Source organism: Actinomadura sp. WAC 06369, assembly GCF_003947565.1.
Lineage (GTDB): Bacteria > Actinomycetota > Actinomycetes > Streptosporangiales > Streptosporangiaceae > Spirillospora > Spirillospora rifamycini.
Window position 1 is genome coordinate 1 of record NZ_QHJN01000038.1, and the last position, 53,777, is coordinate 53,777.

A 53,777-nucleotide genomic window follows, 5' to 3' on the forward strand; every position below is an offset into this window, starting at 1 on the left:
GCGGGGGACGGAGAGGGAGGGTCAGCTCCGGTCGAGCGCGGGACGCTTGGGGTCGAACGTCCAGCCGGGCACGAGGTACCGCATCGCGGCGGCGTCGTCGCGGGCGCCGAGGCCCTCCCGCAGGTACAGCTCGTGCGCGGCCGCGACGCGCTCCTCGTCGAGCTCGACGCCGAGCCCCGGACCGGACGGCACCGGCAGCAGCCCGTCGGCGATGCGCAGCGGCTCGCGGGTGAGGCGCTGCCCGTCCTGCCAGATCCAGTGCGTGTCGATCGCGGTGATCTCGCCGGGTGCGGCGGCCGCGACGTGCGTGAACATCGCCAGCGAGACGTCGAAGTGGTTGTTGGAGTGCGACCCCCACGTCAGGCCCCAGTCGGCGCAGAACTGCGCGACGCGCACCGACCCGGCCATCGTCCAGAAGTGCGGGTCGGCCAGCGGGATGTCGACCGCGCCCGACCGCACCGCGTGGCCGAGCTGCCGCCAGTCGCAGGCGATCATGTTCGTGGCGGTGGGCAGCCCGGTCGCGCGGCGGAACTCCGCCATCGTCTCGCGGCCCGAGTACCCGGCCTCGGCGCCGCACGGGTCCTCGGCGTAGGCGAGGACGTCGCGCAGGCCGCGGCCGACGTCGACCGCCTCGGCCAGCCGCCACGCGCCGTTCGGGTCGAGGGTGATCCGGGCGCCGGGGAACCGCTCCGCCAGCGCCGTCACCGCCGCGGCCTCCTCCCGGGCGGGCAGGACGCCGCCCTTGAGCTTGAAGTCGCGGAACCCGTAGCGCGCGTGCGCCGCCTCCGCGAGCCGCACCACCGCCTCCGGGGTCAGCGCCTCCTCGTGCCGGACGCGCGTCCAGGCGTCGGCGTCGCCGCCGGTCTCGTCGTCCGGGGAGCGGTAGGGGAGGTCGGTTCTCCTCCGGTCGCCGACGTAGAAGAGGTAGCCGAGCACCGGCACCCGGTCGCGCTGGACGCCGTCGCCGAGCAGTTCGGCGACCGGGACGCCGAGGTGCTGGCCGAGCAGGTCGAGCATCGCCGCCTCGACGGCCGTCGCCGCGTGCACGGTGACGCGCTGGTCGAACGTCTGGACGCCGCGCCCGCCCGCGTCCCGGCTCGCGAACCGCGACCGGATCTCCCGCAGCACGGACCGGACGCGGGCGACGGGCCGCCCGACGACGAGGTCCGCCGCGTCCTCCAGGGTGGCGCGGATCGGTTCGCCGCCGGGCACCTCGCCGACGCCGGTGCGTCCCTCGGAGTCGGTGAGGACCACCAGGTTGCGGGTGAAGAACGGTGCGTGGGCGCCGCTGAGGTTGAGCAGCATGGCGTCGTGCCCGGCCACCGGGACCACGCGCATGCCCGCCACCGCGGGCCGCTGTCCGGATGTCATGCCTGTCCTCCGATCGCGTGGTCGTCAGTGCCGGCCGGGACGGCCGTCGACGCGGCGCAGCAGCCCGTCCGGGTTGCCGTCCGCGACCGGGCCCGGCAGCAGGCCGGCGGGCACGTCCTGGTAGGCCACCGGGCGCAGGAAGCGCTCGACGGCGAGGGTGCCGACGGACGTCGTGCGCGCGTCCGACGTGGCCGGGTACGGCCCGCCGTGGACCATCGCGTGCCCGACCTCGACGCCGGTGGGCCAGCCGTTGAACAGCACCCGTCCCGCCGTCAGCTCCAGGACGTCCAGCAGGGCCGCGGCCTCGGCGCGGTCGCCGTCGGCCGCGTGGACGGTCGCGGTGAGCTGCCCCTCCATGGCCGCGGCGACCTCCCGCACCTGCGCCGCGTCCCGGCAGCGCACCACGACGGAGCAGGCGCCGAACACCTCCCCCCGCAGCGCGGGGTCGCCGAGGAACGCGTCCGCACCGGTGGCGGCGAGCGCGGGACGGCACGCCGCCGGGCGGTCGTGCTCGGCGCCCTGCGCGAGGATCTCGACGGCCGGGTGCGCGGCGAACGCGGCGACGCCGTCGCGGTAGGCGTCGGCGATGGCGGGGGTGAGCATCGTGGCGGGTTCGGCGCCGGCCACCGCGGCCGCCGCGGCGTCCGCGAACGCCCGCAGCCCCGGGCCGTCCACGGCGACGACGACGCCCGGGTTGGTGCAGAACTGCCCGGCGCCCAGCGTCAGCGACCCGACGAACCCGGCCGCGATGCCGGCGGCCCGCTCGGCGAGCGCCCCGGGCAGCGGGAACACCGGGTTCGTGCTGCTCATCTCCGCGTACACCGGGATGGGGCGGGGCCGCGCCTGCGCCGCCGCGACCAGCGCCAGCCCGCCGGACCGCGACCCGGTGAACCCGACGGCCCGGATCCGCGGGTCGGTCACCAGCGCCGTCCCGAGGTCGGGCCCGTACCCGAACAGCAGCGAGAACGTGCCCGCGGGCAGGCCGCACGCGGCGACCGCGTCCGCGATCGCGCGCCCCACCAGCTCGGACGTCCCGGGGTGGGCGTCGTGCCCCTTCACCACGACGGGGCAGCCCGCCGCCAGCGCCGACGCCGTGTCGCCGCCCGCGACGGAGAACGCCAGCGGGAAGTTGCTCGCGCCGAACACCGCCACCGGGCCCAGCGGGACCCACCGCTGCCGGATGTCGGGGCGCGGCGGCGTCCGGTCCGGCAGCGCCGGGTCGATCCGCGGGACCTCCAGGCCGCCGTCGCGCAGCAGCGCCGCGAACATCCGCAGCTGCCCGGTCGTCCGGCCGCGCTCGCCGGCCAGCCGCGCGACCGGCAGCCCCGACTCGGCGTGCGCCCGCTCGACCAGCGCGTCCCCGAGCGCGTCGATGCCGTCGGCGATCCGCTCCAGGAACTCGGCGCGCCGGGCGAGCGGCGTCCGCCGGTACGCGCCGAACGCCGCGGCGGCCGCCGCGCAGGCGCGCTCGACGTCGCCCGCGTCCCCGTAGCCGTACGCGGGTTCCAGCGCGGCGCCGGTGGCCGGGTCGACGGCGCGGATCCGCCGCCCGGAGCCGGCGACCGGCTCCCCGGCGATGATCATGCGTCCGGTGGGCTCTTTCATACCGCGGCCTCCTCCGGGATCCGTGCGATCAGCGCGTCCAGCTCCGCCAGCTCGGTGCCGTCCAGGTCGGTCAGCGGCGCGCGGACGGGCCCGGCCGGGTGCCCCACCGCCCGCATGCCCGCCTTGACGATGCTCACCGCGTACCCGGCGCGGCGGTTGCGCAGGTCGCAGTACGGCAGGACGAACGCGTCCAGGTAGCGCCGGACGGCGGCGTGGTCGCGGGCGCGGACGGCGCGGTAGAACCGCAGCGCGAACTCGGGCACGAAGTTGTACATCGCCGACGAGTAGGTGGTCACGCCCATCTCGAGGTACGGCAGCGCGAACATCTCCGCGGTCGGCAGCCCGCCGATGTAGGTGAGCCGGTCGCCGAGGCGGGTGTGGATGCGCGTCATCATCTCGATGTCGCCGACGCCGTCCTTGAACCCGACCAGGTTCGGGCACGCGTCGGCGAGCCGCGCGACCGTGGTGTCGGAGTACACCGCGTTGGCCCGGCTGTAGACGACCACGCCCAGCCGGGTCGCGTCGCACACCGCGCGGACGTGCGCGAACAGGCCGTCCTGCGACGCCTCGGTCAGGTACGGCGGCAGCAGCAGGAGCCCGGCGGCGCCCGCGCGTTCGGCGGCGCGCGCCAGCTCGATCGCTGCGGCGGTGCCGTAGCCCGCGGGGGCGATCACCGGGACGCCGTCCGGGGCCTCCTCGACGGCGGCGGTCACGACCGCCTCGACCTCCGCCGGGGTCAGCGAGAAGAACTCCCCGGTGCCGCCCGCCGCGAACAGGCCGGCCGCGTCGTACCGCCCGAGCCGGCCGATGTTCGCGCGGTACGCCGGCTCGTCGAAGCTCAGGTCGTCGCGGAAATGGGTGACCGGGAACGACAGCAGCCCGCCGGCCAGCCGTTCGGCGACCTCGGCGGGCGTGAACTGGGACATTGAACTCTTTCCTTCGGGTCGGTGAACGCTTGCGGTGACGTTAGGCTCGGACATCGATGCAAGTCCAACTCCGAATTAGCATTCACTGATACTCAAAAGGCATCGATGTTCACCATCAATCAGCTCGCCGGCTTCGTCGCCGTCGCCGAGGAGGGGCACTTCGGGCGCGCGGCGCGGCGGCTCAACATGACGCAGCCGCCGCTGAGCCGGCAGATCCAGCAGCTCGAGAAGGAACTGCGGGTCCGGCTGATCGACCGCAGCAGCCGCACCGTGCGCCTCACCCCCGCCGGGCGCGCCTTCCTGCACGACGCGCGCCGCCTGCTGCACGACGCCGAGGACGCCGCCCAGTCCGTCCGCCGCGTGACCGAGGGGCGGTCGGGCGTGCTGCGGCTCGGCTTCACCGCGACGTCGGCGTACGGCGTGCTGGGCAACCTGCTCCGCGCGGCGGGCGAGCACCTCCCGCACATCGAGATCGTGCTGCGCGAGGCCGTCACCCGCGACCAGCTCGAACGCCTCGCCGGCGGCGACCTCGACGTCGGTCTCGTCCGTCCGCCCGTGCCGCCCGGCCTGGAGGCGCGCCCGCTCGGCGCCGAGCCCCTGCTCGCCGCGCTGCCCGCCGACCACCCGCTGTGCGCCGAGGACGAGCTCGGCCTCGCCGACTTCCACGGCGAACGCGTGATCGGCTACGCGCCGTTCGAGGCGCGGTACTTCCACGACCTCGTCGTCAGCGTCTTCCGCGAGTCGGGCGTGCACCCCGCGTACGTCCAGCACGCCCACCAGGTCCACACGGTGCTCGCCCTCGTCGAGGTGGGCCTCGGCATCGCGCTCGTCCCCGCCACCGCGTCCCGCCTGCGCCTCCAGGGCGTCACGCTGCGCCCAGTGCGGCTGCCGAACCCCGAACCCGTGGAGCTGCACCTCACCTGGCGGGCCGCGAACGACAACCCGGTCCTGCGCGCCTTCCTCGACCTGCTCCCCTGACCCGCACCGTGCGGTGGGTCACACCGGCGTGGACGGTGTCACGGCCGGGGCGACGCGCGTGCTCTCAGGTGCATGAGCGAAGCCATGCAGCAAAGGAAGCGGGGGCGGCGCCCACGGGCGGCCCTGGCGGTGGCCGCCCTGGGAGCGACGGCGAGCTGGGGTGCTCCGGCCGTCCCGGCCGCCGCCGCGCCGCCGGACACGGGCGCGTACCTGGGGGTGTGGAACTACGACCAGCCGGACCGCCGCACCATGCGGAACATCGCGGAGATCTCCTGCCTCCCCGCGGAACCCGACTGCGACAGTTTCATCCCGGGCGTTCCCGCGGGCGAGCCCGTCCAGATCCCGCAGATCGGCCGGGTCGTCTTCCGGAAGGGCGCCGGGCCAGGGGAGGTCGTGGGCCGCACCGACCGGGGCTGCACCTGGTCGTTCGAGGTCCGGGGCCGCGCACTGGAGCTCGCCCCGCCGGGCCAGCGCTGCACCAACAAGGTGATCGACTCCGACTACACCCTGCTGAGCTGGTCGGTGCGGGTGTCCGGACGGCACGAGCGGGAGACGATCAAGGGGATCAGCCACCACGAGGAGGACTACGCCTTCACGCTGGCGAACGGGTCCCGCACCCGGGACGGGGCGGAGCCGTGGCCGAGGGCCGCGCGGCGCTTCGGCGGCCGGTGGACCTACGACCCGGCGGACCCGTCCCGCATGATCAACATGGTCGTCCACCGCGGGCCGGACGGTCCCCGCCGGTCGGAGCGGCAAGGCCGCGTCGACATGGTGGTGCTGCCCGACCGGACGATCGCCGCCCGGACCCCCGACGGATGCCGGTGGACGCTCGCGGCGAGCGGCAACACCGCCGAGCTCGCGCCGCCGGGGCAGACCTGCACGCGCGCCGGGGAGAGCGTCACCCTCGACTTCTGGCAGGTGGCGAGCGACGGGCGGCGGCAGGCGTCGATCATGAAGGGGTCCGTGCGGCGGGACGGCCGCACGTCCGCGTTCCTGCTCAACGTGGGGGCGCTGACCCGCCTCGCGGCGCGGTCGCGTGCGGGTGCTGATCCGGACGGGGAGAATGTTCCGGCCGAGACGGGGCATAAGGAGGGCCTCCGGCGGCGTTAGACTGACCGAATCACTCTTCATCACTTTTTCGGCGCCCCAGCGCCAGGCTCGTCCTTGCAGCCCACGAAATCCACTGCGTGGTGCCTCCCGAGACGTGCCCCCCTCTCGGAAGGTATTGCGTGACCACAGCCACTGCTGCTCAGAACCCGACCGCCGACGCCGCCACCGCGGCCGAGGAGCGGGTTCCCACCTTCGCCGAGCTCGGCCTCCCGGCCGAGCTGGTGAACGCCCTGGCCCGCCAGGGCATCGACGCCCCGTTCCCGATCCAGGCCGCCGCGATCCCCGACGTCATGGCGGGACGGGACGTCCTCGGCCGCGGCAAGACGGGGTCCGGCAAGACCCTCGCGTTCGGCCTGCCGCTGCTCGCCCGCCTGTCCGGCCGCCGCGCTGCCCCGAAGCGCCCGCTCGCGCTGATCCTCGTCCCGACGCGCGAACTCGCCCAGCAGGTCCAGCAGAACCTGGAGCCGCTCGGCCGGTCGCTCGGCCTGAAGTTCAAGACCGTCATCGGCCAGACCTCGATGTTCAAGCAGATCGACGCGCTGCGCCGCGGCGTCGAGGTGCTGGTCGCCACGCCCGGCCGCCTCAAGGACCTCATGCAGCAGGGCGCCTGCGACCTGTCCGACGTCGAGATCGCGGTGCTCGACGAGGCCGACCACATGGCCGACATGGGCTTCCTGCCCGACGTCACCGACATCCTCGACCAGGCCCGCCCCGGCGGGCAGCGGCTGCTGTTCTCCGCGACCCTCGACAAGGACGTCGACGTCCTAGTCCGGCGCTACCTGCAGGACCCGGTCACCCACGCCATCGGCCCCGTCGACGAGCCCGTCGACACGATGGACCACCACCTGCTGCTCGTCGCGCCGAAGGACAAGGGCCTGATCACCGCGGAGATCGCCAACCGCGAGGGCCGGACGATCCTGTTCGCCCGCACCAAGCACGGCGTCGACCGGCTCGCCAAGCAGCTCACCCAGGTGGGCGTCCGCGCGGCGGGCCTGCACGGCGGCAAGAGCCAGGGCCTGCGCACCCGCACGCTCGCCGAGTTCCGCGAGGGCAACATCAGCGTCCTCGTCGCGACCGACGTCGCCGCGCGCGGCATCCACGTCGACGACGTGAGCCTCGTCATGCACGTCGACCCGCCGGCCGACCACAAGGACTACATGCACCGCGCCGGACGGACGGCCCGCGCCGGCGAGCGCGGCACCGTTGTCACGCTCGTCCTGCCGCACCAGGTGCGCTCGACGTCCGCGATGACCCGCCGCGCCGGGATCAACGCGCCGCGCGTCCGGGTCGCCAGCGGCGACGCCGAACTGGTCAAGCTGACCGGGGCGCGCGTTCCGTCCGGCATCCCGATCGAGGAGCCGCTGATCCCGGAGCGGCCGCGCCGCGAGAACGGCGGCGGGCGCGGCCGGCCGGGCGGGCGCCGCGGCTACGGCGGCCGCGGCGCGCGGTCGTCCGGCGGCGAGCGCCGGGGCGGCGGCCCGCGCAGCGGCGGCTCCCCGCACGGCGGTTCCTCGCACGGCGGCGGCCGGCGCGGCGGCTCCTACGGGGGCAAGCGCGGCGGCGGCGGCGACCGGAGCGCGGCCCGCTACAACTGAGCCCGTCCCCAGCATGTGAGACGACCCCGTCCCGGGAAACCGGGGCGGGGTCGTTTCACGTGAAACGCCTCCGTACCGCGAGCGGAACGCCCTGTTCGCGCGGGACGTCGGAATTGGAGCATCCGCAGCGATCTTGGAGGGTTCATGGCGTTCCCGCACCCCGGACCGCACGCGCCGGGCACCGTGGTGATCCGGTTGCGTCCGTTCACCATGCTCGGCCGCGGGCTCCGGCCGCCCGTGCTGGTGGACGCGGGGAACTGGCGGGGGCAGATCGAACCGGGGGACACCCCGCTGCCGCTGCCGCCGGGGGTGTGGCCGGTGCACGTCTGGTGCTCGTACTACGGCATCAAGGTGGGGAAGGCCGAGCTGACCGTCGACACGCGCGCGGGCCACCCCGTCCTGCTGCACTACGCGCCCCCGCACACGATCTACACAAGGGGCGCGCTCGCCTTCGAGCCGGTGGACCGGCCGGGGAAGGGCGCACTGGTGGCGATCTTCGGGCTGTCGTTCGGCGTGGTCGCGCTGCTGGTCCTGCTGGCGGCGCTGCTCGGCTGACCGCCGGCCGGTCCCGTCAGCCGGTCTCCTCGCGGGCGTCCGCGGGACGGACGTCTCCGGCTCCGGCGCCGCCCGGACCGCCCGAGCCGTTCGTCCCGTGCGCCGCGTTCTCGGCGCGGAGGCGGTCCTGGAGCAGCTGGAGGCCCTGGAGGCCGTCGACGGAGAGGGCGGCGAGTTCGTCCAGCGACATCAGCGGGCCCGTGCGCAGCGGCGGCTGCCAGCCCTGCTCGGGGTCGTGGCTGCGCAGCACCTTCGCGGGGACCCCGCCGATGACCGAGTGGTCGGGGAACTCGCCGCGGACGACCGCGCCGCCGGCGACGGCGACGTTCCGGCCGAGCCGGGTGCCGGGCAGGATGATCGCGCCGGTGCCGATCCAGCAGCCGTCGCCGATCACCACCGGGTTGTTCTCGGGCCACTGCCGCCCGATCGGCACGTCGAGGTCGCCGTAGGTGTGGTTCTGGTCGGTGATGTACACGTTCGGGCCGGTGAACACGTCGTTGCCGATCTCGATCGACTGGTGCCCGACGATGTGCGTGCCGCGGCCGAGCGAGCAGCTCGACCCGATGGTCACGACGACGTCCGGGCCGAGGTCGAGGCCCGGGACGAACCCGGCGGAGATCGTGACGTGCGTCCCGACGAGGGTGTGGTCGCCGATCGAGATCCACGGTTCGCCGTAGATCGCGCCGACGGGGAAGCCGATGCAGGCGCCCTCGCCGAGGTAGGCGAACCGGCGGGCGCCGTGGGTGTGCGGGGTGATCTCGCCGTGCCGCTGGATCCACTCCCAGGTCCGGTGCACGGCGGTGTGCAGGCCCCGGCGGGCGCGGTCCTTGGCGAGGACGCCCAGGCGCCGCGGCACCGAGCGCGATTCTGCCGACATGCGGTTCACCGTACCGGTTGGTAGCGGCGGACGGGACGCGCGGGACGCGGCGGCGGGGACCGGACGCGGAAGGGCCCGGTCCGTCCGGACCGGGCCCTCTTCCACTGAGCCTTACGCATGCGCACGACCGTCACGGCGGCGGCCGGACGGCGCCTAGTGCGGTGAGTGCACCTGGCCGTCCACGTCGGCGCCGCTGACCGTCATCGAGTCGGCGGAGGTGGCCTCCCCCTCCTCCGAACGGTCCGCCATGTCCTGGCCGGCGCTGCGCCGGGTCATCACCACGCCCGCGGCGCCGGCCGCGAGGGCCGTGCCGGCCATGGCCATCACCATGACGGTGGACGGCCGGGTGCGCCGCGGCGGTTCCACCCGGTGGGCCATGTCGTTCATGAACGTGCTCACCCGCGGGGCGAGGCCCGTCTCCACGTAACGGGCGGCCCGCCGCAGCCGGGGCGCGCTCCAGCCGCGCGCGAGCATGACGCGCTCGTTCGCGGCCGGCATGAACCGGTCGGCCGCCATGGTGGCCTGCCGCCGGCACATCGCCGTACCCTGCATGGCCGCCTGCCGGGCACGCTCGTACCCCGTGTACACGCCATCCTGCGGCCTGCGACGGATACTGATCTTTAGGGACACGCTAACCTCCCTGTTTGCGAGGTCCTGTCTGCAGCCTTCCCGTGCATCGGAGGGTAAACACCGTGCGAGTGACCGTCCGACCGCGTAGGGTGACGGTTTCCGGTATGTCGGAGACCGCACGGTTTTGCGGCAGGAACCGGCCGAACTGCACGAACGAGATCCGGACCCGACCGTCCGGACGACCATGAGGAGGCCCGCGTGGCCAACGAGATCTTCGCGACCCTCGACACGACGCTCGGCAAGATCGTCATCCAGCTGTACCCGGACAAGGCGCCCGAGACGGTCGGCAACTTCGTCGACCTCGCCGAGGGCAACAAGGTCTGGACCGACCCGAACACCCGGCAGAAGACCGAGAAGCCCCTCTACAACGGGACGATCTTCCACCGCGTCATCGACGGGTTCATGATCCAGGGCGGCGACCCGCTCGGCAACGGTACCGGCGGCCCCGGCTACGAGTTCGGCGACGAGTTCCACCCGGACCTGAAGTTCGACCGGCCGTACCTGCTGGCCATGGCGAACGCCGGGCCCGGCACGAACGGGTCGCAGTTCTTCATCACCACCAACGTCCAGAACACCCGCCACCTCACCGGCCGGCACACGATCTTCGGCAAGGTCATCGAGGGCACGGACGTCGTCGACGCGATCGTCCAGTCGCCGACCGGCGCGATGGACCGCCCGAAGACCGATGTCGTGATCCGCACGGTGACGATCGAGCGCCGTTAATCGTTGAGACGGTGAGAGCCCGCACCGCGACGCCGGAGTACGGATGAGCACAGAACCCAGTCCCGCGCCCGACACCTCGGTGCCGACCTGCTACCGGCACCCGGGGCGGGAGACGTACGTGCGCTGCACCCGGTGCGACCGCTACATCTGCCCGGACTGCATGCGCGAGGCCGACGTCGGCCACCAGTGCGTGGAGTGCGTCGCCGAGGGCAACCGGGACGCGCACCGGACGGCGCCCCGCACCGCGCTGGGCGCCCGTGTCGCCGCGTCGTCCACCCCGGTGGTGACGTACGCGCTGATCGGCGCCTGCGTCCTGGTGTACCTGTTCGAGCGCGCGTCCCGCGAGGTCGTCTTCGACTACATGATGGTCGGCCTCGGACTGCTGGACGGGCGGCTCGTCGGCGTCGCCGAGGGCGAGTGGTACCGGCTCTTCACCTCGATGTTCCTGCACCAGACCGAGGGATCGTTCGGCATCACCCACATCCTGTTCAACATGTGGGCGCTGTGGGCGATCGGCCCCGCGCTGGAGCAGGTGCTCGGACGGTGGCGCTACCTCGCCCTCTACGTGCTGTCGGGGCTCGGCGGCTCGGTGCTGCTGTACCTGGTGTCGCCCGGCGAGGCGGCGGTGGGCGCGTCCGGCGCCATCTTCGGCCTGTTCGGGGCCTTCTTCGTGATCGGCCGCCGGATGCGCGCCCCCACCGGGCCCATCGTGTTCCTGCTGGTGATCAACCTGATCATCACGTTCTCGGTGCCCGGGATCTCCTGGCAGGGCCACGTCGGCGGGCTGGTCGTGGGCGCCGCGCTCGCGGCCGCGTACGCCTACGCGCCGAAGGCGCGCCGGCTCGCCGTCCACGTCGCGACGCCCGTCCTCACGCTGGTGCTGCTGGGCGTGCTGGTGGCGGTCAAGACGGCGGACCTGTCCGCGCAGTACGGGCTGTAGGAGCCGTGGGGCGGCCCAGGGGAGCGATCCCCTGGGCTACCTCCACTTCGTGGACAGGATGACGCCGAGGATGATGGCGGTGAATCCGATGCCGAGGTTCCAGTTGTGCAGATCGGTCATGAACGGCACCTCGGTGCCGGTGCTCGCCGTGACGTAGAAGACCGCGATCCAGATCAGGCCCACCAGCCACAGCGTGACCATCGTGGGCACCAGCCAGCGCGGGCTGACCTCGGGCGCCTTGGACTTCTGCGGCGGGGTGTAGACCGCCTTCTTGCGCACTTTCGACTTGGCCACGGTGGTCGATCTCCTCGGGCGTCCGGCGGCCGGGGCGCCGGACCGCACTTGGGTGTTTTGTCGGTTAGCGTATCCGCTGGGGCGCGGCGTACCGGCCCCCGCATGAGGCATCATCCCAGTTTTCACGCTACCGGCGGGAGACCCGGCGTCGAGCCGTTCGAGAAGGGGGACGCGCGGTGCGGACGCTGATCCGTGGACTGGGCGAACTGTGCATCACCGCCGGACTGATCCTGATGCTGTTCGTGACGTACGAACTGTGGGGAACCGGCCAGTACACGCGGGACCAGCAGAACCGCCTCACCGACCAGCTCCTCGAACGGTGGAAGGCCCCCGACGTCACCACCGAGCAGGTCGAGCTCGGGTCCGGCATCGCGATGCTGCGCGTCCCCGAGTTCGGGGACGACTACGGCTTCGTCGTCGTCGAGGGCGTCGAGCGCGACGACCTGCGCAAGGGCCCCGGCCACTACCCGGGCAGCGCCATGCCCGGCGAGGTCGGCAACTTCGTCGTGTCCGGCCACCGCACGACGTACTCCGCGCCGTTCAACGACCTCGGCGAACTCGAGCGCGGCGACGAGATCCTCGTCGACACGCGCGAGAAGCAGTACGTCTACAAGGTCACCGGGCGCGACATCGTCGAACCGACGGCCGTCGAGGTCACCGCGCCGGTCCCGTACCATCCGGGCGAGAAGCCCGGCGAGCGGCTCATCACCCTCACCACCTGCCACCCGAAGTACTCCGACGCCGAACGCATGATCGTCTTCGGCGAGCTGACCGCCGCGAAGCCGCGCGTCCCGTCCGCCGCGGCCGCCGAGTAGGAGGGGTTCCCGTGTACGCGTGGATCTGGCGCCGGCTGCCCGGCGCGTGGCGCACCAAGCTCGCGGTCGCGGCCGCCGCCGTCCTCGCGCTCGTCCTGGTGCTGTGGTACGTCGTGTTCCCGTGGGTGGAGCCGAAGGTCCAGTTCGACCACGGCGTCGTCACCGGGACGCCGTCGCCCTCGTCCTCCGGGGAGCCGGGGCTGCCGTGAGCCCGCGGGTCCTCGTCGTGGACAACCACGACAGCTTCGTCTACAACATCGTCCAGTACCTGCGGGAACTGGGCGCCGACTGCCGCGTCGCGTCCCGCGCGGACGTCGCCGTCGGCGACGCCGCCGGCGCGGACGGCGTCTTGTTGAGCCCCGGTCCCGGGCGCCCCGCGGACGCGGGCGTCTGCGCCGCGCTCGTCCGGTCGGGGGCGCCCGTGCTCGGCGTATGCCTCGGCCACCAGGTCATCGCGCACGCGTACGGCGCCGCGGTGTCCCGGGCGCCCGAGGTCGTCCACGGGTACACGAGCCTGATCCGGCACGACGGCCGCGGCGTCTTCGCGGGCCTGCCGAACCCGTTCCCCGCGACCCGGTACCACTCGCTCGCCGTCGAGGCCGCGACCGTCCCGGACGTCCTGGAGATCACCGCGCGCACCCCGGACGGCGTCGTCATGGGCCTCCGGCACCGCGCGGCGCCCGTCGAGGGCGTCCAGTTCCACCCGGAGTCGGTGCTGTCGGTCGGCGGGCGGACGCTGCTGCGGAACTGGCTGGACACCCTCCGACCAGGGCATTCCCGACTCGCAGAAAATTCTGGTTGAAATCCGTAACGTTCGGACGTCCAGGGGCGAAGACCATATCGAGGGCTTCCGCCATTGCCCCCGAGTGGCGGAAGCCCTCTTCGCGTGTCACCGCCCCCGCGCCAGGACGGCCACCGCCTCGGCCACCCGCTCGGCGGACGGCATCGACTCCGGCGCCAGCAGCGCCTGCTGCGCGAACCCGACGACCATCGCGTGCACGAGCGACCCGAGCGCCACCGCCGTGGCGTCGTCCACCTCGCCGCTCTCCACCCCGAGCACCATCGCCGCCAGTTCCCGGCGGCCCCGCTCCACGGCCTCCAGCAGCGGCGCCCGCACCTCCTCGCTGAACTGGGCCTCGGTGTACGCCTGCGTGCTCGCGACCAGCAGGTCCCGCTGCCGGGGGATCGCCGCGAACAGCTCGTCCAGGAACGTCCGCAGCCGCTCCGCCGGGCTCGCCTCGCCCGCCGCCCGCACCGCCGCCTCGATCGTGTCGCCCCACGCGTCGCTGGCCTGGAGCACCGCCACGGCCATCAGCCGGTCCTTCGAGCCGAAGTGGTACCCGATCGACGCCAGGTGCGCGCCCGACGCGCTCGCGATGTCCCGCGCGGTCGTCCGGCTGTAGCCCTTCTCGGCGAGGCAGATCCGCGCGCCCGCCAGCAAGTCCTCACGCTGTCCCATGCCGAACATTGTACGTACGTACGTTTTGACACCGTGATTTGTACGTACGTACGATCACGCCATGCGCGTCGCCGTCCTCCTGCTGCCCGCACTGCTCGTCTCGATGGACCTGTCGATCCTGTTCGTCGCCGCCCCGGCCATCTCCGCCGCGCTCACCCCGACCGGCACCGAATGGCTGTGGATGATGGACGTCTACGGCTTCGTCATGGCCGGACTGCTGATCACCATGGGCTCCCTCGGCGACCGCATCGGCCGCCGCCGGCTCCTCCTCGCCGGCTCCGCCCTCTTCGGCGCCGCGTCCGCGCTCCTCGCCCTCGCCACCGAACCCTGGACGTTCGTCCTGGCCCGGGCCCTCCTCGGCATCGGCGGCGCCACCCTCGCCCCCTCCACCCTCTCCCTCCTCCGCGCCCTGTACCCCGACGAGCGCCGCCGCCGCGCGGCCGTCGGCGCCTGGACCGTCGCGTTCACCGGCGGCTCCGTCGCGGGCCCCATCGTCGGCGGGCTGCTGCTCGAGCACTTCTGGTGGGGCTCGATCTTCCTCGTCAACGTCCCCGTGATGCTGCTCCTCCTGGCCGCCGCCCCGCTCCTCCTGGAGGAGTCCCGCGACCCCGACGGCGCCGGGTTCGACCTGCCCGGCGCCGTCCTCGCGCTCACCGCCGTCCTCGGCCTCGTCGTCGCGCTCAAGCGCGCCACCGGCCACGGCCCCGACGCCGCCGCCGGCGCGGCGGCGCTGGCCGGCCTCGCCCTCGGGGCCGCGTTCGTCCTGCGCCAGCGCCGCGCCGCGCACCCGCTCCTCGACCTCGGCCTGTTCCGGGCGCCCGCCTTCGGCGCCGCCGTCACCGCGAACACCGCGGTGTCCTGGGCCGCCGCGGGCATGGGCGCCCTGGCGTTCACGTTCATGCAGACCGTCCACGGGCTCACCGCCCTCGAAGCCGCGCTGCACGCCCTCCCGACCCTCGCCGGGACGGCCGCCGGCGCGGCCCTCGCGAGCACGATCGCCGACCGCGCCCGTCCCGCCCCGCTCGTCACCGCCGGGATGCTCCTCGCCGCACTCGGATTCGGGAGCATCGCGCTCCTCGACCCGGGCACCCCCGTGTGGGCGTTCGTCGGCGGCTACACCGTCCTGGCCTTCGGCGTCGGCGTCTGCGGCACCATCGCGAACACGCTGATCCTCTCCACCGCCCCGCCCGAACGCGCCGGAGCCGCCGCCGGCGTCTCCGAGACCGGCACCGAACTCGGCGCCGCGCTCGGCATCGCCGTCCTCGGCGCCGCCACGGCCACCGTGTACACGGCCCGGATGGAGGAGCACGCGCCCCCCGGCACGCCCGGCGCCGCCACCGAGACGATCGCCGGCGCCTTCGCCGTCCTCGACGACGCCGCACTCCTGGACACGGCCGCCGCGGCCTACACCGACGGCGTCACCGCGGCCGCCGCGGTCAGCGCCGCCGCCCTCCTCCTGACCGCCGCCCTCGCCGCCCGCGCCCTCCGCCACGAGCCCCGCTGACCCCACGAACACCCGCGATCGGGCGCGCGGACGGGCCTTCGCGCCCGCTCGTCCCTTCCACCGGGGGTTGAGGGTCGGTGGGGTATTCGGGCCGGTCGGTGGTGCCTTCGAGCCATGGAAGTTTCCGGGGTCGCTTCAACGTGACGATGGAATCCATGGATGTCGAAGAGAGGGAACGCGCGGTGCCCGCGCGGCGGTGGTGGACGCTCGGGGTGGTGAGCGCCGCGCAGTTGCTGGTGGTCCTGGACGGGACGATCGTGAACATCGCGCTCCCGTCGGCGCAGGCGGCGCTCGGGATGTCGGACGGGAACCGGCAGTGGGCGGTCACCGCGTACGCGCTGGCGTTCGGGGGGCTGCTGCTGATCGGCGGACGGATCAGCGGGGTGCTCGGGCACCGGCGGGCGTTCGTGATCGGGCTCGCCGGGTTCGCGGCGGCGTCGGCGGTGGGCGGCGCGGCCACGGGCCCGGCGATGCTGTTCGGGGCGCGGGCGGCGCAGGGGGCGTGCGCCGCGCTGCTGGCGCCGGCGGCGACGGAGGACGCCCGCCGGGTCGGCGCGGTCAACGTCGCGCTGATGGCCGGGATCGCCGCGGTCGTCGCGCTCGTCGTGAGCGCCGTCGTGCTCCTCGGGATCTCGGTGCCGCTCGGGCTGCTGGTGCTGCTCGGGGCGCCGCCGCTGCTGTGGGCGGGGCATCTGCTCAGCAAGCCGCTGGAGCGGCGCAGCCGCGCGGAGCAGGAACGGGGCGCGCACGCGTCGGCGGTCGCGGCCGACCTGGTCGGCGGGCTGCGGGTGCTGAAGGGCATCGGCGCGGAGCGCGCGGCCGTGGAACGGTACCGGGCCACGAGCGCCCGGTCGCTGGAGGCGACGCTGCGGGCGGCGCGGGCCGAGGCGTGGCAGAACGGGACGGTTCTGGCGCTCACGGGGATCTTCATCGCGATCGTCGCGCTGGTCGGCGGCCGGCTGGCCGCCGCCGGGGACATCGGGCTCGGGGAGCTGGTGAGCGCCGTGGGGCTCGCGCTGCTGCTGCTGGGGCCGCTGTCGACGCTGTCGTGGGTCAACACGGAGCTGGCGCAGGGACGGGCGTCGGCGGCGCGGATCGCGGAGGTGCTCGCGGCGCCCGAGGCGGTGCCGCCGGGGACCGCGGAGCCCCCGGGCGCGGTGGACGGACGGGTGCGGCTGCGGGACGTCGCGTGCGGATCGCTGGCCGGGGTGAGCTTCGAGGCCGAGCCCGGCGAGCTCTTGGGCGTCGTGGCCGACGCGGCCGACGCGGGGAACCTGCTGCGCTGCCTCGGCCGGGAGGCCGACCCGGACGCGGGCGCCGTCGAGCTGGACGGGGTGCCGCTCGCGACGCTGGCGCCGGGCGCGGTGCGCGAGTCGATCCTGGTGGCGCCGCACGACGCCGACCTGTTCGCGGGCGGACTGGAGGACAACGTGGCGGCGGTCGCGCGGATCGACGTGGGCAAGGCGATGGCGGCCGCGGGCGCCGACGAGATCCTGCGGGGCACCGTCCTCGGGGAGCGGGGCCGGACGCTGTCGGGCGGGCAGCGGCAGCGGGTGGCGCTGGCGCGCGCCCTCGCGGCGGACGCGGACGTCCTGGTGCTGCACGACCCGACGACGGCGGTGGACACGGTCACCGAGGCGCGCATCGCCGACGGGCTGCGGGCGATCCGTACCGGGCGGACGACGATCGTGGTGACGGCGAGCCCGGCGCTGCTGGCCGTCGCCGACCGGGTGGTGCTGCTGGCGGACGGGCGGGTGGCGGCCACCGGCACCCACGCCGAACTGGCGGGGCGCGCGGACTACCGGACGGCGGTGCTGTCGTGACGCTGCTTCCCACCGCGAGCGGCGCCCGGACGCGGGCGGTGCTGGGCGAGCTGGTCCGGCCGCACCGGGGCCTGGCGGCCGCCGGGTTCGGGGTGCTGACCGCGGCGACGGCGACCGGGCTGCTGACCGCGCCGCTCGTCGGGCGGATCGTCGACGCCGTCGCGCAGCGGCGGGACCCGGACGTCATCACGTGGATCGTCGCCGGGCTGATCGCCGTGGCGGTCGTCCAGGGCGTCACGACGGCGGCGGGGCTGTCGCTGGTCTCGCGCCTCGGCGAGACGGTGCTGGCGAGGCTGCGGGAACGGTTCGTCGAGCGGGCGCTGCACCTTCCGCTGGACGAACTGGAGCGCGCGGGCTCGGGCGACCTCGTCGCGCGGGTCACCGGGGACGTGTCGCTGGTCGCCGAGGCGGTGCGGCGGGCGCTGCCCGAGCTGGTGCGGTCGTCGCTGGCGATCGTCCTGACGCTGGGGGCGCTCGCCCTGCTGGACTGGCGGTTCCTGCTCGCGGCGCTGTGCGCGGCGCCGGTGCAGGCGTACACGGCGCGCTGGTACGTGCGACGCGCGGTGCCGCTGTACGCGGAGCAGCGGGTCGCGAACGGGGCGCAGCAGCAGCAGTTGCTGGACGGCATCGGCGGCGCGGCGACCGTGCGGGCGTTCCGGCTGGAGGAGGAGCACACGGGCCTCGTCGCGCGGAAGTCGCGGGCGCTGGTCGAGCTGACGATGCGCACGATCCACCTGGTGCTGCGGTTCTACTGCCGGCTGCACGTGGCGGAGTACACCGGCCTCGCGGCGGTGCTCGTCGCCGGGTTCGTGCTGGTCGGCGGCGGTCACGCGTCGATCGGGACGGCGACGGCGGCGGCGCTGTACTTCCACAACCTGTTCGCGCCGATGAACACGGTGCTCGTCCTGATCGACGACGCGCAGGCGGCCGGGGCGGGGCTCGCGCGGCTCGTCGGGGTCGCCGACCGGCCCGCGCCGGGCGCCCCGGCGGAGACCGCGCCGGGCGACGGCTCGGTGACGGCCGCGGCGGTCGAGCACGCGTACGTGCCCGGGCGTCCGGTGCTGCACGGGATCGACCTGCGGGTGCGGCCCGGGGAGCGGGTCGCGCTGGTGGGCGCGAGCGGCGCCGGGAAGACGACGCTGGCGAAGCTGGTGGCGGGCGTGCACGCGCCGACGGGCGGCACGGTCCGGGCGGACGGCGTCGCGCTGGTGACGCAGGAGGTGCACGTGTTCGCCGGGACGCTCGCCGAGGACCTGCGGCTCGCGGACCCGGACGCGCCGGACGAGCGGCTGCGGGACGCGCTCGCGCGGGTCGGCGCCCTGGAGTGGGCGGACGCCCTGCCGGACGGGCTCGGCACCGTCGTCGGGGAGGGCGGGCACCGGCTGACGAGCGCGCGGTCGCAGCAGCTCGCGCTGGCCCGGCTGGTCCTCGCGGACCCCCGCGTGGCCGTCCTGGACGAGGCGACGGCGGAGGCGGGCAGCGCGGGCGCGAAGGTCCTGGAGCGGGCGGCGGAGCGGGCCGTGGAGGGACGCACGGCGCTCGTGGTCGCGCACCGGCTGACGCAGGCCGCGTCCGCCGACCGGGTGGTGGTGATGGACGGCGGCCGCGTCGTGGAGAGCGGCACGCACGACGAGCTCCGCGCGGCGGGCGGCGCCTACGCCGCGCTCTGGGCGGCGTGGTCGGGGTCGCGCGGCGCCTAGCCGGACGACTTGAGGGCGAGCGTTGCGAGGCGGTGCGCCGGGAGTTCCAGGGCGGTCACGTCGTGCGCCCAGGCGGGGACCTCGGCGCGCGCCTCGCGCTTGGTGAGGCCATGGGTGCGCATGAGCGCGTCGCGCCAGGCGTTGGCGACCTTCCCGTGCGCGCGGTCCATGAGCGTGCGGGCCGGCGTGCCGGACGGCGGGCGCCGGACGGCGTCCACGTGCGTCCCGCGGGCGGTCAGCTCGTACACGGGCGCGAGGATCTCGGCGGCTTCGGCGGGGTCGGCGGCGGTGAACACGCGGACGCGTTCGGCGCGGGTGGCGAGCAGGACCCGGACGAGCGCGGGTTCGAGGCCGGGCGGCAGCGCGATCGCGGCGCGGCGGACGGTCGCGGCGTACGGCTTGGCGAGCCACGTCGCCAGCCGGACGCGCGGGACGTTCGGCAGCACGTCCTTCGGCCACGCGCCGACGAGGACGTCGGGGCCGAGGTCGGCGACCGACCCGGCCGTGAGGTCCCGCGCGGCCGCCGACTCCACGGACTGCGGGCCGTGCGTGTAGATGGCGGCGGCGAACCGGTCGGCGCGGGCGACGGCGGCGGGCAGGGTCTTCGCGGTGGGGCGCAGGACGTACAGGTCGGCGGCCGACCCGATCGCCTCGGCGCCGAAGTAGCGGTTGAAGTCGGGGTAGATCGCCTCGGAGAGGAGGTTGAGGTCGCCGAGGGCGTGCTGCACCTTGAGGGCGAGCGCGGGGGTGAGGTCGCCGGCGCCGTAGGCGAGCAGGACCCGGCCCCGCGCGAGGTCGCCGAGGCCCTCGACGGCGCGGGCGACGAACAGGCCGACGCCGTCCGGGGTGTAGGGCGGGTCGGTGATCGCGAGGTCGTGGTCGCGGGCCGACGGGGGCAGGCCGAGCCGCAGGTCGGCCCAGCGGGTGCGGACGTCGAGGCCGAGCCGCTCCGCCTCGGCGTCGATGTGGGCGAGGACGCGGTCGTCGATGTCGACGACGGTCGTCCGGACGCCGGGGTGGACGAGGCCGACGGCGAGCGAGGTCAGGTCGTGGTCGCCGACGCACAGCAGGCGGGGGGCGGGCGCGCCCGGCGGGCGGAAGCGGGCGCCGAGGAACAGCGCCCGGCGGACGACGGTCTCCGGGGTGGCGGACACGTGGTCGAGGGCGCGCCGCGCGCGGGGCGCGCGGGCGATGGCGTCGGCGAGGCGCTCGACGACCGGCGCGTGCGCGGGCAGCAGGTGCCCGACGGGGTCGGCCGGGGCGGCGTGCGCCGGGACGGGCGCGGGCGGCGTGCGCCGGTAGCGGTCGCCGGACCGCTCGACCGGGACGGTGCGCAGCAGCGCCTCGATCGAGCGGCGCGGCGCGCCCGTCGCGCGGACGAGTTCGGCGCGGGTGCGCCAGCCCTCGGCGAGGAGGGCGAGCGCGGCGTGGACCCGCACCGGTTCCATGCCGTCCACGACCGGCAGCGCCGCGCCGCCCCCGCCCTCGCCGACCTCATGGGCCCCGGGTTCGTCCATCCGGGCAGTTTATTGCCCGCCCGTCAGTAGCCGGGTCCGCCGAGCAGGCCGCCGTCGGCGAGGGTCTCCGTGCCGGTGCCCGGACGCCTTCGTCGGCTCGACGGCGGCCTTCCCGGCCGCGCGCTCACGTGCGCCGCGACGCCGGGATCATCGAGAACGAGACGCCGTTGGCGACGTTCTCGTCGACCTCGCGCCGCCACGTCTCGACGGCGCGGGACGTGTCGATCTCGAACTCGAACCGGTTCGTCATCTCGGGGGTGACGTCCTCGACGTCCACGTAGAACTGCTCGTACCAGCGGCGGAGCTGGTAGACGGGCCCGTCCTGCTCGCACAGCAGCGGGTTGTCGACGGGGGCCTTGTTCTTCCAGATCTCGACGTCCTGGAGGAAGCCGAGGCCGACGCCCTCGGCGACCTGCGCGGCCATCGCGTCGGCCTCCTCGTCGGACATGCCGGGGAACTTCTTGACGATCGCGCCCCACTGGAGCATGAAGCTGTTGGACGTGATCGGGTAGTGGCAGTTGATCAGGACGGTCTCGACCGTGACGCCCTCGGCCTCGTTCCACAGGTAGTCGATCATGTAGGACGGCCCGTAGTACGCCGCCTCCGACCGCTGGTCGATCTTCTGGTCGGCGGGGCCGGGGACGATCCCCAGGTGCGCGTCGTCGCGGGACGTCCCGTCGAAGTACTGGGTCGCGACGTGCCCCTCGAAGACGTTCTTGAAGTACGTCGGCAGCGCGTAGTGGACGTAGAAGAAGTGCGCCATGTCGACGACGTTGTCGACGATCTCGCGGCAGTGGGAGTTCTCGACGCGGAGCGTGTTCCACGTCCAGTCGCTCCACTCGTCGCTGAACGCGCCCTCGATGCGCGGGATCGTCACCTCTGGCGGCGGCGAGCCGCCCTGCGGGTCGTTCCAGACGAACAGCTGCCCGTTCTCCTCCAGCGTCGGCCAGGAAACGGTGCGGGCGGCGCGGGGGACGCGCTTGGCGTACGGGATGCCGGCGCAGCGGCCGTCCCCGCCCCAGCGCCAGTCGTGGAACGGGCACGCGATCGCGTCGCCCTTGACGGTGCCCTGGGTGAGGTTCCCGCCCATGTGGGGGCAGAAGCCGTTGAGGACGTGCAGCCCGCCGCTCTCGCCCCGGAAGACGACGAGCGTGGTGCCGAACGCCTCGACGGCGTGCGGCTTCCCGTCCTTGAACGAGTCGGCCAGGCCCAGGCAGTGCCAGCCCCGGGCGAACCGCTCGGGCGGCGGCGCGGCCTCGATGACGCGGTGGTTCATGCCTTTCCTCCCTGTGTGACGGGGTTCTGTGCTGCGGCGATGCAGGCGGCGACGTAGCCGAACGTCATCGCGGGGCCGATCGTGGCGCCCGGCCCGGGTAGGTCTCGCCGGTCACGGCGGCCGAGCAGTTCCCGGTGGCGTACAGGCCCGCGCTGGGCGGGCCGTCCGGCGTCGGGACCGACGGCGCGCCCCGCACCTTGTCCATCAGGCCGTAGGTGGGGCGCCCGGCGCGGCGCATCCGCGCGAACTCGGGGCCGAGCTTGGCGTCCTTGCGCGCGGCGGGCACCCGCTCCCCCACCGCCGCGTCCATGTACGCGCGGGCGTTCTCGGGGGTGTCGCGCTGCCCCGTCTGCTCCAGGTACAGGGTGCGGTGTGTCCGTGTCCACTGTGTCCATGTGCTTCCTCGGCTAGGCGTCGGCCGCGACGTGGTCGCTGGTGTGGAAGTCGCCGCGGTAGTGGAGCAGCGGGCCGCCGCCGTCGCGTGCGTCCAGTTCCCGGACGGAGCCGACCACGATCAGATGGTCGCCCGCCTCGTGGACGTCGGCAACGGTGCAGTCGACGGTGGCGAGGGCCCCGTCCAGGTGCGCGGTGCCGTGCGGCGAGCGGGTCCAGGCGAGGCCCGCGAACGCGTCCCCGCCGCTCACGGCGAAGGCCCGGCACACGTCCCGCTGGTCGGCGGCGAGGACGTTCACCGCGAACCGTCCGGTCGCGGCCGTCTTCGGCCAGCCGGTGGACGTCCGCGCGACGCAGAACAGGACGAGCGGCGGGTCCAGCGACAGCGACGCGAACGACCGGCACGCGAAACCCGCCGGGCGTCCCGCGGCGTCGATCGAGGTGACGACGGTGATCCCGGACGCGAACCGCTCCAGCGCGTCCCGGAACGCGGCCTCGTCGGGGGCCCGGGCGGACGCCGTCACAGCATCACGGGCTGCAGCAGCCGGACGAACCCGGCGTCCGCCGGTTCCTTGACGGTCGCCTCGGGGACGCGCCGCGCCGCCTCGGCCTCCGCCGCCCGCTCGGCGATGCCGGGCACGAGGCCCCGGACGGCCTCGAGAACCTGTTCGCTCATACTCGCTCCTCGCTCCCGCGCCGGGTGATGCGGATCACTCGGCGGCTTGCGAGCACGCTAGGCGAGGTGTTCCAATTAGAAATACGGCCTTCCCGGTCACCGGGAAGGCCGCTCGGGACGGGGAGAAAGGAACGACCCCATGCCGGCACCCGCAGCGGCGACCGCGCCGCCCCTGGAGTCCTCGATGCTGGCCCGGGCGGCCCGCATCCTGTACGCCTTCACCGCGACCACGCCGGAGCTGTCGATGAGCGACGTCGTCCGGCGCACCGGGCTGCCCCGCTCCTCGGTGCACCGGATCATGGACCAGCTCGTCCAACTCCGGGCGCTGGAGCGGACCGGCTCCCGGTACCGGCTCGGCCTCGGCCTGCTCGAGCTGGGCGCGCTCGCGGTGCACCAGAACCGGCTGCGCGAGACGGCGCTGCCGCACCTGCGCGCCCTGCACGCGGCGACCGGCGTCCTGGTGCACCTGGCCGTGCTGGACGGCCACGAGATCGTCTACCTGGAGAAGATCGGCGGCTCGGCGGGCGGGCGCGCCCCGTCCCGGCTGGGCGGCCGCCAGCCGGCGTACTGCACCGGCGCGGGCAAGGCGATCCTGGCGTTCGCGGACGCGGACCGGCTCGCCGGGGCGCTCGCGGCCGGGCTCCCCGCCCGCACCCCGTACACGATCACCGACGAGCGGGTGCTGCGCCGGGAGCTGGCGCGGATCCGCGAGCACGGCGTCGCGTTCGACCGGGAGGAGGGCTACCGGGGCATCGCGTGCATCGCCGCGCCGCTGCGGGACGCCGGCGGCGCCCCGGTCGCGGCGATCTCGATCTCCGGGCCGCCCGCGAAGATGGACCCGCAGCGGCTCGTCCCGCCGCTGCTGACGACGTCGCGGGCGGTGTGGCGGGCGCTGTTCGCGCCCGGGCGGCGCCGGGCGGACGCGCCCCCGGCGGCCGATTCCGGTTTCCCGGTCATCGGGAAGGGGTGACGCCGGGCGCGTGTGACGCTCCTTACGTTGAGGCCGTTTTCCCCGGTCACGACCTTCGGGAGCCCCCATGCGCAGAACCCCCGTCCTCGCCGCCGCGGTGCTCGCCGCGCCGCTGTTCACCGTCCCGAGCGCGCTCGCCGCGCCGGCCGCACCGCCCGGGGTCGTCCAGCGGCACGGCGGCCACGGGCACGGGTCCCGCCTCGTCGGCGTCGAGGGCACGATCAACCTCCGCGACCTCGGCGGGTACGAGACGTACTTCCACGCCCGCGTCCGGTCCGGCGTGATCTACCGGGCGGACGCGCTCGACCACGTCACGGACGCGGGCCTGGCGAAGCTCCGGGGCCTCGGCGTCGAGCGCGTCGTCGACTTCCGCACGCCCCTCGAGGTCTCGACGGACGGGCCCGACCGGCTGCCGGACGGCCTGCGCGCCACCGCCCGCCCGATCGGCGACACCGGCATGTTCGCCGCCGTGAACGCGGCGATCGGGTCGAAGGACCCGGCGCGGCAGGAGGCCGTGCTCGGCGACGGCCGGGGCGCCGCGATCATGCGGACCCTGTACCGGAGCTTCGTCACCGATCCCGAGTCGGCGGCGGCGTTCGGCCGCACCCTGCGCGAAACGGCCGACCGCGCGAACACGCCGCTGGTCTTCCACTGCACCAGCGGCAAGGACCGTACGGGCTGGATGAGCTACCTGCTGCTGCGGGCCGTCGGCGTCCCGCACCGGACGGCGATGCACGACTACCTGCTGTCCAACCAGTACCGGGCCGAGGCGGACGCGGCCGTGCGCGCGCGCCTGAAGGCCGCCGGGTACATGCAGAACGCCGAACTGCTGAAGCCGATCCAGGACGTGCGTCCCGAGTACCTGGAAGCGGCACTGGACGAGGTCCGGCGCGAGTACGGCTCCGTGGAGCGCTACCTGCGCAAGGGCCTCGGCATCGACGGCCGCACCCGCGCGAAGCTCCGCCACCACCTCCTGACCCGCCACTGACCCGCCCCGAGCGAACAGGCCGCCGGACTCCGCACCCCCCGGCGGCCTTTCGCACGCCCGCCCGCGAACCGCCGCGCGGCACGCGGACGGGCCGCCGGTTCGGGAGCCCGGCGGCCTTTCGCGCGCGGGGTCAGTTCGTCGTCAGGCCGCCGTCGACCGCCAGCTCGGTGCCGGTGATGTAGGACGACGCGTCGGAGGCCAGGAAGAGGACGAGGCCCGCGACGTCCTCGGGGACGCCCGCGCGGCCCAGCGGGACGCGCGGGGCCTTCCCGGCGCCGCGCTCGACGCCGAGCTCCGCGATCATCGGGGTGTCGACCACGCCGGGGTGGACCGAGTTGACGCGGATGCCGTCGGCGGCCAGGTCGAGCGCCGCCGAGCGGGTGAGGCCGCGCAGGCCGAACTTGCTCGCCCCGTAGGCCGCGTGGCCGCGGATGCCGCGCAGCCCGGCGGTGGACGACACGTTCACGATCGACCCGCCGCCGGCCGCGCGCATCGCGGGCGCGACGGCCTGCACGCCGAGGAACGGGCCGACGAGGTTGACCTGGAGCATCAGCTCGAACCGCGCGCGGGTCTCCTCCTCGACGGGCGCGGTCCGCCACAGGCCCGCGTTGTTGACGAGGACGTCCACGCGCCCGAACCGCTCCCGGGCCGTGCCGACGGCGCGCGCCCAGTCGCCGGCCGAGGTCACGTCGTGCCGGACGAACGCCGCCGCGGCGCCGATGGACGCGGCGACGTCCGTCCCGTCGAGGACGTCGGTGAGGACGACCCGCGCGCCGGCCGCGGCGAGCAGCCGGGCCTCGGCGGCGCCCTGCCCGCGGGCCGCGCCGGTGATGATCGCGACCTTGCCGTCCAGGGTGCTCATGCCCTGGTCCGGAAGTGCGGGATGACGGTCTCGCCCCACTGCCGGATGGTCTCCATGGCCACGTCCTGGGGGACGGTGCCCATCTGGACGAGGCACATGATCTCGTCGACGCCGATCGCGGCGAGCCGCTCCACGTACTCGATGGCGTCGCCGGCGGTGCCGTAGGCGTGCTCGGCGTTGAACGCGCCGGTGTCCTGCGGGCGGGCCGGGATGTTCGCCTCGTTGAGCTTGGCGACGAGCGCCTCCTTGTCGCGGGCGAGGGCGGCGATGTTGTCGTCGTCCTCGGTGTCCTCGGCGGGGGCGGGGCCGTTGCCGTACCAGTGCGCGATGGCCTCGGCGAAGAACCGCTGCCCGCGGGCGCCGATGCGCAGGGCGCGCTCGGGGTCGTCCAGGACGATCGTGGGGCAGAGGGCGACGAACTTGTCGTTGGTGTCGGGGCCGACGAGCCGGTCGGCGCTTCGGGTGCGGATCGTGGCGTGGTAGAGGTCGTACATCTCCTTGACCTCCTCGGGCCCGGCGAAGCCCATGACGAGCGCGCCGACGCCGAGTTCGGCGGCGAGCCCGACGGTGTCGCGCTTGCTGCACGCCATGTAGAGCGGCGGGTGCGGCGTCTGGACGGGGCGCGGCATGATCTTGGCGGGGCCGACGTCGAGCAGGTCGGTGTGCCAGTCGACCTCGTCCTTGCGCCACGCGTTCGCGAGGAACCGCAGCGACTCCTCCATCTGCGGGTAGGTGTCGGACGGGTCGACCCCGTACATGCCCATCTCCATGCGGGTGGAGCCGCGGCCGCCGCCGACGTCGAGGCGCCCGCCCGACAGGGCGTCCAGCATGCCGACCCGTTCGGCGACCCGCACCGGGTGGTTGTACCGGAACGGCATGCAGACGACGCCGTGCCCGATGCGGATGCGGGACGTCTTCGCCGCGACCCACGACAGGAAGATCTCGGACGCCGTCATGTGCGCGTACCGCTCCAGCCCGTGGTGCTCGACGGCCCAGACGCGGTCGAAGCCCATCTCCTCGCCGTAGACGGCCTGCTCGACGCAGTCGAGCAGCACGCGGCGCTCGCGTTCGGGGGTGGGCTTCGCGAGCTGGGCCTCGAAGATCATCGAGAACTCCATGGGGGTACCTCCAGTATTTCGAATAGGAATACTTCTTACAGATATATCGGGGCGGTGCTACACCACGGTCCGGTAGGCGGGGAGCGCTACGCTGGCCGGGTGACCGACCACCCGCACCTGCCGCCGACCAGCTGGGCCGTCCTCGGGCTGCTCTCGTTCGGGGAGGAGCTGTCGGGCTACGACCTGAAGAAGTGGGCCGACTGGAGCCTGAAGTTCTTCTACTGGAGCCCGTCGTTCAGCCAGATCTACGGCGAGCTCAAGCGGCTGGAGAAGGTCGGCTACGCGACGTCCCGGGTCGAGCTGACCGAGAGCACCCGCGGCAAGCGCGTCTACGCGATCACGCCGGACGGGCTGGACGCCGTCACCCGCTGGGCCCGCGAGGCGCCCGTCGAACCGCCCGTCCTCAAGCACGGCGTGATGCTGCGCGCCTGGCTCGGCCACCTCATGACGCCCGAGCGGCTCCGCGAGGTGCTGGAGGAGCACGGCGCCTACGCCGCCACGATGCGCCGGCGGGCGGAGGCCGACGCCGAGGGCGCCGCCGAGGTCGCCGAGTGGGCCTACCCCGAGCTGGTGCTGCGCTGGTCGGCCCGTCACTACGAGGCCGAGCAGGAGCTGACCCGGCAGATGCTCGCCGACCTCGACGAGCTGGCCGCCCGCGAGGACTGACGCCCCCGGTCACGCCGCCAGGGCGCCGAACCCGCCCCGGAAGAACAGCAGCGGCCCGGCCTCCCGGACGGACGCGAGGTGCCGCACCCGCCCGACGACGATCGTGTGGTCGCCGCCGGGCAGCTCGCGCTCGACGTCGGCCTCGATCCAGGCGAGGGCGCCGTCCAGCAGGGGCGAGCCGCCCGGGCCGGGCGTCCAGGGCACCCCGGCGAACTTGTCGCGGCCGGCCATCGCCCGGCACAGGTCGCCCTGGTCGGCGGCCAGCACGTTCACCGCGAACCGCCCGGCGGCGCGGATCCGGGGCCACGTCGTCGACGCGCCGGACGGGCAGAAGCACACGAGCGGCGGGTCCAGCGACAGCGACGCGAACGACTGGCACGCCATCCCGACCGGCTCGCCGCCCTCCACGGCCGTGACCGCGACGACGCCGGTGCAGAACGCGCCGAGCACCCGCCGCATCCGCTCCCCGTCGATCTCCCCCGCCGTTGCGGTGCGCACCGTCATGACGCCTCCAGGTCTCGAACCGACATATTTCTATTAGGAACATTCCGATTAGAAGCATTGGTGTGGTTCCATGTCAAGGCGACCCGGCCCGAAGGAGTGCACCCATGACCGCAGAGACGATCCCCGCGCTGGTCGAGCACGCGGCGCGCGTCCACGGCCGGCGCGAGGCCGTCGCCGCCGGCGAGGTGCGCTGGACCTTCGCCCGGCTGCGGGACGAGGTCGAGACCGCGGCGCGCGCGGCGATCGCGGCCGGCGTGCGGCCCGGCGACCGGGCGGCGATCTGGGCGCCCAACGGCGCCGGCTGGATCGTCGCGGCGCTGGGGCTGGTGAGCGCGGGCGCCGTCCTCGTGCCGCTGAACACGCGGTACCGGGGCGCCGAGGCCGCCGACGTCCTGCGGCGGAGCCGGGCGAGCGCGCTGTTCACCGTCCGGGGGTTCCTGGGCAACGACTACCCGGCGATGCTGGCGGGCGAGGACCTGCCCGAGCTGCGGCGGACCGTCCTGCTGGAGGGAGAGCCCGCGGGCGGCGAACTCGGCTGGGCGGGCTTCCTCGCCGGCGCCGCGGCGGTCGGCGCGGACGCGGCCCGCGACCGGGCGGCGGGCGTCCGGCCGGACGACATCGCCGACATCGTCTTCACCTCCGGCACCACCGGACGCCCCAAGGGCGCGATGTCGACGCACGACGCGACGCTCTGGGCGTTCCGGGCGTGGAGCGAGGTCTCCACGCTCCGCGCGGGCGACCGGTACCTGCTGATCAACCCGTTCTTCCACACGTTCGGCTACAAGGCGGGCATCCTGGCGTGCCTGCTGAACGGCGCGACGATGCTGCCCGAGGCGGTGTTCGACGCCGCGGCCGTGGCGGAGCGGCTGGCCGCCGACCGGGTCAGCGTGCTCCTCGGACCGCCGACGATCTTCACCTCGCTGCTGGAGCTGCCCGACCGTCCCGCCCACCGGGTGCGGCTGGCGGGCACCGGCGCCGCCGACATCCCCGTCGACCTGATCCGCCGCATCCGCGGCGAGCTGGGCGTCCCGCACGTCTTCACCGCGTACGGGCTGAGCGAGGCCGCCGGGGTGGTGTCGGTGTGCCCGGTGGACGCCGACGCCGAGACGGTCGCGCGCACCAGCGGGCCCGCGCTGCCCGGCACCGAGATCCGGATCGCCGCCCCGGACGGCCGGGCCCTGCCGCCCGGCGAGCAGGGCGAGATCCGGGTGCGCGGGCGGCACGTCATGCGCGGCTACCTGGACGACCCGGAGGCCACGGCGCGGGCCATCGACGCGGACGGCCGGCTGCGCACCGGCGACCTCGGACGGCTGGACGCCCGCGGCTACCTCACCGTCACCGGGCGGCTCAAGGACATGTTCGTCGTCGGCGGGTTCAACGCCTACCCGGCCGAGATCGAGAGCGTGCTCGTGACGCACCCGGCGGTCGTCGAGGCCGCGGTGCTGGGCGTCCCGGACGCGCGGCTCGGCGAGGTCGGCGCGGCGTGGCTCGTCACCCGCGCGGAGGTCGGGCCGGAGGAGCTCACGGCGTGGCTGCGGGAGCGGCTGGCGAACTTCAAGGTCCCCCGGCACTTCCACGTCGTGGACGCGCTGCCCCGCAACGCGGGCGGGAAGGTCGTCAAGGACGCGCTGCGGAGGCGCGCGTGATCATCCGGGCGCGCGGCGCGCGGCGAGTTCGTCCAGGTCGGCCAGCATCCGCTCGGCCAGGTCCCGTTCGGCCTCGTGGTAGCGGACGGCCCAGCGCGCCACCAGCTCGGCGTGCGTCCAGCCCGTGCCGGTCGCGGCGACCCGGCGGGAGTACTCCGCCTCCTCGACCAGCCGCTGCGCCCGGTCCCGCTGCTCGGTCACGACCTGCCGCAGCCGCTCGGGCCCGGCGAGGTGGCCGAGCCACACGCGCAGGGCGGGGCCGTGCTTGAGCACGGGCGGGCCGACGGGCGCGTCGGACGCCCACCCGGCGAGCGCGTCCCGCCCCTCCGGGGTGATCGCGTACACGCGGCGGGGGCGGCCGTCGTCGGCGACGTCCGTCCGGGACGTCGCGTACCCGGCCTTCTCCAGGCGTTTGAGCTCGGCGTAGATCTGGCTCATCGCGGGAGACCAGTAGAAGAACCGCAGGATGTGCTCGGCCCACTTGCGGATCTCGTACCCGGTCAGCTCCTCGCCGAAGGACAGCATGCCGAGGACGGCCCACGCGGTGGCGGGGAGCGTCGCGGGCTCGGCGCGCGACCGGGGCGGGGGGTTCACCATGCGCCTCAGCGTAGTCCCGACCGAACATGATCAAGGAGACGGCGATGTCGGCAGAACCGCAGGACAAGGTGGTCATCGTGACGGGCGGCGCCCGCGGCCTCGGCGCCGCGGCGGCGCGGCGGATGGCCCGGGACGGCGCGAAGATCGTCGTCACGGACCTGCTCGAGGAACCGGGCGCCGAGACCGCGTCCGAGGTCGGCGGCCTGTTCGTCCGGCACGACGTGGCCGACCGGGACGGCTGGGCGGCCGTCACCGCGGCGGCGCTGGAGGAGTACGGGCGCATCGACGGGCTCGTCAACAACGCGGGCGTCTCGTCCAACGCGCTGCTGGAGAACGAGACGCTCGAATACTTCGAGAAGGTCCTGCGGATCAACCTGACCGGGGTGTTCCTCGGCATGAAGGCCGTGCTGGAGCCGATGAAGGCGGTCGGCGGCGGGTCCATCGTGAACATCTCGTCCGCCGCGGGGCTCACCGCGCTGCCGCTGACCAGCGCGTACGGGGCGGCCAAGTGGGGCGTGCGCGGCCTCACCAAGATCGCCGCGACGGAGCTGGGGATGCACCGGATCCGGGTCAACTCGGTGCACCCCGGCATGACGTACACGCCGATGACCTCCGAGCACGCCACCGAGGGCGAGGGCGGCTTCCCGCTGGCCGCGCTCGGCCGGGTCGGGCTTCCGGAGGAGATCGGCGAGGCGGTATCGTTCCTGATCTCCGATGCGGCCCGCTACGTGACCGGCGCCGAGCTGGCCGTGGACGGCGGCTGGACCGCGGGCGAGGTCGTCATGATGGCGCAGGCGGCGGCCGGCTGAGGAGGACCCCCGGCATGCCTCTCGACCCCCTGGCGGCGAAGATCGCCGACGCGATGACCGCGACCTTCCCCCGCATCGGGACCGAGGTGTCGGACGCGGCGGAGGCGCGGCGGATCCTGGCCGCCGCGCCCCGGCCCGACCTCGACCCGATCCCGGCCGCCGCCGTCGAGGACCGCGTCATCGACGCGCCCCTCCCCGTCCCGGTGCGGATCTACCGGCCGGACTCCCCCGCGCCCGTCCCGGTCGTCGTGTTCTTCCACGGCGGCGGGTTCGTCCTGTGCGGTCTGGACTCCCACGACCGGACGTGCCGGGCGCTCGCCGCCGACACCGGGATGATCGTCGTGTCGGTGGACTACCGGCTGGCGCCCGAGCACCCGTTCCCGGCGGCGGTCGAGGACGCCGGCGCGGCCGTCGCGTGGGCGCACGCGAACGCCGCCGCGCTCGGCGGCGACCCCGGCCGGCTCGCGGTCGCCGGGGACAGCGCGGGCGGCAACCTCGCCGCGGTGGCGTGCCTGGACGCCCGCGACTCCGGCGGCCCGCCGATCCGGTTCCAGCTGCTCGTCTACCCGGTCACCGACGCCGCGCGGGACAGCCCGTCCTACCGCGAGTTCGCCGCCGGGCCGTTCCTCACCGCCGACCACATGCGCTGGTACTGGGAGCGGTACCTGCCGGACCCGGCGCGCGGCGCGGACCCGCGCGCGTCGCCGCTGCGCGCGCCCGACCTGGCGGGGCTGCCCCCGGCCTGCGTCATCACGGGCGAGTGCGACCCGCTGCGCGACGAGGGCGAGGCGTATGCCGCGCGCCTGGTGGACGCGGGCGTCGCCGTGCGCGCGCGCCGGTTCGACGGCGCGTTCCACGGGTTCTACGGGCTCGACCACGTCCTCCCGGCGGCCCGGGAGGCCCGCAGGCTGTCGGCCGAGGCGCTGCTGGACGCCCTCACCTGAGACGGGCCCCGTGCACACGGTTCCGATCGGCACGCTTCCGGCCGGTACGGCGTCCTCCCCCGGGGCATCGGCGGCGCCTCCCGTCGGCGACGCGCCCTGCGTGCCTCCGGTGGACGCCGCGAAACGACCGTCGCGGGGGTTCGGCCGCGTTGTTTGGGTGCGGGCTCCCCGGGGACTCGGGAGGTGGAGACGGGTGCCGAGCCACCGACGACGATCGGGAGAGTACGAGACATGGCCCAGCAGGTAGCCGACTATGTCCTCCAGCGCCTGACCGAGTGGGGCGTCGAGCGGGTCTACGGATATCCGGGGGACGGCATCAACGGCATGCTGGGCGCGTTCGACCGCGCCGAGGGCAGGCCGGAGTTCGTCCAGACGCGCCACGAGGAGATGGCGGCGTTCATGGCGTGCGGCCACGCGAAGTTCACCGGCGAGGTGGGCTGCTGCGTCGCGACGTCCGGTCCGGGGGCGATCCACCTGCTGAACGGTTTGTACGACGCGAAGCTGGACCACCAGCCGGTCGTCGCGATCGTCGGGCAGCAGAAGCGGCTCGCGCAGGGCACCCACTACCAGCAGGAAGTCAACCTGGAGGACCTGTTCTCCGACGTCTCGGAGTACTGCCAGGTGGTCATGCACCCGGGGCAGATGCGGCACGTGATCGACCGGGCGTTCAAGACGGCGCTGACCGCCCGGGGCGTCGCGACGATCATCGTTCCGGAGGACGTCCAGGAGGCGGACGCGATGCCGTCGCCGCCGAAGGAGCACGGCGCGGTGTTCTCCAGCGTGGGGTGGAGCCGCCCGCGCGTGCTGCCGAACCCCGAAGAGCTGCGCAAGGCCGCCGACGTCCTCAACGAGGGCGAGAAGGTCGCGATCCTCATCGGGCAGGGCGCGGCCGGCGCCCGCGAGGAGGTCGTCGAGGTCGCCGAACTGCTCGGCGCCGGGGTCGCCAAGGCGCTGCTCGGCCGCGAGGTCCTGCCGGACGACCTGCCGTTCGTCACCGGCCCGATCGGGCTGCTCGGCTCGAAGGCCAGCGACGAGATGATGGCGGGCTGCGACACCCTCTTCATGATCGGCAGCAGCTTCCCGTACGCGGAGTGGCTGCCGGACGAGGGCAGCTGCCGCGGCGTCGAGATCGACATCGACGGACGCATGATCGGCATCCGGTACCCGATGGACGCGCACGTCGTCGGCGACGCCAAGGAGACCCTCCGCGAGCTGATCCCGCTGCTGCGGCGCAAGAAGGACCGCTCCTGGCGCAAGGAGATCGAGAAGAACGTCCGCGCCTGGGACGCCGTGCTGGACAAGCGGGCCCGGCAGAGCTTCGACGGCAAGATCAACCCGCAGGCGGTCGCGCACGAGCTGTCGCCGCTGCTGCCGGACGGCTCCGTCCTCACCGCCGACTCCGGTTCGGGCACGAACTGGTGGGCGCGGCACCTCAGGATTCGCGAGGGCATGAAGGCGTCGCTGTCGGGGACGCTCGCGACGATGGGGCCGGGCGTCCCGTACGCGATCGCCGCGCGGTTCGCCTTCCCCGACCGCCCGGTCATCGCGTTCGTGGGGGACGGCGCGTTCCAGATGAACGGCATGAACGAGATGCTCACGGTGAAGCGGTACGCCGACCGGATGGGCGGCTCGCCGCTGGTCTTCTGCGTCTTCAACAACCGCGACCTCAACCAGGTCACCTGGGAGCAGCGGGCCATGGGCGGCGACCCGAAGTACGAGGGCTCGCAGTCCATCCCGGACTTCCCGTACGCGAAGTACGCGGAACTGTGCGGCCTGAAGGGCATCTACTGCGATTCGCCGAAGAAGGTGAAGAGCGCGTGGCAGGAGGCGCTGTCCAGTGACCGGCCGGTCGTCCTGGAGTTCGTCGTGGACGACCAGATCGCGCCGATCCCGCCGCACGTCCCGAAGGAGCAGGCCAAGAAGACCGTCAAGGCCGGCGCCAGGGACCCGCAGAAGGCCGGCATCGCCGCCCGCGGACTCCGGCAGAAGCTCACCGGCATGTACGAGAACCTGCCCGGACGCAGGCACGACTGAGGACACCGCGCCCGGTCCGCGCGGCGGGCCGGGCGCCATCGGGGGGAGGCGGCCATGCGCGTTGCCGCGGTGCGGACCGTGCTGCCGGAGCACCGGTACGCGCAGCAGGAGATCACCGAAGCCGTCGCGGCCCGGACCGACGCCGACCCCCGGCTGCTCGCCCGGTTCCACACCAACACGCAGGTCGGCGGCCGCAACCTGGCGCTGCCGATCGAGGAGTACGACCGGCTCGCCGACTTCACCGCCGCGAACGACGCCTACATCGACCGGGCGGCCGACCTCGGCGAGCGCGCGGCCCGCGCCGCGCTCGACGCCGCCGGGCTCGCCCCGTCCGACATCGACCACCTGCTGTTCTGCTCGTCCACCGGGCTGGCCACCCCCTCGCTGGACGCGACGATCGCGCAGCGCGTCGGGCTGCGCGAGGACGTCGTGCGCGTCCCGGTGTTCGGGCTCGGCTGCGCCGCCGGGGCCGCGGGCCTCGCCCGCGTGAACGACCACCTGCGGGGCCGCCCGGACGGCGCGGCGCTGCTGGTGTGCGTGGAGCTGTGCTCGCTGACCGTCCAGCGCGGCGACGTGTCCGCGCCCAACCTCGTCGGCAGCGGCCTGTTCGGGGACGGCGCCGCGGCGGCCGTCGCGCTCGGCGACGACCGGACGGCCGGGCGGCCGCCCGACGGCGCCGCGGGCCCGCGGGTCGTGGCGTCCCGGAGCCGCCTGTACCCCGGCACCCGGCGGCTGATGGGCTGGGAGGTCGGCGCGCACGGGTTCCGGATCGTGCTCGCCGCCGACCTCGTCGACCTCGTCGAGAAGGAGCTCGCCGGGGACGTGGACGCCTTCCTGCGCGACCACGGGCTGTCCCGGGACGCGGTGCCGTCCTGGGTGTGCCATCCCGGCGGCCCCAAGGTGATCGAGAAGATCGGCGAGGTCCTCGGGCTGGACGGCGGCGAGCTGGACGTCACGTGGGCGTCGCTGCGGCACGCGGGGAACCTGTCGTCGGTGTCGGTGCTGAACGTGCTCGAGCGGACGATCGCCGAGCGCCGTCCGGCCGCGGGCGTCCCGGGCGTCCTGATGGCGCTCGGCCCCGGGTTCTCCGCCGAGCTCGTCCTGCTGCGCTGGTGACCCGGTGACCTGGTTCGCGCTGCTCATCGGGCTCGTCGCGCTGGAGCGCCTCGCCGAGCTGGTCGTCGCGCGGCGCAACCTGGCGTGGGCGCGGAGCCTCGGCGGGGTCGAGCACGGGCGCGGCCACTTCCCGGGGATCGTCGCGGTGCACGCCGGGCTGCTGGCCGGGGCGCCGCTCGAGGCGTGGCTGCTCGGCCGCCCGTTCCTGCCCGCCCTGGGCTGGCCGATGCTGGCGGTCGCCGTCCTCGCGCAGGGCCTGCGCTGGTGGTGCATCGCGACGCTGGGCCGGCGCTGGAACACCCGGGTGGTGATCGTGCCGGGGCTGCCGCCGGTCGCCCGCGGCCCCTACCGGCTGATGCCGCACCCCAACTACGCCGCCGTGGTCGCCGAGGGCGTCGCACTGCCGCTCGTCCACACCGCCTGGCTGACGGCGGCGCTGTTCACCGTCGTGAACCTGGGGCTGCTGCGGACGCGGATCCGCGTGGAGAACGCCGCCCTCCGCACCGCACCGCGCGCCTAGACCGCCGCTCCCGCCATCGGTCAGGCGTCGAAGTCGGTGGTGCGGCGGACCTTGTCGAGCGCGGTGAGGATCGCGTCGAGGCGCTCGTCCGCCGGGTCGGCGGCGTACTCGAGGACGGCGTGGTTGAACGCGGCGGCCATGACGCTCGGCATGGAGTCGGACGCGTCGAACCGCACGGTCTCCGCGCCCGCGAGCAGCCCGGCGATGCGCCGCGGGACGTCGCCCGGATAGTCGTCCGGCGGGATGTCCCGGTTGAGCGAGTACGCGCCGGACCCGGCCCGCTCCACCCAGGTGCGCTGCGCCTCCTCCGACGTCAGGTACGCGACGAGGCGGCGGGCGGCGGGCGTGTCGCGGAACATGCCGAGCAGGTCGCCGCCGATCTCGACGGTGCCCCGGCCGGGGAACGGCACGAAGTCGAAGTCGCGGCCGGGCTCGGGGCTCCCCTCGGCCTGCGCGTAGAAGGCGGGGATGAACGACCCCGCGTGGTCGAAGCGGCAGCCGGGCGGGTCGGCGAACATCCCGTGCCCGGCCTCGCCGTAGCCGGTGAGCAGGATGCCGCCGTTCCCGCCGTGCGCGTCCCGCACGACCGCCCCGAACTCCCGCCACGCGCGGCGCACCTCCGGCGACGTCCAGGCGAGCCGCCCGGACACCCACGCGTCGTAGACCTCCGGGCCGGACAGGTGGAGCAGGAGGTCCTCGATCCAGTCGGTGCCGGGCCAGCCCGACTGCGAGGTGTCCTCGAGGCCGAGGCACCAGGGGGCGTCGGCTGTCCCCGGCACGGCGGCGGCGAGGTCGTCCCAGGTGAGGGACGGGTCGCGGAGGCGCTCGGCGAGCCCGCCGGGCAGCGTGTCCGGGGCGTACCAGAGGAGGCTCTTCACCGACGCCTTCAGGACGATCCCGTACGGGCGGCGGCCGCCGTCCGGGCCGGCGGCGGTGGTCAGCGCGGCGGCGATGCCCCGCGACGCGGAGCCGACGGGGTGCAGGTGGCCGTCGGCGGCGTAGGCGCGCAGGTCGCCGAGGTTGGCGAGCACGGCGGTGTCGGGCGGGTGCCCGTCGTGCAGTTCGCTGGCCAGCACGGCGCGCGCGTCGCGGGTGCCGGTGTACTTCACGTCGATGCCGGTCTCCCGCTCGAACCCGGCCAGCATCGCGCCGAACGCCTCGCGTTCCGCGCCCGTCCACGAGCCCAGCACGGTGACCGTCCGGTCGCCTCCGGAGCCGCCGCAGGCGGTGAGCAGGGACGCGCACAGCACGACGAGGGCGCACAGGGCGCGGGCGGGCAGGGTGCGGGCGGGCGGCGGGCGCACGGTCACCTCCGGTACTCGCGGAGTCGGAGCCAGATCCCCAGCGCGGCGAGGCCCGCGACGGCGGCGGTGCCCGCCGGGAGCCCGGCGACGAGCCCGCCGGTGTCGGTCGCGCCGCCGAGCCGGGCCGCCAGCGGGCGCTGCGCGCGTTCGGCCGCCGCGAGGTCGAGCCCGCCCCCGGCCGCGGCGGGCCGGTCCTCGCGCAGCGCCCGGGCGCCCGCGTCGGCCTCGGCGATCTGCGCCCGGACCGTCCGGTCGAACGCGGGCAGGCCCCGCTCGGCCGCGGCGGCGAACGCGTCGCCGGCCCGCAGGAACGTGGCGGCGACCCAGGCCGTCAGGCCGAGCAGCAGCACCGACGCGGCGAGCAGCGGGAGGTTGAGGACGCGGCGGAAGCGCCGGGCCATCGCGACCTGCACGTGGCCGAGGACGGCCAGGAGCGCGCCGGCGATCAGGCAGACGGCCGCCACGGCGGCGTCGGTGACCCAGAACGACCCGTGCCGGTCGCCGACGGCGCGGCGGTCGCGTTCGGCGATCTCGTCGATGCGGTCGAGGAGCCCGCCGTCGGCGTGCAGCATGCGGGAGGCGTAGGTGAGGTAGGCGTAGCCGAGTTCCTCCAGGCCCTTGCGGTAGGTGGCGTCGGCCTGCTCGACGAGGCCCTGGTAGGTCACGACCTGCGCGTTCACCGAGCGCAGCAGGTCGCGGCCGGCCTCGCCGCCGGCGTCGACCTCGGCGATGCGCGAGAGGCTGTCGCCCGCGGTGGTGATGTCGTCGCGGAACCGCTGCCCCGGGCCGGTGAGCTGCGCGGCGCCCGACCGGAAGCTCTGCCACGCGGCCCGGTCGGCGTCCGACAGCGCGGCGTGGGCCGTCCGGGCGCCGATGTACGCGGGGACGCCCTTTTCCCGCGCGGATTCCACCGCGGTCCGGCCGCCGACGAGCACGCCCGTCGCGGCGATCCAGAACAACAGGGCGATTCCCACGGAAAAGACCAGCATTGACATTAGCCAGCGCGGCGTGCTCCATTCCTTACGAACGGCGCGGGAACGGACCGGGGCGAGCGACACGCGAGCATGATAAGCGGACGGGACCGCCGCTTCGGAGGCATTTATGCTGGACGATCGAGCGAGCGAGGCGTATTGGGCCGCCGTCCGGTGGATGAACAACCGATGGCCGGTGGGATAACGCGCGGCCGATATGCGGGTTCGGCCCGTGCGGCGGCGATAGGCTCACGGCGCGTAACCGGGCATGAGAGGGAAAAACGAGTCACGTGAGCGCGATCAGCGTAGGCCAGGCCATCGTCCTCGGCATCGTGGAGGGTCTGACCGAATTCCTGCCGGTGTCCTCTACCGGCCACCTCAAGATCGCCGAGGGGCTGATGGGCATCCCGGTGGACGACGAGTCGGTCGTGGGCTTCACCGCCGTGATCCAGGTGGGGGCGATCGCCGCCGTCCTGGTGTACTTCTTCAAAGACATTCTCCGCATCGTGAAGGCGTGGGGGACGGGGATCGTCAAACCGTCCGAGCGGTACCACCACGACTACAAGTTCGGGTGGTGGGTCATCTTCGCGACCGTTCCCGTCGTGGCCGTCGGCCTCGCCGCCGAGCCGCTGATCGAGGGGCCGCTCGCGTCGCTGTGGGTGGTCGCCGGGTCGCTGATCGGCGGCAGCGTCGTGATGTGGCTCGCCGACCGGTACGGCCGGCACAAGCGCGGGGAGGACGACACCGGCTTCAAGGACGCGATGCTGGTGGGCTCGTCGCAGATCCTCGCGATGCTGTTCGCCGGGTTCTCCCGGTCGGGCGCGACGATCTCCACCGGGCTGCTGCTCGGCCTCGACCGGGTCGCCGCGACCCGGCTGTCGTTCTTCATGGGGATCCCGGCGCTCACCGGCGCGGGCCTCTACCAGCTGCCGGGCGCGCTCGGCACCGGCAACAGCGTGCTGCCGCTGCTCGTCGGCACCGTCGTGTCGTTCCTCGTCGCGTACGCCTCGATCGCGTGGCTGCTGAAGTTCGTGGCCAGCCACTCGTTCACGTCGTTCGTGGTCTACCGCGTGGTGATCGGCCTGCTGCTGTTCGGCCTGCTGAGCGGCGGCGCCATCGTGACCTGAGCGGGCTCCGCGCAGCGCTCCGGACCCGGTGACGGGCCGGGGCGCACGCGTCTTCCGGCGGCCCGGCCGTCCGGCGGCCCGGGCGGCCGCCCCGCGCGGTCACTCGCCGGCGTACGCCTTGCGCAGGGCGGCGAGGTCGAGCTTGCGCATCGTCATCATCGCCTTGTTCACGCGGGCCGTCTTCTCCTGGTCGGGGTCGAGGAACATCTGGTTCAGTTCCTCCGGGGTGACCTGCCAGGACACTCCGAACCGGTTCTTGAGCCAGCCGCAGACGCTCTCCTCGCCGCCGCCTTCGAGCAGCCGGTCCCAGTAGTAGTCGACCTCCTCCTGGTCCGCGCAGCGGATCTCGAAGGAGACGGACTCGTTGAACTTGAAGAGCGGGCCTCCGTTCAGCGCGACGAACTTCTGCCCGTTGGCCGTGAACTCGACCGTCAGGACCTGGCCCGGCGTCGCGCCCGGCGTGCCTTCCGGGGCGAGCGCGATCGGCCCGATCCCGGAGTCCTTGAAGATCGAGACGTAGTGGTTCGCGGCCTCTTCGGCCTGCCCGTCGAACCACAGGCAGGTGGTGAATCCCTCGGCGACCATCGGTGCCTCCTCGTTGCGGCGTCTTCGTTGGAGACCTGCCCCGCGGCGGGAAATCATCGCGGCCGCCGCACCGTTTTCCACTGGCCGCGCCGGTCCGGGACTACCCCGCGGGGACGCCGTCCCGCCGGACGATCGCTTCGAGCCGTTCGACCGCCGGACGGGACCGCAGGTGCAGGTCCGCGACGTCCAGTCCCTCGTCGCCGAGGACGACCAGCAGCGCCCTCTCCCCGACCGCGTAGACGACGATGTGGCCGCGCCCGCAGCGGGTCACGACCTCGCGCAGCTCTCCGAGGCCCACCTCGTCGCTCGTGCTGCGGCCGAGGCCGAGCGCGGCGGCGGCCATCGCCGCCAGCACGTCCGGCCGGACGTCGCCGGTGTCGGCGGCGATGAGCATCCCGTCCGACGACGCCACGGCGGCGTCGGTCGCCCCCGCCACCTCGTCGCGCAGCGCCCGCAGCTCGGCGAGCACCGTTTCCCGCATGACCCTCCCCCTCGTGTCGCCGCCGCTCCCGCCGGCGGGCCGCTCAGACGCTGAGCTCGCCCTCGATGCGCCGCAGGTGGTGGCGGGCGAGCGCCAGGTTGGACCGCTCGCGGTCCAGCGCGACGTAGAGGAAGAGGCGGGCGGGTCCGCCGCGCTCCAGCAGGCGGATCAGGTGGTACTGCCGGTGCAGGGTGATGAGGATGTCCTCGACGGTGTCGTCGATGCCGAGCGACTCCAGGGTGCGGATCTTGGCGCGGACGACCTCGGTGTTGCCCGCCGCGGCGATCTCCATGTCGAGCCCCTGCCCGCCGCCGTAGGCGCCGAGCGTCATCCCGCTGTCGTAGTCGACGAGCGCGGCGCCCTGGGCGCCGTCGATCGCCATGGCCTCCTTCAGCGCGGTCTCGATGTTCATGGAGCCCTTCCGTCGTCCCCGGGAGCGGCGCGCACGGAGAACGGCCCGGCGTCCCCCGACTGCGGCATATCGCCTATTTCGGGCAACAATCTATCTTGGAGATCATCCCGGGGAGCGGATTGTCCGCACACTCGGTACAGGTTGTTTCCGACGATCGCGACATCTCACCGTAAATAACCTTCGTCCGCGGGGCGCGGGCGTTTCCGGAGCTGAGGGACGATGACCAGAGGCGCAGGAATCCTGCCGTCCGCGCTGGAGCGGCGCGGCGGCCGGGGATTCACCGGCACGTTGCGCGTGGACGGCTCGCCCGGCGGCACGGTCGCGATGCGCGGCGGGCTCGTCGTGGCGGCGGCCACCCCGGCGGCGCCCGGCCCGGAACCGCTGCTGCTGCGCTCCGGCCGCATCTCCGAGGACGACTGGACGGCCGCGTTCACGGCCGGCGCGCCCCGCGGACGCCTCGGGGACGAACTCGTCCGGCGCGGCCTCCTCGGCGCCGCGGGGCTGCAGGTCGTCACCCGCACGGCCCTCGTCGACGCGGTGTTCGCGATGGCCCTCGGCGGCGTCCGCACGTGCACGGCCGTCCCCGACGGGAGCGCGGGGACCGGCGGCGCGCCGCTCCTGTCCGCCGAGCCCGGCCTGCCCGCCGACCGGGTCGCGCGGGAGGTGCGGCGGCGGCTGGCCGCCCTGGAGGCGTGGAGCCCGGTGCCGCGCACCGCGCCGCTGTCGGCGCGCAGCCGCCCGCGCGCCACCGCCGCCGCCCGGCGCGCCCCCGCCGGCGGCGGCCGCCGGGCCGTCCTCGACCACGCGGACGGGCGCCGCACCCCGCGCGACATCGCGTTCGCGCTCGGCCGCGGCCTGTTCTCCGTGCTCGCCGACCTGGCGACGCTGTACGAGGACGGCCTCGTCGAGGAGGCCCGGCCGGACGGCCCGGCCCCCGCTCCCCCGCCGGTGCCCGCGCCGCGGCCCGTCCCGCCCGACGTCCCGTCCGGTCCGCACGGCTCGTTCGGCGCGCCCGGGGCGCTGCCGCGGCGGCGCCGCCGGACGCAGGGCTGACGGGACGTCCCCGCGGTTCCGTGCCCGCCCGCGCCGAGCGGCGCGCCGTCCGGATGCGATGATTGCCGTCGCCGTTTCCACGAGGGAGTCGTCCGTGGCGTCCAAGCTGATCCTGCACATCGGCCTGCAGAAGTCGGGCACGACCTTCCTCCAGCACATGTTGCAGAGCAACGCCGAAGCGCTCGCGGACGCGGGCGTCCGGTACCCGGTCCCGGCGGACTGGAACCGCGGGCGCCGGACCGTCGCCAACCACGAATGGTCGACCTACGGCCTGCTCGGCACCGAGTACCCGTGGGTGTCGGAGGCCCGCGCGGCCCGCGAGGCGCCCGGCTGGGCGGAGCTGCGGGACGACGTGCGGGAGTCGCCCGGGACGGTGCTGCTGTCGGCCGAGGCCCTGTCGGTCGTGCGCGGCCCGGCCGTCCGGCGGCTGCTGGAGTCGCTCGGCACCGGCGACGTCGAGGTCGTCGTCACGGCCCGCAGCCTGGGCCGCGCCCTCCCGTCGCTGTGGCAGCAGCACATCCGCAACGGCCGCGGCACCGCCTTCGGCGGCTACCTCACCGGCCTCGCCGCGCACCGCGACCAGGGCCCCGGCCACATCGAGGACGCCCCCGACGCGCACATCTGGCGGGCGTTCGCGCTGAGCGGCCTCGTCCGGCGCTGGTCCGCCGCCGGAGCGTCCCGGATCACCGTCGTCACCTCGCCCGGCCGCCCGCCCGCACTGCTCTGGCGCCGGTTCGCCGAGGCGATCGGCGCGCCCGGCCTCGCGGACCTGCCGCCCGTCCGGGAGGAGGGGCCCGCGCACACCGGCCTGACGGCGCCCGAGACCCTCGTCGTCGCCGCGCTGAACGACGCCGTGCGGGCGGAGAATCGAACCGGCCGCGACGCCGACCGCGCCCGGCAGGCGGTGATCGAGCGGTTCCGGTCCCGGGACCGGCGCGGCGGCCGCGTCGCCGTGCCGCCCGAGTGGCGCGAACGGGTCGCCGAGTGGAGCCGGGAGGACGTCGCCGCGCTCCCCGGCACGGGCGCCGCCGTCGTCGGCGACATCGGTGACCTGTCCTACGCCCCCGAGCACGACGGCGACCCGGCCCCCACGCCCGAGGAGGTCGCCGCCGCGGGCGCCGAGGCCGCGCTCGCGCTCGCGTCCGTGTTCGCGGAGCCGCACCCGCAGGAGTCCCCGATCCGCCGCGGCGCGCGCAAGGTCCGCCACAAGCTCCCCTGACCGCCGCGACCGGCCCGTCGGCCGCCGCCGCGACCGGCCCGTCGGCCGCCGGTGCGGCCTGCCCGTCAGCCGCCGGTGCGGCGGGCGCGGGCGCGGCGCTTGCCCTCGTGCATCGCCTGGACGCGGGCGACCGGGATCGCCCGTCCCTCCTCGACCAGGTCGGCGGGCAGCCCCTGCGGGCCGGGCATCGCTTCGGCCCACGGATCGCCGTCGCCGAGCAGCCCGAGCGCCGTGCGGAGGGTGAACGCCTTCGGGTCGACGGCGTCCAGGCCGTCCCACGGCACCGGGAACGACACGGGCGCGCCGGGGCGGATGCGCGGGCTGTAGGCGGCGGCGACGGTCCCGGTCCCCGCCCGCGTGGAGTCGAGGAACACGCGGCCCGCCCGGTCCTCGCGGATGAACGCGGTCGTGGCGAGCTCCGGGTCGAGGCGCTCGGCGCGGGCGGCGAGCGCGCGCGTCGCGGCGGCGACGTCCTCCACCGGGTCGCCGCCGGCGAGCGGGACGAACACGTGCACGCCCTTGGCGCCGCTCGTCTTCACGGCGCCGCGCAGCCCCGAGTCGTCCAGCGCCCGGCGGACCAGGTGCGCGGCCCGCGCGGCGACGGCGAACCCGCCGCCCTCCGGCGGGTCGATGTCGAGCACGAGGTGCGTCGGGCGGTCGGGGGCGTCCACGCGCATCAGCGGCGGGTGGTACTCCACGGCGCGCTGGTTGGCGAACCACAGCAGCGTCCGGCGGTCCTCGCACAGCGCGTAGGACACCTCGCGCCGCGACGACTCGGCCCACAGCGTCACGCGCCGCACCCAGTCCGGCGTGTACTTGGGCAGGTTCTTCTGCATGAACGGCTTCTGGCCGCGCAGCACGCGGACCACCGACAGCGGACGCCCCGCGAACTGCGGGACGAGCCGGTCCGCGAGCGCGTCGAGGTAGTCGACCAGGTCCCGCTTGGTCGCCCCGGCGTCCGGGAACAGCGGCTGGTCGAGGTTCGTCAGCCGGACACCGTCCCGCTCCTCCTCCGCGCTCACGCGTCCAGCTTCGCACGCCGCCGCGATACCGTCGCACCCGCGCACGAACGAACGGGAGGAACATGTACGTACCGGCCCATTTCTCCATGGACGACACCGAGGTCCGCACCCTGCTGGAGACCTGCCGCGCCGCCGACCTCGTGACGGCGACGCCGCGCGGGCTGCTGGCGACGTTCCTGCCCGTCCTCTACGACCCGTCCGCCGGGGAGCACGGCGCGCTGCTCGCGCACGTCGCCCGGAACAACGACCAGTGGAGGGAGCCGGCCGACGGCGGGGCGATGGCCATCCTGCACGGCCCCGACGGGTACGTGTCGCCGTCGTGGTACGCGTCCAAGGCCGAGCACGGGCGGGTCGTCCCGACGTGGAACTACGTCACCGCCCATGTCCACGGGGACCTCGTCGTCCACGACGATCCCGAATGGACCGGGTCGCTGGTGCGGCGGCTCACCGACCTGCACGAGGCCGGACGGCCGGACGCCTGGTCGGTCGACGACGCGCCGGCGGGGTTCGTCGCGGGGCAGTTCCGCGCGGTCGTCGGGCTGGAACTGCGGATCACCGGGGTGGAGGCGAAGGCGAAGCTGAGCCAGAACCGGTCCGCCGCCGACCGCGCGGGCGTCGCCGCCGGCTCCGCGGCCGCGGGTGACGCCCGCATGGCCGAGGCCGTCCGGCGCGCCGGTGCCGCGTCGTGAGCGCGCGGCCGCGGGACGGCGGGGGCGGACCGGGCGGCCCGGACCCGGCGGCCGGGGCGCTCGCCGCGGGCCGGCGGGTCCGGGTGGTCCGCGATCCCGACTGGGACGGGCCGTGGCGGAACGAGTTCTCCGGGACGATCGACTCCCTGGGGCCGCCCGAGCCCGTGCGGCATCCGCGGGCGCTGCCCGGGGAGCTCCAGTACTGGGTCGTGTTCGACGAGCCGCAGTACGACGGCGCGGGCGACGGGCCGTACCGGAAGGCGCAGATCTGGGGCCGCTACCTGGTGCCCGAGGGCTAGGCCGTCCGCCAGGGGGATTCCGAGGCGGTGGGGACGGCGTCCGCGGCCACGCGGAGCGCGTAGGTCGGGGTGGGGGCGCCGTCCAGCGGGCCCAGGTAGGCGTGCCCGGTCAGGTGGCACCAGGCGGGGATGTCGATGGGGGCCGCGGGGTCGGTGGCCATGAGGTGGACGACCGTCCCGGGCGGGAGGTCCGCGAGCCGGCCGCGGAGTTCGAGGAGCAGGCGCACGCAGGCGCGGTCGCCGCCGTCGATGACCACCGGTTCGCTCATCGTCCTCCCGTCTCGGCGCGAGGTTAGCAGCACGCGGCGAGCGCGCGCGACGAGGCCGACGATCCACGCTTTCACCACGGACTTCCCATCGGGCAACGAACTTCTTCTTAACGGGATCCTCGTGATCATGGGAGATCGCCGACCCAGACTTGACCTCTCCTTTCAGGTTTCGTCCAGTTACGCCGCTTACAGTCGCAGGTGACGCACCCCCGCTGTCATTCGGTCGAGGTCAACGGACGTCTGGGGCGAGGCATGGAACTTGGAGTCGCACGTGTGGAGAGCAGCGAGGTCTGCGGCACGCTGACGTTCCCGGCCGAAGTCGACCTCGCCAACGCCGCGGTGATCCTCGACCAGGCCGTCGCGCTCCTCGACTCCGGCGTCCCGGCGCTGATCATCGATCTGAGCGGCTGCACGTTCTGCGATTCGAGCGGGCTCGCGGTCATCACCCGGTCGCAGATGCGGGCGACGGAGCTGGGCGTGCCGATGTGGGTCGTGCTGCCGTCGCGCGGGGTCGTCCGGCGGATCAGCGAGGTCGCGGGGCTGCAGCGGCGGGTCGCGATCGCCCCGGACATCGCGACGGCGCTGGAGGCGCTGGCGCCCGTCCGCCGCTAGCGGTCGAGGGCGCGGTCGATCCAGTCGTCGGACGCGTCGAGGAGCAGGTGCCCGGCGCCGAGGATGCTCGCGTCGCGGCCCGCGGCGGACGTGTCGATCTCGAGGTTGCGGGTGGCGAGCGGCAGGCAGCGCTCGTAGATGACGCCGCGGATCGTGGCCACGAGCGGTTCGGCGTTCGACAGGCTGCCGCCGATGATCAGCGCGTCGGGGTTGAAGAAGTTCACCAGCGCGGTGAGGACGTCGCCGATGAGGCGGCCGGCGGTGCGGACCGCGCTGGTCGCCTGCGGGACGCCGTCGGCGACGAGGTCGACGAGCTGCCCGGGATGCTCGACGGCGATGTCCTGCGCGGCGAGCGCGGCGGCGAGGGCGGCGCCGCTGGCGTGCGCCTCCAGGCAGTCGGGGTGGCCGCAGGAGCAGTCGACGGTGGCCTCGGAGAGGATGCGCACGTGGCTGATGTCGCCGGCGGCGCCGCGCCCGCGGTGCAGCCGGCCGTCCACGATGACGCCGCAGCCGATGCCGCTGCCCAGCTTGATCACCATGAGGTTGTCGCAGGCGGGCCGGGAGTGCCGGTGCTCGCCGACCGCCATGAGGTTGGCGTCGTTCTCGACCAGGGCGGGGACGCCCGCCCGCGCGGTGACGAAGTCGCGCACCGGGAAGTCGTTCCAGCCGGGCATCCGGGAGGGTGAGACGACCTGGCCGGTGGCGGGGTCGACGGGGCCGGGCAGCCCGATGCCGGCGCCGCGGACCGGGACGTCGCCGAACCCGTGCGCGCGGGCGAGGGCGCGCAGCGCCTCGATGACGTCGGCGAGCGTCCGCTCGGGGCCGACCGCGATGTCGCAGGTCAGGTCGGACAGCGCGAGGGGCGTGCCGGCCAGGTCGACGACGGCGAGCCGGGCGTGGTGCGCGCCGAGGTCGGCGACCAGGAAGACGCCGGCCTCCCGGGCGAGCCGCAGGCGCCGGGGCCGCCGGCCCCCGCGCGAGGCCCCGGCGCCCTCCTCGGCGAAGAGCCCGGCGTCGAGGAGCTGCTCGACCCGCAGCGAGACGCTGGAGGCGGCGAGGCCGGAGAGCCGGGCGAGCTCGGCCCGCGATTCCGCCTGACCGGTGGCCACCAGCCGCAGGAGCCCCGCCGGTCCGTCGTCTCTGCTGTTGCGCACCCCAGATAGATAGCATGCGCGAACTTGGTACAGCAACGCGTTGACTTACGTCGATTTTTCGTTCTATCTTCCCTCTTGGCTTCGATATCGAAGGAAGTTGGATCGTAGGTGACCGAATGATCGAAGTTCGCGGCCTGTACAAGCGCTTCGGCGACCACATCGCGCTCCGCGACGTGGACCTGGACGTGGGCAAGGGCGAGGTGGTCGTGGTGATCGGCCCGTCCGGGTCCGGGAAGTCCACGCTCTGCCGCTGCCTGAACCGGCTGGAGACGCCGGACGGCGGAAGCGTGCGCATCGACGGCCGCGAGCTCCCCGCCGAGGGACGCGCGCTGGCGAAGCTGCGCGCGGACGTCGGCATGGTCTTCCAGTCGTTCAACCTGTTCCAGCACAAGACCGTCCTGCAGAACCTGACGCTCGGGCCGACGAAGGTCCGCGGCGCGTCCCGCGAGGAGGCCGAGCGGACCGCGCGCGAACTGCTCGACCGCGTCGGGATCGGCGAGCAGGCCGGCAAGCTCCCCGCGCAGCTGTCCGGCGGGCAGCAGCAGCGCGCCGCGATCGCCCGCGCGCTCGCGATGCGGCCGAAGGCGATGCTGTTCGACGAGCCGACCTCCGCCCTCGACCCCGAGATGGTCGGCGAGGTCCTGGACGTCATGACCGGCCTCGCCCGCGACGGCATGACGATGGTGGTCGTCACGCACGAGATGGGCTTCGCCCGCAAGGTCGCCGACCGCGTCGTGTTCATGGCGGACGGCGAGATCGTCGAGTCCGGCGCGCCGTCCGCGTTCTTCGACTCCCCCGCCAGCGACCGGGCCCGGGACTTCCTGGCCAAGGTCCTCAGCCACTAGCGACACCCTTCCGGCGCGCTCCCGCGCGCCTCCCAGAAAGGTTCCAGATCATGGTGCGTTTCCCTGCGGGGATGCGGCGGGCGGCGGTCGCCGCGGTCGCCGCGCTGACGCTGACGGGCCTCGCGGCCTGCGGCGACTCCTCCGACCCGGCCGTCCCGGGCGCCGGCGGCGGCACGACCGACGACCTGCTGGCGTCCGCGCCGGTCGCCGAGAACCTCCCGGCCGGCTCCGCGATGGCGAAGATCAAGGAGCGCGGGGAGCTGCTGGTCGGCGGTTCGCTCGACGCGCCGCTGCTGTCCCAGCAGAACCCGGTCAGCGGCGAGGTCGAGGGCCTGGACGCCGACTTCGGGAAGCTGCTCGCGAAGTACATCATCGGCGAGCCGAAGGTGAAGATCGTCAACTCGGCGTCGGAGACCCGCGAGGCGCTGATCTCCAACGGCACCGTCGACGTGGTCCTGCAGACCTACAGCATCACGCCCGAGCGCGCCGAGAAGGTCGCGTTCGCGGGCCCGTACTACAGCTCCGGCCTCGTCATCGCCACCAAGGCGGACGAGACCGGCATCAAGTCCCCGGCGGACCTGAACGGCAAGACGGTCATCGCGGGCGCCAACACCCCGGCGATCCCGGCGATCGAGAAGGCCGCCCCGGACGCGAAGATCGTCACGTTCGGCAGCGACCCCGAGTGCGTCCAGGCGCTCAAGCAGGGCCGCGGCGTCGCGTACGTGCAGGACCAGGCCGTCCTGCTCGCCACCGCGAAGCAGGACACCTCGATCAAAATCCAGGGCGAGCCGTTCACCACCGACCCGTACGGGATCGGGCTGAAGCACGGCGACGAGCAGTTCAAGACGTTCGTCAACGACTGGCTCCGCGAGATCCAGAAGTCGGGCCTGTGGGCGAAGGTCTGGAAGAACTCGATCGGGACGGTCGTCGAGGGCGAGGCGCCCGAGCCGCCCGCGATCGGGTCCGTGCCCGGCTCCTGACCCCCCGCCCGCCGAGACCCCAGTGAAAAAGGCCCTGCCATGAACGTCATCACCGACCACCTCTCGGAGTTCGGCGACGGGCTGCTGCTGACCGTCGAGCTGACGCTGCTGGCGCTCGCCGGCGCGCTCGCCGCCGGGATCGTCGTGGCCGCGATGCGGGTCAGCCCGGTGCGCGTGCTGCGCGCCGCCGGGATGGCCTACGTCGAGACGCTGCAGAACATCCCGCTGCTGGTGTGGCTCGTCATCGCCGTGTTCGGGCTGCCCGAGATCGGCGTCATGGCCGGGCTGTTCACCAGCGCGGTCGTGGTGATCGCCCTCTACCAGGGGGCGTACATGGCCGAGGCGATCCGGTCGGGCATCAACGCGGTGCCCGCCGGGCAGGGGGAGGCCGCGCGGGCGCTCGGGCTGACGTTCGTCCAGTCGCTGCGGCTGGTGGTGCTGCCGCAGGCGCTGCGGACGGCGATCCAGCCGCTCGGCACCATCGCGATCATGACGCTGATGAACACGGCGATGGCGGCGGCGGTCGGCGTCGTGGAACTGACCGCCGCCGCGAACCGGGTCAACCTGGCCGAAGCCCAGCCGATCTACATCTTCGTCACCGCGGGCCTGCTCTACATGGCGCTGTCGGCCGTGTTCGGACTGGTCACCGGGGCCCTCGAACGGAAGCTGGCGATCCTGCGATGAGCTCCTCCCCCACCTCGCGCCTGCTGTTCGACGATCCGGGGCCGCGCGCCCGGCGCCGCATCCGGATCACCACCGCCGGGACGCTGCTGGCCGGCGCGGCGCTCGTCGCGCTGGCGCTGCGGCAGTTCGCCGAGAACGGCCAGCTCGCCGCCGAACGCTGGGAGCCGTTCGGGACCTGGCCGATGTGGCGGTACCTCCTGGACGGGCTGTGGTCCACGGCGCAGGCGGCCGCCGTCGCGATCGCCCTCGCCATGGCGGGCGGCATCGTGCTGGCGCTCGGCCGGACGTCGTCGTCCCGCTGGCTGCGCTGGCCCGCGGCCGCCTACGTCGAGGTCGTCCGGACGATCCCGGCGCTGCTGCTCGTGTACGTGGTGCTGTTCGCGCTGCCCCGCTACGGCGTGAACATGCCGCTGTTCTGGAAGCTCGTCGTGCCGCTGGCGGTGTCGAACGCGGCGGCGTTCGCGGAGATCTTCCGGGCCGGCATCCGGTCGGTGGAGCGCGGCCAGCTCGAGGCGGGCCTCGCGGTCGGGCTGACCCGCGGCCGGGCGATGCGGCTGATCGTCCTGCCGCAGGCGGCCCGCCGGGTGCTGCCGTCGCTGGTCAGCCAGTCGGCGGGGCTGCTGAAGGACACCTCGCTCGGGTACGTCGTCAGCTACGCCGAACTGCTCTACAGCGGCAAGGTGCTGGCGAACTACAACCACCTGCTCATCCAGACCTACCTGATCGTCGCGCTGATCTACCTGGTGGTGAACGCGACGCTGTCGAAGATCGCGCGGACGCTCGAGGCGCGGCAGCGGGCCCGGCCGGTCCGCGCCGTCCGGGACCCCGCGCCGGGCGCGCCCGCCGTGAAGACGAGCTGAGGAGATCGATGTACGAAGTGCTGGCGGAGGTCGTGCGCAACGGCTTCGCCGAGAGCCTCCACTACGGCAGCGTCGCCGGGCTCGCCCCGGACGGCTCCCTCGCCCACATCCGCGGGAACCCCGAGGAGACCGTCCTGCCGCGGTCGACGACCAAGCCGTTCCAGGCCGCCGCGTGCCTGGCGGCGGGCGCGCCGCTGGCCGGCGAGAGGCTCGCCATCGCGGCGGGCAGCCACACCGGCGAGGACTTCCACCTGAAGACCGTCGAGGCGATCCTCGGCGACGCCGGGCTGGACGCCGGGGCGCTGCAGTGCCCGCCGTCCTGGCCGGAGGACGAGCCGACGAAGGCGGCCCTGGTCCGCGCCGGGGAGGGCGAGTCGCGCGAGCGGATGAACTGCTCGGGCAAGCACGCCGCGATGCTCGCCGCGTGCGCCGCCGCGGGCTGGCCGGCCGGCACCTACCTCGACCCCGGCCATCCGCTGCAGCGGCTCGTGCGGCGGACGATGGCCGACTGCTCCGGCGAGGAGCCGTCCCCGGTGGCGGTCGACGGCTGCGGCGCGCCGCTGTTCGGCCTCACCCTCACCGGCCTCGCGCGCGCCGCGCAGGCGCTCGTCCTGGCGCAGGACGGGCCGCGCCGCGCGGTCGCCGACGCCATGCGCGCCCACCCCGAGTACGTCGGCGGGACCGGGCACGTGAACACCGAGCTGATGCGGGCGCTGCCCGGCTCGGTCGCCAAGGGCGGCGCCGAGGGCGTCCTCGTGGCCGCCACCGCGCACGGCCACGCCGTCGCGGTCAAGGTCATCGACGGCAGCCCCCGCGCCACCACCGCCATCGCGCTGAGCGCGCTCGCCGCGCTCGGCGCCGACACCGCCCCGGCCGCCGCGCTGGGCACCGTCCCGGTCCTCGGCGGCGGCCGCAGGGTCGGGGAGATCCGCACCGTTTCGGAAGGAAGTCAGTGAGCCTCACCTACGAGATCTGCATCGACAGCGTCGCGGGCGCGGTGGCCGCCGAGCAGGCGGGCGCCGACCGCGTGGAGCTGTGCGCGGCCCTGTTCGAGGGAGGGCTCACCCCGACGCTCGGGACGGTCCGCGCCGCGCTCGCCGCGGTCTCGTCCATCCGGGTGCACGTCATCATCCGGCCGCGCGGCGGCGACTTCATCTTCGACGAGCACGAGGTCGCGGCGATGGAGCACGACGTCGCGCTCGTCCGGGAGGCCGGGGCGCACGGCGTCGTCATCGGCGCGCTGACCCCGGACGGCGCGGTCGACCGGCCCGTCGCGGAGCGGCTCGTCGCGGCGGCGGGCGACCTGTCGGTGACGTTCCACCGGGCGTTCGACATGGCCGCCGACCCGTTCGCGACGCTCGAGACGCTCGTCGACCTGGGCGTCGACCGGGTGCTCACGTCCGGGCAGGACGTCAGCGCTCTCGAGGGCGCCCCGCTCATCGCCGAACTGGTGCGGCGCGCCGGGGACCGGATCGTGGTGATGCCGGGCGGCGGCATCACCGACCGCAACGCGGCCCGCGTCGTCGCGGCGACCGGCGCCCGCGAGGTGCACTTCGCGGCGCTGGCGGAGGAGCCGAGCCCGGCCGTGCACCGCAACCCGCACCCGTTCATGGGCGGCGAGCTGCGGCAGCCGGAGTACCGGCGGCTCGTCACCAGCGGCACGGGGATCGGCGCGGTGATGCGCGCCGCGGAAACGCCCGTCCGGGGCTGATCCGCTCCCGCTCGCCCCGATTGCCGCGGCTTGGGCAATCTCTTGTCATGATCTTGACGAGTTGACGATGGGCGGGACTTGCGGACGGGGCATGGATGCCTAGGACCATCGCCGTCGGCACCGGGAGCGGGCAACATGCAGGTGAAGCTGGAGGCCGAGCTGGGGCGCGTCCCGATCATGGACGTGGAGCCGGTGGTGGGGTGCGGCCGGTGGCCCGCCAAGGCAGTGGTGGGCGAGACGTTCGAGGTGTCGGCGACGGTGTTCCGCGAGGGGCACGAGATGCTGGGCGCGGCGGTGGTGCTGCGGACACCGGACGGGGAGGAGTGCCCGCCGGCGCGGATGCGGGAGGTCGCCGCGGGCACCGACCGGTTCGCCGCGCTGGTGACGCCGACCGAGCAGGGGCTGTGGTCGTTCCGGGTGGAGGCGTGGGGCGACCCGGTCGCGCACTGGTGGCACGACGCCCAGATCAAGATCCCGCGCGGTCAGGACGTCGAACTGATGCTCGCCGAGGGCGCGCGGCTGTTCGAGCGTGCGGCCGACGCCGTCCCGTCCAAGGACGCGGCCGTCCTCGCCCGGATCGCCGGTCGCCTCGCCGACGAGACGGTCCCGGTCCGCGACCGGATGGACGCGGCCGCCGACCCGGAGGCCCGCGAGATCCTGGAGCGTCATCCGCTGCGGGACCTGGTCACCGCCGGGGAATGGTTCCCCCTCATCGTGCACCGCGAACGAGCCCTCTACGGAGCCTGGTACGAGTTCTTCCCCCGCTCCGAAGGCGCGAGTTTCGACCCGATGGGCCGCCGCCCACCCATGTCGGGCACCTTCCGCACCGCGATGAAACGCCTCCCCGCCATCGCCGACATGGGCTTCGACGTCGTCTACCTCCCCCCGATCCACCCCATCGGCACCACCGAACGCAAAGGGCCGAACAACACCCTGGACGCCGGCCCCCACGACCCCGGATCCCCCTGGGCCATCGGCTCGGCCGACGGCGGCCACGACGCCGTCCACCCCGACCTGGGCACCATCGAGGACTTCGACGCGTTCGTCGCCCACGCCAACGACCACGGCCTCGAAGTCGCCCTGGACCTGGCGCTGCAATGCTCCCCCGACCACCCCTGGGTGAACGAGCACCCCGAATGGTTCACCACCCGCGCCGACGGGTCCATCGCCCACGCCGAGAACCCGCCGAAGAAATACCAGGACATCTACCCCCTCAACTTCGACAACGACCCCGACGGCCTCTACGACGAAATCAAACGCATCGTCCGGCACTGGATGGACCACGGCGTGCGGATCTTCCGCGTCGACAACCCCCACACCAAACCCGTCCCCTTCTGGGAACGCCTCCTGGCCGACATCGCCGCCACCGACCCCGACGTGCTCTTCCTCGCCGAAGCCTTCACCCGCCCCGCCATGATGCACACCCTCGCCAAAATCGGCTTCCACCAGTCCTACACCTACTTCACCTGGCGCAACTCCGCCGACGAACTCCGCGACTACTTCACCCACCTCTCAGGGCCCGCCGCCCCCTACATGCGCCCCAACTGCTTCACCAACACCCCCGACATCCTCCACGCCTACCTCCAGCACGGCGGCCGCGCCGCCTTCGAAATCCGCGCCATCCTCGCCGCCCTGCTCTCCCCCACCTGGGGCATCTACTCCGGCTACGAACTCTGCGAGAACACACCCGTCCGACCCGGCAGCGAGGAATACCGCGACTCGGAGAAATACCAGTACCGACCCCGCGACTGGGACACCGCCGACACCACCGGCACCTCGATCACGCCGCTCATCACCCGCCTCAACACCCTGCGCAACACCCACCCCGCCCTGCAACGGCTACGCAACCTGCACTTCCACCACATCGACCAACCCGAACTGCTCGCCTTCTCCAAACACCGCCCCGGCGACACCGTCCTGACCGTGGTCAACCTCAACCCCCACCACCCCCGCGAAGCC

The 53,777-nt window shown here is 74.3% G+C and carries 58 protein-coding genes and 1 pseudogene; 35 read left to right on the top strand and 24 right to left on the bottom strand.

What is annotated here, in order from left to right; genetic code table 11:
* Positions 1-21: 21 nt before the first annotated feature.
* From DMH08_RS13065 to kdgD, 3 genes are read right to left on the bottom strand one after another with little or no spacing between them, the layout of a single operon-like run.
* Positions 22-1,371, bottom strand: coding sequence for an enolase C-terminal domain-like protein (locus tag DMH08_RS13065; protein ID WP_125614095.1), 1,350 nt, complete (start codon positions 1,369-1,371; stop codon positions 22-24).
* Between the two features lie 24 nt (positions 1,372-1,395).
* Positions 1,396-2,976 (bottom strand): aldehyde dehydrogenase (NADP(+)), encoded by a 1,581-nt coding sequence (locus DMH08_RS13070; RefSeq protein ID WP_125614097.1) that lies wholly within the window; start codon positions 2,974-2,976, stop codon positions 1,396-1,398.
* On the bottom strand, positions 2,973-3,902 hold the full coding sequence (gene kdgD / locus DMH08_RS13075) for a 5-dehydro-4-deoxyglucarate dehydratase (protein WP_026404702.1): 930 nt from the start codon (positions 3,900-3,902) through the stop codon (positions 2,973-2,975). The genes DMH08_RS13070 and kdgD overlap by 4 nt, the downstream gene beginning before the upstream one ends.
* 105 nt (positions 3,903-4,007) lie before the next feature.
* Here kdgD and DMH08_RS13080 point away from each other — a divergent pair, with 105 nt between their 5' ends.
* From DMH08_RS13080 to DMH08_RS13095, 4 genes are all read left to right on the top strand, one after another.
* Positions 4,008-4,880: a LysR family transcriptional regulator gene (locus DMH08_RS13080; RefSeq protein WP_026404703.1), complete on the top strand. Its 873-nt coding sequence runs from the start codon at positions 4,008-4,010 to the stop codon at positions 4,878-4,880.
* Positions 4,881-4,952: 72 nt separating this feature from the next.
* Positions 4,953-5,990, top strand: a complete 1,038-nt coding sequence (locus DMH08_RS13085) for a hypothetical protein (RefSeq protein WP_125614100.1) — start codon at positions 4,953-4,955, stop codon at positions 5,988-5,990.
* A 119-nt stretch (positions 5,991-6,109) separates the two neighbouring features.
* The gene (locus tag DMH08_RS13090; RefSeq protein WP_125614103.1) at positions 6,110-7,585 is read left to right on the top strand and encodes a DEAD/DEAH box helicase; all 1,476 of its coding nucleotides are present in this window, start codon (positions 6,110-6,112) and stop codon (positions 7,583-7,585) included.
* A gap of 144 nt (positions 7,586-7,729) precedes the next feature.
* On the top strand, positions 7,730-8,140 hold the full coding sequence (locus tag DMH08_RS13095; protein WP_051301270.1) for a hypothetical protein: 411 nt from the start codon (positions 7,730-7,732) through the stop codon (positions 8,138-8,140).
* A 16-nt stretch (positions 8,141-8,156) separates the two neighbouring features.
* On the opposite strand, the gene DMH08_RS13100 is transcribed toward DMH08_RS13095, so the two are convergent.
* Entirely contained in the window at positions 8,157-9,017 is an 861-nt protein-coding gene (locus DMH08_RS13100; protein WP_125614106.1) for an acyltransferase, read from the bottom strand.
* Positions 9,018-9,170: 153 nt separating this feature from the next.
* Positions 9,171-9,605, bottom strand: coding sequence for a hypothetical protein (locus DMH08_RS13105; protein WP_051301271.1), 435 nt, complete (start codon positions 9,603-9,605; stop codon positions 9,171-9,173).
* A 240-nt stretch (positions 9,606-9,845) separates the two neighbouring features.
* Between DMH08_RS13105 and DMH08_RS13110 the strand changes: the two genes are divergently transcribed.
* Together DMH08_RS13110 and DMH08_RS13115 are read left to right on the top strand one after the other, a co-directional pair.
* A complete protein-coding gene (locus DMH08_RS13110; RefSeq protein WP_026404706.1) occupies positions 9,846-10,370 on the top strand; it encodes a peptidylprolyl isomerase in 525 nt (174 codons plus the stop codon).
* Positions 10,371-10,413: 43 nt separating this feature from the next.
* Positions 10,414-11,310, top strand: coding sequence for a rhomboid family intramembrane serine protease (locus DMH08_RS13115; protein ID WP_125614109.1), 897 nt, complete (start codon positions 10,414-10,416; stop codon positions 11,308-11,310).
* Between the two features lie 36 nt (positions 11,311-11,346).
* Here the strand turns inward: DMH08_RS13115 and DMH08_RS13120 are convergent, their stop codons facing one another.
* Positions 11,347-11,604 carry a cell division protein CrgA gene (locus DMH08_RS13120; RefSeq protein WP_026404708.1) on the bottom strand — a complete coding sequence of 86 codons (258 nt, stop codon included), beginning with the start codon at positions 11,602-11,604 and terminating at the stop codon, positions 11,347-11,349.
* 176 nt (positions 11,605-11,780) lie between these two features.
* Between DMH08_RS13120 and DMH08_RS13125 the strand changes: the two genes are divergently transcribed.
* The 3 genes from DMH08_RS13125 to DMH08_RS13135 are packed head-to-tail and all read left to right on the top strand — an operon-like array spanning position 11,781 to position 13,221.
* A complete protein-coding gene (locus tag DMH08_RS13125) occupies positions 11,781-12,419 on the top strand; it encodes a class E sortase (RefSeq protein WP_034520290.1) in 639 nt (212 codons plus the stop codon).
* An 11-nt stretch (positions 12,420-12,430) separates the two neighbouring features.
* A complete protein-coding gene (locus DMH08_RS13130; RefSeq protein WP_034520294.1) occupies positions 12,431-12,628 on the top strand; it encodes a hypothetical protein in 198 nt (65 codons plus the stop codon).
* A complete protein-coding gene (locus tag DMH08_RS13135) occupies positions 12,625-13,221 on the top strand; it encodes an anthranilate synthase component II (protein WP_125614112.1) in 597 nt (198 codons plus the stop codon). The genes DMH08_RS13130 and DMH08_RS13135 overlap by 4 nt, the downstream gene beginning before the upstream one ends.
* 87 nt (positions 13,222-13,308) lie before the next feature.
* Here the strand turns inward: DMH08_RS13135 and DMH08_RS13140 are convergent, their stop codons facing one another.
* A complete protein-coding gene (locus DMH08_RS13140; RefSeq protein ID WP_026404710.1) occupies positions 13,309-13,878 on the bottom strand; it encodes a TetR/AcrR family transcriptional regulator in 570 nt (189 codons plus the stop codon).
* A gap of 61 nt (positions 13,879-13,939) precedes the next feature.
* Here DMH08_RS13140 and DMH08_RS13145 point away from each other — a divergent pair, with 61 nt between their 5' ends.
* The 3 genes from DMH08_RS13145 to DMH08_RS13155 all read left to right on the top strand — a co-directional run bounded on the left by DMH08_RS13145 (position 13,940) and on the right by DMH08_RS13155 (position 18,905).
* Positions 13,940-15,382 carry an MFS transporter gene (locus DMH08_RS13145; RefSeq protein ID WP_125614115.1) on the top strand — a complete coding sequence of 481 codons (1,443 nt, stop codon included), beginning with the start codon at positions 13,940-13,942 and terminating at the stop codon, positions 15,380-15,382.
* A gap of 155 nt (positions 15,383-15,537) precedes the next feature.
* Entirely contained in the window at positions 15,538-17,205 is a 1,668-nt protein-coding gene (locus DMH08_RS13150) for an MFS transporter (RefSeq protein WP_233617562.1), read from the top strand.
* The gene (locus DMH08_RS13155) at positions 17,202-18,905 is read left to right on the top strand and encodes an ABC transporter ATP-binding protein (RefSeq protein WP_026404527.1); all 1,704 of its coding nucleotides are present in this window, start codon (positions 17,202-17,204) and stop codon (positions 18,903-18,905) included. The genes DMH08_RS13150 and DMH08_RS13155 overlap by 4 nt, the downstream gene beginning before the upstream one ends.
* Here the strand turns inward: DMH08_RS13155 and DMH08_RS13160 are convergent.
* The 5 genes from DMH08_RS13160 to DMH08_RS13175 all read right to left on the bottom strand — a co-directional run bounded on the left by DMH08_RS13160 (position 18,902) and on the right by DMH08_RS13175 (position 22,767).
* The gene (locus DMH08_RS13160; RefSeq protein WP_233617563.1) at positions 18,902-20,422 is read right to left on the bottom strand and encodes a bis-aminopropyl spermidine synthase family protein; all 1,521 of its coding nucleotides are present in this window, start codon (positions 20,420-20,422) and stop codon (positions 18,902-18,904) included. The genes DMH08_RS13155 and DMH08_RS13160 overlap by 4 nt on opposite strands.
* 124 nt (positions 20,423-20,546) lie before the next feature.
* Complete coding sequence (locus tag DMH08_RS13165; protein WP_125614118.1) at positions 20,547-21,698, bottom strand: Rieske 2Fe-2S domain-containing protein; 1,152 nt, start codon at positions 21,696-21,698, stop codon at positions 20,547-20,549.
* A gap of 64 nt (positions 21,699-21,762) precedes the next feature.
* Complete coding sequence (locus DMH08_RS40970) at positions 21,763-22,008, bottom strand: hypothetical protein (RefSeq protein WP_199747769.1); 246 nt, start codon at positions 22,006-22,008, stop codon at positions 21,763-21,765.
* 97 nt (positions 22,009-22,105) lie between these two features.
* Positions 22,106-22,615 carry a flavin reductase family protein gene (locus DMH08_RS13170; protein WP_125614120.1) on the bottom strand — a complete coding sequence of 170 codons (510 nt, stop codon included), beginning with the start codon at positions 22,613-22,615 and terminating at the stop codon, positions 22,106-22,108.
* Positions 22,612-22,767: a hypothetical protein gene (locus tag DMH08_RS13175; protein WP_199747770.1), complete on the bottom strand. Its 156-nt coding sequence runs from the start codon at positions 22,765-22,767 to the stop codon at positions 22,612-22,614. The genes DMH08_RS13170 and DMH08_RS13175 overlap by 4 nt, the downstream gene beginning before the upstream one ends.
* A 139-nt stretch (positions 22,768-22,906) precedes the next feature.
* Between DMH08_RS13175 and DMH08_RS13180 the strand changes: the two genes are divergently transcribed.
* Positions 22,907-23,737 carry an IclR family transcriptional regulator gene (locus DMH08_RS13180; RefSeq protein ID WP_125614123.1) on the top strand — a complete coding sequence of 277 codons (831 nt, stop codon included), beginning with the start codon at positions 22,907-22,909 and terminating at the stop codon, positions 23,735-23,737.
* Positions 23,738-23,804: 67 nt separating this feature from the next.
* Entirely contained in the window at positions 23,805-24,725 is a 921-nt protein-coding gene (locus DMH08_RS13185; RefSeq protein WP_125614126.1) for a tyrosine-protein phosphatase, read from the top strand.
* A 130-nt stretch (positions 24,726-24,855) separates the two neighbouring features.
* Here the strand turns inward: DMH08_RS13185 and DMH08_RS13190 are convergent, their stop codons facing one another.
* Together DMH08_RS13190 and DMH08_RS13195 are read right to left on the bottom strand one after the other, a co-directional pair.
* Positions 24,856-25,587: a glucose 1-dehydrogenase gene (locus DMH08_RS13190; protein ID WP_026404531.1), complete on the bottom strand. Its 732-nt coding sequence runs from the start codon at positions 25,585-25,587 to the stop codon at positions 24,856-24,858.
* A complete protein-coding gene (locus DMH08_RS13195; RefSeq protein WP_125614129.1) occupies positions 25,584-26,705 on the bottom strand; it encodes an LLM class flavin-dependent oxidoreductase in 1,122 nt (373 codons plus the stop codon). Before DMH08_RS13195 ends, DMH08_RS13190 begins: the two co-directional genes overlap by 4 nt.
* Positions 26,706-26,804: 99 nt before the next feature.
* Here DMH08_RS13195 and DMH08_RS13200 point away from each other — a divergent pair, with 99 nt between their 5' ends.
* Positions 26,805-27,371 (top strand): PadR family transcriptional regulator, encoded by a 567-nt coding sequence (locus tag DMH08_RS13200; RefSeq protein WP_026404533.1) that lies wholly within the window; start codon positions 26,805-26,807, stop codon positions 27,369-27,371.
* 9 nt (positions 27,372-27,380) lie between these two features.
* On the opposite strand, the gene DMH08_RS13205 is transcribed toward DMH08_RS13200, so the two are convergent.
* Positions 27,381-27,875: a flavin reductase family protein gene (locus DMH08_RS13205; RefSeq protein ID WP_125614132.1), complete on the bottom strand. Its 495-nt coding sequence runs from the start codon at positions 27,873-27,875 to the stop codon at positions 27,381-27,383.
* 104 nt (positions 27,876-27,979) lie between these two features.
* Between DMH08_RS13205 and DMH08_RS13210 the strand changes: the two genes are divergently transcribed.
* Entirely contained in the window at positions 27,980-29,521 is a 1,542-nt protein-coding gene (locus DMH08_RS13210) for a FadD3 family acyl-CoA ligase (RefSeq protein ID WP_125614135.1), read from the top strand.
* On the opposite strand, the gene DMH08_RS13215 is transcribed toward DMH08_RS13210, so the two are convergent.
* Complete coding sequence (locus tag DMH08_RS13215) at positions 29,522-30,118, bottom strand: helix-turn-helix transcriptional regulator (protein WP_026404536.1); 597 nt, start codon at positions 30,116-30,118, stop codon at positions 29,522-29,524. It abuts the gene before it with no gap.
* A gap of 44 nt (positions 30,119-30,162) precedes the next feature.
* Here DMH08_RS13215 and DMH08_RS13220 point away from each other — a divergent pair, with 44 nt between their 5' ends.
* From DMH08_RS13220 to DMH08_RS13240, 6 genes and pseudogenes are all read left to right on the top strand, one after another.
* Positions 30,163-30,927 carry a glucose 1-dehydrogenase gene (locus DMH08_RS13220; RefSeq protein WP_026404537.1) on the top strand — a complete coding sequence of 255 codons (765 nt, stop codon included), beginning with the start codon at positions 30,163-30,165 and terminating at the stop codon, positions 30,925-30,927.
* Between the two features lie 14 nt (positions 30,928-30,941).
* Positions 30,942-31,871: an alpha/beta hydrolase gene (locus DMH08_RS13225; protein WP_125614138.1), complete on the top strand. Its 930-nt coding sequence runs from the start codon at positions 30,942-30,944 to the stop codon at positions 31,869-31,871.
* A gap of 231 nt (positions 31,872-32,102) precedes the next feature.
* Positions 32,103-33,905 carry a thiamine pyrophosphate-requiring protein gene (locus tag DMH08_RS13230; protein ID WP_125614141.1) on the top strand — a complete coding sequence of 601 codons (1,803 nt, stop codon included), beginning with the start codon at positions 32,103-32,105 and terminating at the stop codon, positions 33,903-33,905.
* Between the two features lie 30 nt (positions 33,906-33,935).
* A pseudogene (locus tag DMH08_RS42360) lies at positions 33,936-34,529 on the top strand (type III polyketide synthase); the annotation flags it as partial.
* Positions 34,530-34,598: 69 nt separating this feature from the next.
* On the top strand, positions 34,599-35,021 hold the full coding sequence (locus tag DMH08_RS42365; RefSeq protein ID WP_267898541.1) for a 3-oxoacyl-[acyl-carrier-protein] synthase III C-terminal domain-containing protein: 423 nt from the start codon (positions 34,599-34,601) through the stop codon (positions 35,019-35,021).
* 4 nt (positions 35,022-35,025) lie between these two features.
* Entirely contained in the window at positions 35,026-35,541 is a 516-nt protein-coding gene (locus DMH08_RS13240) for an isoprenylcysteine carboxyl methyltransferase family protein (RefSeq protein ID WP_026404540.1), read from the top strand.
* A gap of 20 nt (positions 35,542-35,561) precedes the next feature.
* Here DMH08_RS13240 and DMH08_RS13245 read toward each other — a convergent pair whose 3' ends face one another.
* Positions 35,562-36,851, bottom strand: coding sequence for an ABC transporter substrate-binding protein (locus tag DMH08_RS13245; RefSeq protein WP_125614147.1), 1,290 nt, complete (start codon positions 36,849-36,851; stop codon positions 35,562-35,564).
* Positions 36,848-37,819 (bottom strand): hypothetical protein, encoded by a 972-nt coding sequence (locus DMH08_RS13250; protein WP_125614150.1) that lies wholly within the window; start codon positions 37,817-37,819, stop codon positions 36,848-36,850. Before DMH08_RS13250 ends, DMH08_RS13245 begins: the two co-directional genes overlap by 4 nt.
* A gap of 287 nt (positions 37,820-38,106) precedes the next feature.
* Here DMH08_RS13250 and DMH08_RS13255 point away from each other — a divergent pair, with 287 nt between their 5' ends.
* Positions 38,107-38,943, top strand: coding sequence for an undecaprenyl-diphosphate phosphatase (locus DMH08_RS13255; protein WP_026404543.1), 837 nt, complete (start codon positions 38,107-38,109; stop codon positions 38,941-38,943).
* Positions 38,944-39,042: 99 nt separating this feature from the next.
* On the opposite strand, the gene DMH08_RS13260 is transcribed toward DMH08_RS13255, so the two are convergent.
* The 3 genes from DMH08_RS13260 to DMH08_RS13270 form a co-directional block, all read right to left on the bottom strand.
* Complete coding sequence (locus DMH08_RS13260; RefSeq protein ID WP_125614153.1) at positions 39,043-39,528, bottom strand: VOC family protein; 486 nt, start codon at positions 39,526-39,528, stop codon at positions 39,043-39,045.
* Between the two features lie 100 nt (positions 39,529-39,628).
* Complete coding sequence (locus DMH08_RS13265) at positions 39,629-40,009, bottom strand: roadblock/LC7 domain-containing protein (protein WP_026404545.1); 381 nt, start codon at positions 40,007-40,009, stop codon at positions 39,629-39,631.
* A 43-nt stretch (positions 40,010-40,052) separates the two neighbouring features.
* Positions 40,053-40,421 (bottom strand): hypothetical protein, encoded by a 369-nt coding sequence (locus DMH08_RS13270; RefSeq protein WP_026404546.1) that lies wholly within the window; start codon positions 40,419-40,421, stop codon positions 40,053-40,055.
* A 219-nt stretch (positions 40,422-40,640) separates the two neighbouring features.
* On the opposite strand from DMH08_RS13270, the gene DMH08_RS13275 reads away from it, so the two are divergent.
* Entirely contained in the window at positions 40,641-41,474 is an 834-nt protein-coding gene (locus DMH08_RS13275) for a hypothetical protein (RefSeq protein WP_125614156.1), read from the top strand.
* Between the two features lie 94 nt (positions 41,475-41,568).
* The gene (locus tag DMH08_RS13280) at positions 41,569-42,693 is read left to right on the top strand and encodes a hypothetical protein (RefSeq protein ID WP_199747771.1); all 1,125 of its coding nucleotides are present in this window, start codon (positions 41,569-41,571) and stop codon (positions 42,691-42,693) included.
* A 65-nt stretch (positions 42,694-42,758) separates the two neighbouring features.
* Here the strand turns inward: DMH08_RS13280 and ligD are convergent, their stop codons facing one another.
* Complete coding sequence (gene ligD / locus DMH08_RS13285; protein WP_125614159.1) at positions 42,759-43,715, bottom strand: non-homologous end-joining DNA ligase; 957 nt, start codon at positions 43,713-43,715, stop codon at positions 42,759-42,761.
* 62 nt (positions 43,716-43,777) lie between these two features.
* On the opposite strand from ligD, the gene DMH08_RS13290 reads away from it, so the two are divergent.
* Both DMH08_RS13290 and DMH08_RS13295 read left to right on the top strand, forming a co-directional pair.
* The gene (locus tag DMH08_RS13290; protein ID WP_125614162.1) at positions 43,778-44,404 is read left to right on the top strand and encodes an FMN-binding negative transcriptional regulator; all 627 of its coding nucleotides are present in this window, start codon (positions 43,778-43,780) and stop codon (positions 44,402-44,404) included.
* The gene (locus DMH08_RS13295) at positions 44,401-44,703 is read left to right on the top strand and encodes a ferrous iron transport protein A (RefSeq protein ID WP_125614165.1); all 303 of its coding nucleotides are present in this window, start codon (positions 44,401-44,403) and stop codon (positions 44,701-44,703) included. The genes DMH08_RS13290 and DMH08_RS13295 overlap by 4 nt, the downstream gene beginning before the upstream one ends.
* Here DMH08_RS13295 and DMH08_RS13300 read toward each other — a convergent pair.
* Positions 44,700-44,972 carry a sulfurtransferase TusA family protein gene (locus tag DMH08_RS13300; RefSeq protein ID WP_125614168.1) on the bottom strand — a complete coding sequence of 91 codons (273 nt, stop codon included), beginning with the start codon at positions 44,970-44,972 and terminating at the stop codon, positions 44,700-44,702. The genes DMH08_RS13295 and DMH08_RS13300 overlap by 4 nt on opposite strands.
* A gap of 273 nt (positions 44,973-45,245) precedes the next feature.
* Here DMH08_RS13300 and DMH08_RS13305 point away from each other — a divergent pair, with 273 nt between their 5' ends.
* Positions 45,246-45,584: an STAS domain-containing protein gene (locus DMH08_RS13305; RefSeq protein ID WP_051301223.1), complete on the top strand. Its 339-nt coding sequence runs from the start codon at positions 45,246-45,248 to the stop codon at positions 45,582-45,584.
* On the opposite strand, the gene DMH08_RS13310 is transcribed toward DMH08_RS13305, so the two are convergent.
* Entirely contained in the window at positions 45,581-46,738 is a 1,158-nt protein-coding gene (locus DMH08_RS13310; RefSeq protein ID WP_034520051.1) for an ROK family protein, read from the bottom strand. The genes DMH08_RS13305 and DMH08_RS13310 overlap by 4 nt on opposite strands.
* A gap of 116 nt (positions 46,739-46,854) precedes the next feature.
* On the opposite strand from DMH08_RS13310, the gene DMH08_RS13315 reads away from it, so the two are divergent.
* From DMH08_RS13315 to DMH08_RS13345, 7 genes are all read left to right on the top strand, one after another.
* A complete protein-coding gene (locus tag DMH08_RS13315) occupies positions 46,855-47,583 on the top strand; it encodes an amino acid ABC transporter ATP-binding protein (protein ID WP_034520054.1) in 729 nt (242 codons plus the stop codon).
* 50 nt (positions 47,584-47,633) lie between these two features.
* On the top strand, positions 47,634-48,563 hold the full coding sequence (locus DMH08_RS13320) for a glutamate ABC transporter substrate-binding protein (protein WP_026404552.1): 930 nt from the start codon (positions 47,634-47,636) through the stop codon (positions 48,561-48,563).
* A 39-nt stretch (positions 48,564-48,602) separates the two neighbouring features.
* Positions 48,603-49,247 carry an amino acid ABC transporter permease gene (locus DMH08_RS13325; protein ID WP_026404553.1) on the top strand — a complete coding sequence of 215 codons (645 nt, stop codon included), beginning with the start codon at positions 48,603-48,605 and terminating at the stop codon, positions 49,245-49,247.
* Positions 49,244-50,107 carry an amino acid ABC transporter permease gene (locus tag DMH08_RS13330; RefSeq protein ID WP_125614171.1) on the top strand — a complete coding sequence of 288 codons (864 nt, stop codon included), beginning with the start codon at positions 49,244-49,246 and terminating at the stop codon, positions 50,105-50,107. Before DMH08_RS13325 ends, DMH08_RS13330 begins: the two co-directional genes overlap by 4 nt.
* An 8-nt stretch (positions 50,108-50,115) precedes the next feature.
* Positions 50,116-51,063 (top strand): asparaginase, encoded by a 948-nt coding sequence (locus tag DMH08_RS13335; protein ID WP_034520057.1) that lies wholly within the window; start codon positions 50,116-50,118, stop codon positions 51,061-51,063.
* Complete coding sequence (locus DMH08_RS13340; RefSeq protein WP_026404554.1) at positions 51,060-51,818, top strand: copper homeostasis protein CutC; 759 nt, start codon at positions 51,060-51,062, stop codon at positions 51,816-51,818. Before DMH08_RS13335 ends, DMH08_RS13340 begins: the two co-directional genes overlap by 4 nt.
* A 135-nt stretch (positions 51,819-51,953) precedes the next feature.
* On the top strand, positions 51,954-53,777 hold a 1,824-nt coding region (locus tag DMH08_RS13345; protein ID WP_148108590.1), incomplete at its 3' end, for an alpha-1,4-glucan--maltose-1-phosphate maltosyltransferase.

Bases quoted from the DNA above. Each gene is read 5' to 3' on its own strand.
- DMH08_RS13065 (WP_125614095.1), bottom strand. From the start codon at position 1,371: ATGACATCCGGACAGCGGCCCGCGGTGGCGGGCATGCGCGTGGTCCCG.
- DMH08_RS13070 (WP_125614097.1), bottom strand. From the start codon at position 2,976: ATGAAAGAGCCCACCGGACGCATGATCATCGCCGGGGAGCCGGTCGCC.
- kdgD (WP_026404702.1), bottom strand. From the start codon at position 3,902: ATGTCCCAGTTCACGCCCGCCGAGGTCGCCGAACGGCTGGCCGGCGGG.
- DMH08_RS13080 (WP_026404703.1), top strand. From the start codon at position 4,008: ATGTTCACCATCAATCAGCTCGCCGGCTTCGTCGCCGTCGCCGAGGAG.
- DMH08_RS13085 (WP_125614100.1), top strand. From the start codon at position 4,953: ATGAGCGAAGCCATGCAGCAAAGGAAGCGGGGGCGGCGCCCACGGGCG.
- DMH08_RS13095 (WP_051301270.1), top strand. From the start codon at position 7,730: ATGGCGTTCCCGCACCCCGGACCGCACGCGCCGGGCACCGTGGTGATC.
- DMH08_RS13100 (WP_125614106.1), bottom strand. From the start codon at position 9,017: ATGTCGGCAGAATCGCGCTCGGTGCCGCGGCGCCTGGGCGTCCTCGCC.
- DMH08_RS13115 (WP_125614109.1), top strand. From the start codon at position 10,414: ATGAGCACAGAACCCAGTCCCGCGCCCGACACCTCGGTGCCGACCTGC.
- DMH08_RS13140 (WP_026404710.1), bottom strand. From the start codon at position 13,878: ATGGGACAGCGTGAGGACTTGCTGGCGGGCGCGCGGATCTGCCTCGCC.
- DMH08_RS13145 (WP_125614115.1), top strand. From the start codon at position 13,940: ATGCGCGTCGCCGTCCTCCTGCTGCCCGCACTGCTCGTCTCGATGGAC.
- DMH08_RS13150 (WP_233617562.1), top strand. From the start codon at position 15,538: ATGGATGTCGAAGAGAGGGAACGCGCGGTGCCCGCGCGGCGGTGGTGG.
- DMH08_RS13160 (WP_233617563.1), bottom strand. From the start codon at position 20,422: ATGGACGAACCCGGGGCCCATGAGGTCGGCGAGGGCGGGGGCGGCGCG.
- DMH08_RS13165 (WP_125614118.1), bottom strand. From the start codon at position 21,698: ATGAACCACCGCGTCATCGAGGCCGCGCCGCCGCCCGAGCGGTTCGCC.
- DMH08_RS40970 (WP_199747769.1), bottom strand. From the start codon at position 22,008: ATGGACGCGGCGGTGGGGGAGCGGGTGCCCGCCGCGCGCAAGGACGCC.
- DMH08_RS13175 (WP_199747770.1), bottom strand. From the start codon at position 22,767: ATGAGCGAACAGGTTCTCGAGGCCGTCCGGGGCCTCGTGCCCGGCATC.
- DMH08_RS13180 (WP_125614123.1), top strand. From the start codon at position 22,907: ATGCCGGCACCCGCAGCGGCGACCGCGCCGCCCCTGGAGTCCTCGATG.
- DMH08_RS13185 (WP_125614126.1), top strand. From the start codon at position 23,805: ATGCGCAGAACCCCCGTCCTCGCCGCCGCGGTGCTCGCCGCGCCGCTG.
- DMH08_RS13190 (WP_026404531.1), bottom strand. From the start codon at position 25,587: ATGAGCACCCTGGACGGCAAGGTCGCGATCATCACCGGCGCGGCCCGC.
- DMH08_RS13195 (WP_125614129.1), bottom strand. From the start codon at position 26,705: ATGGAGTTCTCGATGATCTTCGAGGCCCAGCTCGCGAAGCCCACCCCC.
- DMH08_RS13205 (WP_125614132.1), bottom strand. From the start codon at position 27,875: ATGACGGTGCGCACCGCAACGGCGGGGGAGATCGACGGGGAGCGGATG.
- DMH08_RS13210 (WP_125614135.1), top strand. From the start codon at position 27,980: ATGACCGCAGAGACGATCCCCGCGCTGGTCGAGCACGCGGCGCGCGTC.
- DMH08_RS13215 (WP_026404536.1), bottom strand. From the start codon at position 30,118: ATGGTGAACCCCCCGCCCCGGTCGCGCGCCGAGCCCGCGACGCTCCCC.
- DMH08_RS13220 (WP_026404537.1), top strand. From the start codon at position 30,163: ATGTCGGCAGAACCGCAGGACAAGGTGGTCATCGTGACGGGCGGCGCC.
- DMH08_RS13225 (WP_125614138.1), top strand. From the start codon at position 30,942: ATGCCTCTCGACCCCCTGGCGGCGAAGATCGCCGACGCGATGACCGCG.
- DMH08_RS13230 (WP_125614141.1), top strand. From the start codon at position 32,103: ATGGCCCAGCAGGTAGCCGACTATGTCCTCCAGCGCCTGACCGAGTGG.
- DMH08_RS13260 (WP_125614153.1), bottom strand. From the start codon at position 39,528: ATGGTCGCCGAGGGATTCACCACCTGCCTGTGGTTCGACGGGCAGGCC.
- DMH08_RS13265 (WP_026404545.1), bottom strand. From the start codon at position 40,009: ATGCGGGAAACGGTGCTCGCCGAGCTGCGGGCGCTGCGCGACGAGGTG.
- DMH08_RS13270 (WP_026404546.1), bottom strand. From the start codon at position 40,421: ATGAACATCGAGACCGCGCTGAAGGAGGCCATGGCGATCGACGGCGCC.
- DMH08_RS13275 (WP_125614156.1), top strand. From the start codon at position 40,641: ATGACCAGAGGCGCAGGAATCCTGCCGTCCGCGCTGGAGCGGCGCGGC.
- DMH08_RS13290 (WP_125614162.1), top strand. From the start codon at position 43,778: ATGTACGTACCGGCCCATTTCTCCATGGACGACACCGAGGTCCGCACC.
- DMH08_RS13300 (WP_125614168.1), bottom strand. From the start codon at position 44,972: ATGAGCGAACCGGTGGTCATCGACGGCGGCGACCGCGCCTGCGTGCGC.
- DMH08_RS13315 (WP_034520054.1), top strand. From the start codon at position 46,855: ATGATCGAAGTTCGCGGCCTGTACAAGCGCTTCGGCGACCACATCGCG.
- DMH08_RS13320 (WP_026404552.1), top strand. From the start codon at position 47,634: ATGGTGCGTTTCCCTGCGGGGATGCGGCGGGCGGCGGTCGCCGCGGTC.
- DMH08_RS13325 (WP_026404553.1), top strand. From the start codon at position 48,603: ATGAACGTCATCACCGACCACCTCTCGGAGTTCGGCGACGGGCTGCTG.
- DMH08_RS13330 (WP_125614171.1), top strand. From the start codon at position 49,244: ATGAGCTCCTCCCCCACCTCGCGCCTGCTGTTCGACGATCCGGGGCCG.
- DMH08_RS13335 (WP_034520057.1), top strand. From the start codon at position 50,116: ATGTACGAAGTGCTGGCGGAGGTCGTGCGCAACGGCTTCGCCGAGAGC.